54 protein-coding genes and 1 tRNA gene (1 of these 55 running past the window's edge) are annotated in these 57,671 nt (G+C 41.5%); 22 read left to right on the forward strand and 33 right to left on the reverse strand.

Annotated elements, in window-relative coordinates:
- Positions 1 to 818, forward strand: an 818-nt coding sequence (locus EZV76_RS15205) for a PKD domain-containing protein (RefSeq protein ID WP_136567424.1), incomplete at its 5' end; no start/stop codon positions are given.
- On the opposite strand, the gene EZV76_RS15210 is transcribed toward EZV76_RS15205, so the two are convergent.
- On the reverse strand, positions 819 to 1,562 hold the full coding sequence (locus EZV76_RS15210; protein ID WP_136567425.1) for a tyrosine-protein phosphatase: 744 nt from the start codon (positions 1,560 to 1,562) through the stop codon (positions 819 to 821).
- A gap of 299 nt (positions 1,563 to 1,861) precedes the next feature.
- On the opposite strand from EZV76_RS15210, the gene EZV76_RS15215 reads away from it, so the two are divergent.
- From EZV76_RS15215 to EZV76_RS15235, 5 genes are all read left to right on the forward strand, one after another.
- Complete coding sequence (locus EZV76_RS15215; RefSeq protein ID WP_136567426.1) at positions 1,862 to 3,136, forward strand: sensor histidine kinase; 1,275 nt, start codon at positions 1,862 to 1,864, stop codon at positions 3,134 to 3,136.
- On the forward strand, positions 3,129 to 3,833 hold the full coding sequence (locus tag EZV76_RS15220) for a response regulator transcription factor (protein WP_136567427.1): 705 nt from the start codon (positions 3,129 to 3,131) through the stop codon (positions 3,831 to 3,833). Before EZV76_RS15215 ends, EZV76_RS15220 begins: the two co-directional genes overlap by 8 nt.
- 391 nt (positions 3,834 to 4,224) lie before the next feature.
- Positions 4,225 to 5,313, forward strand: a complete 1,089-nt coding sequence (locus EZV76_RS15225; RefSeq protein ID WP_136567428.1) for a sensor histidine kinase — start codon at positions 4,225 to 4,227, stop codon at positions 5,311 to 5,313.
- 13 nt (positions 5,314 to 5,326) lie between these two features.
- Positions 5,327 to 6,646, forward strand: a complete 1,320-nt coding sequence (locus EZV76_RS15230; RefSeq protein WP_136567429.1) for a sigma-54-dependent transcriptional regulator — start codon at positions 5,327 to 5,329, stop codon at positions 6,644 to 6,646.
- 187 nt (positions 6,647 to 6,833) lie between these two features.
- A complete protein-coding gene (locus EZV76_RS15235; RefSeq protein ID WP_201741877.1) occupies positions 6,834 to 7,193 on the forward strand; it encodes a hypothetical protein in 360 nt (119 codons plus the stop codon).
- Positions 7,194 to 7,302: 109 nt separating this feature from the next.
- On the opposite strand, the gene EZV76_RS15240 is transcribed toward EZV76_RS15235, so the two are convergent.
- Complete coding sequence (locus EZV76_RS15240) at positions 7,303 to 10,029, reverse strand: hypothetical protein (RefSeq protein WP_136567430.1); 2,727 nt, start codon at positions 10,027 to 10,029, stop codon at positions 7,303 to 7,305.
- 142 nt (positions 10,030 to 10,171) lie between these two features.
- On the reverse strand, positions 10,172 to 11,542 hold the full coding sequence (mnmE, locus tag EZV76_RS15245) for a tRNA uridine-5-carboxymethylaminomethyl(34) synthesis GTPase MnmE (RefSeq protein WP_136567431.1): 1,371 nt from the start codon (positions 11,540 to 11,542) through the stop codon (positions 10,172 to 10,174).
- An 86-nt stretch (positions 11,543 to 11,628) separates the two neighbouring features.
- Between mnmE and EZV76_RS15250 the strand changes: the two genes are divergently transcribed.
- A complete protein-coding gene (locus tag EZV76_RS15250) occupies positions 11,629 to 11,988 on the forward strand; it encodes a DUF4870 domain-containing protein (protein ID WP_136567432.1) in 360 nt (119 codons plus the stop codon).
- 53 nt (positions 11,989 to 12,041) lie between these two features.
- On the opposite strand, the gene dnaN is transcribed toward EZV76_RS15250, so the two are convergent.
- From dnaN to EZV76_RS15275, 5 genes are all read right to left on the reverse strand, one after another.
- Positions 12,042 to 13,160 (reverse strand): DNA polymerase III subunit beta, encoded by a 1,119-nt coding sequence (gene dnaN, locus EZV76_RS15255; protein ID WP_136567433.1) that lies wholly within the window; start codon positions 13,158 to 13,160, stop codon positions 12,042 to 12,044.
- Positions 13,161 to 13,278: 118 nt separating this feature from the next.
- Positions 13,279 to 14,946 carry a gliding motility-associated ABC transporter substrate-binding protein GldG gene (gene gldG, locus EZV76_RS15260; protein WP_136567434.1) on the reverse strand — a complete coding sequence of 556 codons (1,668 nt, stop codon included), beginning with the start codon at positions 14,944 to 14,946 and terminating at the stop codon, positions 13,279 to 13,281.
- The gene (gene gldF / locus EZV76_RS15265; RefSeq protein WP_136567435.1) at positions 14,943 to 15,674 is read right to left on the reverse strand and encodes a gliding motility-associated ABC transporter permease subunit GldF; all 732 of its coding nucleotides are present in this window, start codon (positions 15,672 to 15,674) and stop codon (positions 14,943 to 14,945) included. The genes gldG and gldF overlap by 4 nt, the downstream gene beginning before the upstream one ends.
- Positions 15,674 to 15,976, reverse strand: a complete 303-nt coding sequence (locus EZV76_RS15270) for a putative quinol monooxygenase (RefSeq protein WP_136567436.1) — start codon at positions 15,974 to 15,976, stop codon at positions 15,674 to 15,676. Before EZV76_RS15270 ends, gldF begins: the two co-directional genes overlap by 1 nt.
- A complete protein-coding gene (locus EZV76_RS15275; RefSeq protein WP_136567437.1) occupies positions 15,977 to 16,807 on the reverse strand; it encodes an SAM hydrolase/SAM-dependent halogenase family protein in 831 nt (276 codons plus the stop codon).
- A gap of 121 nt (positions 16,808 to 16,928) precedes the next feature.
- Here EZV76_RS15275 and EZV76_RS15280 point away from each other — a divergent pair, with 121 nt between their 5' ends.
- The 5 genes from EZV76_RS15280 to acs all read left to right on the forward strand — a co-directional run bounded on the left by EZV76_RS15280 (position 16,929) and on the right by acs (position 22,925).
- The gene (locus EZV76_RS15280; RefSeq protein ID WP_136567438.1) at positions 16,929 to 17,888 is read left to right on the forward strand and encodes a PhoH family protein; all 960 of its coding nucleotides are present in this window, start codon (positions 16,929 to 16,931) and stop codon (positions 17,886 to 17,888) included.
- 6 nt (positions 17,889 to 17,894) lie between these two features.
- Positions 17,895 to 18,854 (forward strand): phosphoribosylaminoimidazolesuccinocarboxamide synthase, encoded by a 960-nt coding sequence (locus EZV76_RS15285; protein ID WP_136567439.1) that lies wholly within the window; start codon positions 17,895 to 17,897, stop codon positions 18,852 to 18,854.
- Between the two features lie 72 nt (positions 18,855 to 18,926).
- Positions 18,927 to 19,181 (forward strand): DUF4212 domain-containing protein, encoded by a 255-nt coding sequence (locus EZV76_RS15290; protein ID WP_136567440.1) that lies wholly within the window; start codon positions 18,927 to 18,929, stop codon positions 19,179 to 19,181.
- Complete coding sequence (locus EZV76_RS15295; protein WP_136567441.1) at positions 19,181 to 20,956, forward strand: sodium:solute symporter family protein; 1,776 nt, start codon at positions 19,181 to 19,183, stop codon at positions 20,954 to 20,956. Before EZV76_RS15290 ends, EZV76_RS15295 begins: the two co-directional genes overlap by 1 nt.
- 61 nt (positions 20,957 to 21,017) lie before the next feature.
- Positions 21,018 to 22,925, forward strand: a complete 1,908-nt coding sequence (acs, locus tag EZV76_RS15300) for an acetate--CoA ligase (RefSeq protein WP_136567442.1) — start codon at positions 21,018 to 21,020, stop codon at positions 22,923 to 22,925.
- Positions 22,926 to 22,928: 3 nt separating this feature from the next.
- On the opposite strand, the gene EZV76_RS15305 is transcribed toward acs, so the two are convergent.
- From EZV76_RS15305 to EZV76_RS15315, 3 genes are all read right to left on the reverse strand, one after another.
- Positions 22,929 to 23,606: a 3'-5' exonuclease gene (locus tag EZV76_RS15305; protein ID WP_136567443.1), complete on the reverse strand. Its 678-nt coding sequence runs from the start codon at positions 23,604 to 23,606 to the stop codon at positions 22,929 to 22,931.
- Positions 23,606 to 25,525, reverse strand: coding sequence for a DUF294 nucleotidyltransferase-like domain-containing protein (locus EZV76_RS15310; protein WP_136567444.1), 1,920 nt, complete (start codon positions 25,523 to 25,525; stop codon positions 23,606 to 23,608). Before EZV76_RS15310 ends, EZV76_RS15305 begins: the two co-directional genes overlap by 1 nt.
- 366 nt (positions 25,526 to 25,891) lie before the next feature.
- Positions 25,892 to 25,965: transfer RNA gene (locus EZV76_RS15315), tRNA-Met, on the reverse strand.
- A gap of 138 nt (positions 25,966 to 26,103) precedes the next feature.
- Between EZV76_RS15315 and EZV76_RS15320 the strand changes: the two genes are divergently transcribed.
- On the forward strand, positions 26,104 to 26,487 hold the full coding sequence (locus EZV76_RS15320; protein ID WP_136567445.1) for an START-like domain-containing protein: 384 nt from the start codon (positions 26,104 to 26,106) through the stop codon (positions 26,485 to 26,487).
- A gap of 52 nt (positions 26,488 to 26,539) precedes the next feature.
- On the forward strand, positions 26,540 to 27,394 hold the full coding sequence (locus tag EZV76_RS15325; RefSeq protein WP_136567446.1) for an aminotransferase class IV: 855 nt from the start codon (positions 26,540 to 26,542) through the stop codon (positions 27,392 to 27,394).
- On the opposite strand, the gene EZV76_RS15330 is transcribed toward EZV76_RS15325, so the two are convergent.
- The 5 genes from EZV76_RS15330 to EZV76_RS15350 all read right to left on the reverse strand — a co-directional run bounded on the left by EZV76_RS15330 (position 27,387) and on the right by EZV76_RS15350 (position 31,917).
- Positions 27,387 to 27,947, reverse strand: a complete 561-nt coding sequence (locus EZV76_RS15330; protein WP_136567475.1) for a YqgE/AlgH family protein — start codon at positions 27,945 to 27,947, stop codon at positions 27,387 to 27,389. The two genes, EZV76_RS15325 and EZV76_RS15330, sit on opposite strands and share 8 nt — an antisense overlap.
- Positions 27,948 to 28,069: 122 nt before the next feature.
- Positions 28,070 to 28,342 (reverse strand): HU family DNA-binding protein, encoded by a 273-nt coding sequence (locus EZV76_RS15335; protein ID WP_116218957.1) that lies wholly within the window; start codon positions 28,340 to 28,342, stop codon positions 28,070 to 28,072.
- Positions 28,343 to 28,518: 176 nt separating this feature from the next.
- The gene (gene fmt, locus EZV76_RS15340; protein WP_439108202.1) at positions 28,519 to 29,481 is read right to left on the reverse strand and encodes a methionyl-tRNA formyltransferase; all 963 of its coding nucleotides are present in this window, start codon (positions 29,479 to 29,481) and stop codon (positions 28,519 to 28,521) included.
- Positions 29,459 to 31,354 (reverse strand): RecQ family ATP-dependent DNA helicase, encoded by a 1,896-nt coding sequence (locus tag EZV76_RS15345; protein WP_136567447.1) that lies wholly within the window; start codon positions 31,352 to 31,354, stop codon positions 29,459 to 29,461. Before EZV76_RS15345 ends, fmt begins: the two co-directional genes overlap by 23 nt.
- A complete protein-coding gene (locus EZV76_RS15350; RefSeq protein WP_136567448.1) occupies positions 31,354 to 31,917 on the reverse strand; it encodes an AAA family ATPase in 564 nt (187 codons plus the stop codon). Before EZV76_RS15350 ends, EZV76_RS15345 begins: the two co-directional genes overlap by 1 nt.
- An 85-nt stretch (positions 31,918 to 32,002) precedes the next feature.
- Here EZV76_RS15350 and EZV76_RS15355 point away from each other — a divergent pair, with 85 nt between their 5' ends.
- The 3 genes from EZV76_RS15355 to murA all read left to right on the forward strand — a co-directional run bounded on the left by EZV76_RS15355 (position 32,003) and on the right by murA (position 34,345).
- On the forward strand, positions 32,003 to 32,290 hold the full coding sequence (locus EZV76_RS15355; RefSeq protein ID WP_136567449.1) for a DUF493 family protein: 288 nt from the start codon (positions 32,003 to 32,005) through the stop codon (positions 32,288 to 32,290).
- An 84-nt stretch (positions 32,291 to 32,374) separates the two neighbouring features.
- Complete coding sequence (locus EZV76_RS15360; RefSeq protein WP_136567450.1) at positions 32,375 to 33,022, forward strand: DUF4290 domain-containing protein; 648 nt, start codon at positions 32,375 to 32,377, stop codon at positions 33,020 to 33,022.
- A 15-nt stretch (positions 33,023 to 33,037) separates the two neighbouring features.
- Positions 33,038 to 34,345: a UDP-N-acetylglucosamine 1-carboxyvinyltransferase gene (gene murA / locus EZV76_RS15365; RefSeq protein WP_136567451.1), complete on the forward strand. Its 1,308-nt coding sequence runs from the start codon at positions 33,038 to 33,040 to the stop codon at positions 34,343 to 34,345.
- 4 nt (positions 34,346 to 34,349) lie between these two features.
- Here the strand turns inward: murA and EZV76_RS15370 are convergent, their stop codons facing one another.
- The 10 genes from EZV76_RS15370 to EZV76_RS15415 all read right to left on the reverse strand — a co-directional run bounded on the left by EZV76_RS15370 (position 34,350) and on the right by EZV76_RS15415 (position 41,806).
- Positions 34,350 to 34,766 carry an SRPBCC family protein gene (locus tag EZV76_RS15370; protein ID WP_136567452.1) on the reverse strand — a complete coding sequence of 139 codons (417 nt, stop codon included), beginning with the start codon at positions 34,764 to 34,766 and terminating at the stop codon, positions 34,350 to 34,352.
- Between the two features lie 13 nt (positions 34,767 to 34,779).
- The gene (locus EZV76_RS15375) at positions 34,780 to 35,160 is read right to left on the reverse strand and encodes a DoxX family membrane protein (protein WP_136567453.1); all 381 of its coding nucleotides are present in this window, start codon (positions 35,158 to 35,160) and stop codon (positions 34,780 to 34,782) included.
- Between the two features lie 12 nt (positions 35,161 to 35,172).
- On the reverse strand, positions 35,173 to 35,670 hold the full coding sequence (locus EZV76_RS15380; RefSeq protein ID WP_136567454.1) for an SRPBCC family protein: 498 nt from the start codon (positions 35,668 to 35,670) through the stop codon (positions 35,173 to 35,175).
- The gene (locus EZV76_RS15385) at positions 35,667 to 36,119 is read right to left on the reverse strand and encodes an SRPBCC domain-containing protein (RefSeq protein ID WP_136567455.1); all 453 of its coding nucleotides are present in this window, start codon (positions 36,117 to 36,119) and stop codon (positions 35,667 to 35,669) included. The genes EZV76_RS15380 and EZV76_RS15385 overlap by 4 nt, the downstream gene beginning before the upstream one ends.
- A complete protein-coding gene (locus tag EZV76_RS15390; protein WP_136567477.1) occupies positions 36,106 to 36,444 on the reverse strand; it encodes a metalloregulator ArsR/SmtB family transcription factor in 339 nt (112 codons plus the stop codon). The genes EZV76_RS15385 and EZV76_RS15390 overlap by 14 nt, the downstream gene beginning before the upstream one ends.
- 133 nt (positions 36,445 to 36,577) lie before the next feature.
- Complete coding sequence (locus EZV76_RS15395; protein WP_136567456.1) at positions 36,578 to 37,585, reverse strand: pirin family protein; 1,008 nt, start codon at positions 37,583 to 37,585, stop codon at positions 36,578 to 36,580.
- Positions 37,586 to 37,589: 4 nt separating this feature from the next.
- On the reverse strand, positions 37,590 to 38,474 hold the full coding sequence (locus tag EZV76_RS15400) for a VOC family protein (protein WP_236640940.1): 885 nt from the start codon (positions 38,472 to 38,474) through the stop codon (positions 37,590 to 37,592).
- A 2-nt stretch (positions 38,475 to 38,476) separates the two neighbouring features.
- Positions 38,477 to 39,904: an amidohydrolase gene (locus EZV76_RS15405; protein WP_136567457.1), complete on the reverse strand. Its 1,428-nt coding sequence runs from the start codon at positions 39,902 to 39,904 to the stop codon at positions 38,477 to 38,479.
- 97 nt (positions 39,905 to 40,001) lie between these two features.
- A complete protein-coding gene (locus EZV76_RS15410) occupies positions 40,002 to 41,315 on the reverse strand; it encodes a cryptochrome/photolyase family protein (protein WP_136567458.1) in 1,314 nt (437 codons plus the stop codon).
- Positions 41,315 to 41,806, reverse strand: a complete 492-nt coding sequence (locus tag EZV76_RS15415; protein WP_136567459.1) for an SRPBCC family protein — start codon at positions 41,804 to 41,806, stop codon at positions 41,315 to 41,317. The genes EZV76_RS15410 and EZV76_RS15415 overlap by 1 nt, the downstream gene beginning before the upstream one ends.
- A 159-nt stretch (positions 41,807 to 41,965) precedes the next feature.
- Between EZV76_RS15415 and EZV76_RS15420 the strand changes: the two genes are divergently transcribed.
- A complete protein-coding gene (locus EZV76_RS15420) occupies positions 41,966 to 42,820 on the forward strand; it encodes a DUF2911 domain-containing protein (RefSeq protein ID WP_136567460.1) in 855 nt (284 codons plus the stop codon).
- A gap of 48 nt (positions 42,821 to 42,868) precedes the next feature.
- On the opposite strand, the gene EZV76_RS15425 is transcribed toward EZV76_RS15420, so the two are convergent.
- From EZV76_RS15425 to EZV76_RS15450, 6 genes are all read right to left on the reverse strand, one after another.
- Positions 42,869 to 44,575 (reverse strand): sodium:solute symporter family protein, encoded by a 1,707-nt coding sequence (locus tag EZV76_RS15425; RefSeq protein WP_136567461.1) that lies wholly within the window; start codon positions 44,573 to 44,575, stop codon positions 42,869 to 42,871.
- 110 nt (positions 44,576 to 44,685) lie between these two features.
- Complete coding sequence (locus tag EZV76_RS15430) at positions 44,686 to 47,217, reverse strand: PIG-L family deacetylase (RefSeq protein WP_136567462.1); 2,532 nt, start codon at positions 47,215 to 47,217, stop codon at positions 44,686 to 44,688.
- Between the two features lie 93 nt (positions 47,218 to 47,310).
- On the reverse strand, positions 47,311 to 48,255 hold the full coding sequence (locus EZV76_RS15435) for a septum formation inhibitor Maf (RefSeq protein ID WP_136567463.1): 945 nt from the start codon (positions 48,253 to 48,255) through the stop codon (positions 47,311 to 47,313).
- A 34-nt stretch (positions 48,256 to 48,289) separates the two neighbouring features.
- Positions 48,290 to 48,889 (reverse strand): Maf family nucleotide pyrophosphatase, encoded by a 600-nt coding sequence (locus EZV76_RS15440; RefSeq protein WP_136567464.1) that lies wholly within the window; start codon positions 48,887 to 48,889, stop codon positions 48,290 to 48,292.
- On the reverse strand, positions 48,882 to 49,409 hold the full coding sequence (locus EZV76_RS15445) for a KdsC family phosphatase (protein WP_136567465.1): 528 nt from the start codon (positions 49,407 to 49,409) through the stop codon (positions 48,882 to 48,884). The genes EZV76_RS15440 and EZV76_RS15445 overlap by 8 nt, the downstream gene beginning before the upstream one ends.
- On the reverse strand, positions 49,393 to 50,154 hold the full coding sequence (locus tag EZV76_RS15450; protein WP_136567466.1) for a Rossmann-like and DUF2520 domain-containing protein: 762 nt from the start codon (positions 50,152 to 50,154) through the stop codon (positions 49,393 to 49,395). The genes EZV76_RS15445 and EZV76_RS15450 overlap by 17 nt, the downstream gene beginning before the upstream one ends.
- Positions 50,155 to 50,289: 135 nt before the next feature.
- Here EZV76_RS15450 and EZV76_RS15455 point away from each other — a divergent pair, with 135 nt between their 5' ends.
- The 4 genes from EZV76_RS15455 (at position 50,290) to bshB1 (ending at position 56,984) form a co-directional block, all read left to right on the forward strand.
- Positions 50,290 to 53,460, forward strand: a complete 3,171-nt coding sequence (locus tag EZV76_RS15455; protein ID WP_136567467.1) for a cytochrome c biogenesis protein — start codon at positions 50,290 to 50,292, stop codon at positions 53,458 to 53,460.
- A gap of 174 nt (positions 53,461 to 53,634) precedes the next feature.
- Positions 53,635 to 55,050 carry an MATE family efflux transporter gene (locus EZV76_RS15460; protein ID WP_136567468.1) on the forward strand — a complete coding sequence of 472 codons (1,416 nt, stop codon included), beginning with the start codon at positions 53,635 to 53,637 and terminating at the stop codon, positions 55,048 to 55,050.
- A 36-nt stretch (positions 55,051 to 55,086) separates the two neighbouring features.
- Positions 55,087 to 56,253: a trans-sulfuration enzyme family protein gene (locus tag EZV76_RS15465; protein ID WP_136567469.1), complete on the forward strand. Its 1,167-nt coding sequence runs from the start codon at positions 55,087 to 55,089 to the stop codon at positions 56,251 to 56,253.
- Positions 56,254 to 56,261: 8 nt separating this feature from the next.
- Complete coding sequence (gene bshB1 / locus EZV76_RS15470) at positions 56,262 to 56,984, forward strand: bacillithiol biosynthesis deacetylase BshB1 (RefSeq protein WP_136567470.1); 723 nt, start codon at positions 56,262 to 56,264, stop codon at positions 56,982 to 56,984.
- Here the strand turns inward: bshB1 and EZV76_RS15475 are convergent, their stop codons facing one another.
- Positions 56,985 to 57,671: the final stretch of a tetratricopeptide repeat-containing sensor histidine kinase gene (locus EZV76_RS15475; RefSeq protein WP_136567471.1), read on the reverse strand. Its footprint extends 1,404 nt past the window's final position; the window shows 687 of its 2,091 coding nt (coding positions 1,405–2,091); its start codon lies beyond the right edge, outside the window; the stop codon is at positions 56,985 to 56,987.

Genomic DNA, 57,671 nt, shown 5'->3' on the forward strand with positions numbered 1-57,671 from the left:
GCAATGCGCCATTGGAGGTCAGTTTTACGGGCAGTGGCTCCACAGACGATGTGGGGGTGGTGTCGCACAGTTGGGACTTTGGTGACGGTGGCAGCTCCACCTTGGCGGACCCTGTCCACACCTATTCCTCACCGGGAAGCTATACCGCCACCCTTACCGTACAGGACGGGGAGGGTAGAGTGGATTCAAGTACAATTGGAATTGTGGTTACGGATCCAAATTATTGTGAAACAGGAACCATAATTCCAGAATATCGTCTTGATGGTGTTTGGTCAAGTGGATTGAATGATCTGACGGTTGTGGAAGGGACAGAAGTAATGTTCAGTATTTTACCGAATACGGTTGGGGTTACGGTAACCCTAGCTGATGGGACTGTTGTTGGAGATGATTTCAATTTGGGGCCGGTAACGATTTCCCATAGTGGACCTTATGTGTTGCTTTCATCTGAAGGGTGTGAAACTACAATAAACCTTACCGTGGTGCCAGATACCTTGGGGGGTCGTTCTGGAGTTTCAACTGGTCAGATAGATCAAAGCAGTGGTGGATTTACCTTTAATTCTTTGGAAAGTTTGGGAACTAGAATATTTCCGAACCCAACAAGTGGTTACTTTAAAATATCGAATTATGAATTGGTGGGTGAAACAGTGAGAGTTATGATCTATGGAACTTCAAACAGGCTGATATTTGAAAAAGAGTTTCCAAATTTTCCTGGCGAAATTGAATTGGAATCGCTCTACTTTTTCCAAGACGGTATTTATAGGGTTCTAGTAAGTTCATCAAACCATCTCACCAGTCATTCTTTAATATTAAAGAAATGATTAGGAACCAAAAGTTGATTTGGTGTTTTCCAAAACGGGTAAAATTTTGTTCAGGAGGCGCTCATTTAGCTTTACACTTTTGAGGGCCTCAATATGATGAATCTTATGTACATCTGACCCTACGTATTCATACATTCCGGAATCCAGCAAACTGTGTGCAATTTTCTGTACATCCGCACCATAGTGTCCACCCAAAGACAATAGGTTGAGCTGAAAATGTACGCCTTTTTGCTTATAACGTATGTATTCACCTTTTTTTGGTTTCAAGTAGAGATATCTTTCAGGGTGGGCCAAAACTGGAAAAAGACGCTCTTTTGTAATTTTTTCAACAGAAACATCAAAATTGATACTGGGTTGTAGATAAGACATTTCTATGAGTAAATATTCCCCTTTAATAGGGAGTACTTTTTTTGTGGATAGAAGATGTTCAAAGTTATCATCGATCATATGCTCCGCAGCAAAATCCAAAGAGACTTCCAACGAGTCCACTTTGCTTAGATGCTCTTTTAGCATCGTATAGGCCGATAGGATGGTTTCTTCTGTATTGTTGTAATAATTGTGCATGATATGGGGGGTGCATATAAATTCAGTTACTCCTAAATCGGAAAAACCTCGTAACAGTTCCACAGATTTGTTGACTGTTTTCGCTCCATCGTCAATACCGGGAAGAATATGGTTATGTATATCTACGAGCCCATGAAGGTAATCGGCCAAGAAAATTTTTTTCTGAAAAAAATGAAACATGCCTAAAATTTGGAAAACAAAGATAAGGGATATGATAAATTGATGTTGTCTGATTTAAAAAGGACTTTTACATCGCGAATTGCACTTAAGGAAATTGTACAAAAAAAGGCCAATCCAATGATTGACCTTAGAAGTACTTTAAAGTAGGTATTTGAACCTTTTTTATTAACTAAACTCAAACGTAAAAATATGGGATGTTCCCATTACATATGATTAACAAAAAAACAAAAAGATTAATGAAAGATTAATCTACTTAACCAACGGGTAAATTGCTGGTGTTTTTTTACTTATTTCGCAATATGCTGACAAAGAGAAACGTATATGTCGCTGTTTTTGTAGTATCCGTGATTGGCCTTTTGGTAGTTCAATACCAGTACTTAAGGGTTGGTTTAGGTTTGGCCCGTGTACAATTTTCAAAAAAAATAGATGAAGTACGGGTAAACATCAACACAGAGCTTTCCGAACTTAACCCATTGTCCTATACGTTGGTCAATGCCATTACCAAGGATACATCAGAAGTAAATATTGGTTTGGATAGTTTGGAAAGGGCTTCCCGCTACTATCTTAACGATTATATAGCCTATCAACTTGGAGTGTCAGGAATAGATGCGCCATTCACCTATGCTTTATATGCTAGGGACTCCACTCAATTTATTGTATCTGAAAAACCTCATCTAAAAGGAGATGGGATACTCACTTATCCCATAAAAATTGAAGGGTATCTTCCGGAACATATACAAAAGGATGTTGTTTTGGAGTTGGGTTTCGAAGACATCAACACGTATTTTTATAGACAATTAAACGGTCTTACCCTACCAGGGTTATTGTTCATTGGGGCCATAATAATAGTGGTGATTTGGGTACTTAGGTCTTTTTATTGGCAAAGTAGCATTATCACTACAACCAACGACTTCATCAACAACCTTACCCATGAGCTAAAGACTCCCGTATTTTCAATTGGGTTGGCAAGTAAAATTTTGGAGGAGGGCCTTTCCGAAGATAAAAAACCAGTTTTAGAGTTGATAAGGAGGGAGACCGATAGATTAAAACAGCACATAGATAAAGTTTTGGAATTGTCCAGTTTGGAATCAGGGAAAAAACTTATGCAGTTTGAAATGCTGGATTTTAAACCGGAACTGGAACGTATCTGTGAAGATTTCAAAATGCTTTCCGAATACGAAGAGTTGGAATTTTTGTTCACGCTAGATGATGGTCCTTATCAAATCCGGGCTGAAAAATTTCATTTGGAAAATGCTATTGGAAACCTTCTGGAAAATGCAAAAAAGTACTCGGATAACCCTAAAATTAAATTAAGGGCAACCATTCAACGGAGAAAATTGAACATTGCTATTTCAGATAATGGACATGGCATCTCTGAAAAGGACAGCAAGCGAATTTTTAGAAAATACTATAGAGTGGAAAACGGAAATCTTCATAAGGTAAAAGGATACGGCATAGGATTGTCTTATGTGCAAAAAATTGTGAAAATGCACCACGGCAAGATTAAGGTAGAAAGCAAACTAGGGGAAGGAACCACATTTATCCTTTCGTTTAACTTGATTAAAAATGGATGAAACATATAAATTAATATTGGTTGAGGATGATGCTTCTTTGGGTTACCTACTTTCGGAATACCTGGGAATGAAGGGTTTTGAGGTGCTCTGGGCAAAAAACGCAAAGGAGGCGCTCTTAAACGTTAAAACCAATTTTTTTGATTTGGCCATATTGGATGTGATGTTGCCGGATATGGACGGTTTTGAACTTTCGCAGAAAGTAAAGACCATCAATCCAAATCTTCCATTTTTATTTCTTACCGCACGCTCCCTAAAGATTGATGTACTCAAAGGTTTTTCCCTTGGCGCGGTGGATTATTTGAAAAAACCCATAGATGAAGAAGAGTTGGTGGTCCGTATTAATGCGCTGCTCTCCAGATTGGTGGCATCTGGGTCAGAACAGGGAAAAACAACCACATACATCATAGGGGACTATTTTTTGGATACAGATACCTTCGAACTAAAGTATAAAGGGGAAAACATAAAACTTACAGGGAAGGAATTTGATCTATTGACCCTGTTGGCCATGAATAAAAACCAACTTTGTACACATAAAGAAATCTTGACCACAATTTGGGACAAGAATGATTATTTCAATAAAAAGAGCCTTAACGTCTTTATTTCCCACTTAAGGAAACATTTGGGAAGGGATCCCAGAATAAGTATCGTAAATGTAAACAGAAGAGGGTTCATGCTTCGCGTGGGGGAAGAAAAATAATTTCTTTAAAAGAAACTACGTGGCTTGGTTTTTGTTGCTTGTTTCGGATAATCCTACCAACCGCTTAGCTAAATGTTTAAATTCTTACGTAGCAATTCAACCAAAGAACCATTGGCCCGTCTTGATAGACTTTTTAACCAAACCATATCCCAGTTACCGGTCAATGAGCAAATTGCCTATTGTCAGAGACTTATCGAAAGTTCGAAATACCAGTTGTCTCACCAATGTCCTAAAAAAGATTCGGAACATCTAAAATGTTTGATTAAGGCAGCCGATGTAGAAATTCAGAAATTGAATACTACAGGTATGGATTCATAAGCTCCATGGTTCCTTAAGGAAGCACTTTAATTTGTAGATAGGAAATTAGTAATTTGCATAGAAAGTAAATGTCTTGCATACAGCTGAAGAAAAACTTAGGGAACGGATCAAGGAACTTACCTGTTTGTATGAGGTGACCTCTTTGATCGTTAATTGTGATTATGATCAGATTGAAGAGGTTTTGCGTGCAATTTTATTTTGTCTTCAACGTGCTTTTCAGTTTGATGAGGATACCTGCGTTGAATTACGGACATCTACCATGAATATTGCTACATCTGAAGGGATGGACCAATGTGTCTACCTAGAATCCACTATTAGAGTATTCAATGAAGAGGAAGGAGCCATAAAAGTGGGCTATCCTTCGAATAAATATTCGCTTGCGGATTTTTTAGTTGAGGAACAACGGTTATTGGACAATGTTTGCATGGAGGTTGGGAATCTCTTGGAGCGAAAGGAAATCAAGGAAAATCAGGCAGGTATTCGTAGGCAAGTGGAGCAAGCAGACCGTTTGCGTATTCTAGGTGAGATTACAGCGGGCATAGCCCACGAACTTAACACACCGCTGGCCAACATTCTTGGGTTTGCAGAACTGCTAAAGGAACGCATAGAGGGTGATGTCCATGCCGAAAAGGATTTGGACAAGATTATTTCCAATGCGATATTCTCTAGGGAAGTGGTTAAAAAACTAATGTTTTTTGCCTGCGAAATGCCTCAAGAAAGAACGAGTCTAAATATTGTTCCCATCATCAAGGATGCCATAGATCTTTTAAGGACTACCCTTAATAGAAGTGAGATAGGTTGCGACTTGGTAGTGAGTAAAGAGCGAATTGTTTTAAAAATTGACAAAATTCAGCTTACCCAGGTAATTTTCAACCTAATAATGAATGCCATATATTTTTCACCCCCAAATAGCACCATAGTTGTGGAAGTTCTTGAGGAGCGTAAAAAAGTGGTGTTGAAAATTTCAGATGAAGGTATTGGTATACCGGAGGAGAAAGCAGACAATGTGTTTGACCCCTTTTTCACCTCAAAACCAGTGGGGGAGGGTAGTGGACTGGGGCTTAGCGTGGTGCACGGGATTGTAAAAAGCCATCAGGGAACCATAGATCATGCTCCAAACCGTCCTAAAGGCACTATTTTTACCATAGAATTTCCTAAATAATATAGCAAATACGATGTTGAAGAAGGAAAACATATTGTTGGTGGATGATGACATCCAAATCTTGGAATTATTGCAAAGGCACCTCACTTCCATGCAGTACCATACCTACAGTGCGGTATCGGTTAAGGAGGCCCTTTATATTTTGAAGGATACCGCCATAGACTTATTGATCACCGATATTAATATGCCGGACATCAATGGAATTCAACTGATCAAGTATATGGCCGAGCATTATCCCGATATTCCCAAATTGGTGGTAACGGGCTTCCCTTCCATTGATGATGCCATGAGTGTCATTAAATCCGGGGCAACCGAATACATTACCAAACCATTCACCAAAACTGAATTGGCCGAGGCCGTAAAAAAATCCTTGGAAGGTGCTAAACCCAAGAACCCCATAAAAAAAGTAGCACCCAGAGAACAGCACGGATATGGGGAAATGATTGGAGCATCAGCTGCCTTTAAAAATGTGGTGGAAATCATAGAAAGGGTAAAAGACAATCATGCCACAATCTTAGTTCAGGGTGAAAGTGGAACGGGAAAAGAACTCGTGGCGCGATCCATACATTATTCCGGTAAATTTGCGAGGGCCCCATTTATTGCGGTGAATTGTGGGGCCATCCCTGAAAACCTTTTGGAAGCCGAATTGTTTGGTTATACCAAAGGAGCCTTTACCGGTGCTTATGAGACTAGGAACGGTTTCTTTCAGGCAGCCAATAATGGCACTATTTTTTTGGATGAGATTGGGAATGCATCCATGGCTGTGCAAGGAAAACTACTTAGGGTATTGCAAGAAAAGGAAGTAACCAAGGTAGGCTCCCAAAAACCTGAAAAATTGAATGTCCGTGTCATTGCAGCCACCAATACCAGTTTGGATGAGCTTATTGAAAAAAAACACTTTAGGGAAGATCTTTACTATAGATTAACCGTAGTTTCCATAACCGTTCCACCACTAAGGGACAGAATGTCCGACATTCCATTTTTGGTGGATAGATTTCTTCAAAAATATGGAGTGGAATACAAAGACCGTTTGGTTGTAATTACCCCTGATGCCCTTGAAATACTTAAACGCTATGCGTGGCCCGGAAATATTAGGGAATTGGAGAATGTGGTGCAAAGGGCGGTCATCATGAGTGATGGACAGGTTACTGCAAAACACTTGCCCGAACAAGTGAAATTCAGGATAGATTTTCCAGAACAGCCTCTGAAGCCGTTGAGACAAATGGAAAAAGAGTACATAGAAAAAGTGTTGATCGCCACGGGGAACAACAAGACCAAAGCGGCCCAAATATTGGAAATTGACCGCAAGACACTTCGGGAAAAGCTCAAATGATACTGGGTAAAAAAGTACCGTGCGGGTAAAAATTCCCCAATTTATTTTTACGGTTATTGAATTTTTAGTTATTTATACTTCTGTTTTTCAACATGTTATATATGTTAGAAAATCGCTTTAAAATTTAGGCATGCCCTTTGCTTTACTGGAACAAAAAGCAAGCTTATTTATCTTAATTACACCTATTATGAAAAAATACATTTTAGCATTTACATTTTCAATTTGCGCTATGGGACTTTATGCCCAAACCTTAAACGTAGCAGAAATTGAAGTAGGGGACACCTTTGAGATTGGGAGACCGGATGCGGCCCAGTACCAACATATAGACTTTCCAAAACCCAATTTGATCATCAAGCGTGGTGGATTGGCTAACTATAAACGTGTAGAAGGTAACAAGGTAACGGTCACCTCGGTTAAGGAGAAAAAAGACGGTACCCTTTTGGTCAAGCTGAAAAAAGCAGATGGTAGCCGATTTTTTGGAAGTCACTGGCAAGTTGCGGCAAATGTTAAGGAAGCCATGGCGTCAGGTGAGCTAAGAAAAATATAGTTTATTGATTGATGTGTTGTGCCCGACCCTGTTTCTCATTTGTTTGCTTTAAAGGTTAGTTAATGGGGTCGGGCTTTTTCTTCTTTTTTTCATGGACGTTTTCCTGCAATCAGTCAGATCTTTCTTTTACCTGATACTCCACTGTTTTATATCCTAGGCGTCCATCGGTTGAAATTGCTTCAACTATAATTACATACTTTCCAACAATATCACCATTGTAAAAATTCAAAGAGGTATTTCCATCTTTGTTCAAAAATACTGATGGTTCCCAATGAATGAGAGACCTTAAATCCGGTTTGTCATCGTTGGTTGTTAAAGGTGCATCATACTTGGGCTTATAAAACTCCTTTATTGGAGAGAAAAGTGGTAGTGTGGATTTTAAGGTTCCCGGTTCAGGGCGGTTTGGCGCCTGTATGCCTACCCCACCTTTGGTGGTAATGGAGATGATATGACCCAAGGATGGGATTTCAAATAAGTCGGCCTGGGGAAATACGGTAAGGTACCTAGATTTAAAAAACTTGGCGTATTTTATGAGTTCCACCCGTTCCACTATCTCTGGGGACATACTGGGCACATATTCATACAGATGGTTTTCCAGTAATTTGCCATCTACCATCAATAGAGTGGCTTCTTTGCTGCCACCTCTTACGTGGGCCAGCATAAATCCATCCGGAAATCGCTCAATGGCTATTTGGTCACCATAGTTGAACAAAAGGATACTGTACAGACCATACGACCATTCCTTTTCTTTAGCACGAATATCATCTCCAGAGATGATTACATCCGGTTTGCCATATTTTTTGTAGAGTTGGGCACGTTCAGGGGTGATCAAAAGATCGGAAACCACTACTTCGTCCAATTGGGTGACCCCATAAAGGGAATCAAATACGGAAGCAATCCGATTTCTTTCCCTCCCTGCTTCCATTACAGTGTTCACCACTGAGTCCAATGCCCTATACGTAGGCTTTGCTGAATACCCTATTTTTGGAGGGTCTACGGTGTTCACATGTATTTTATGATGTACTTTTTCCCCTTTAGAATCTACCGTACTGAGCATATACGGAATGGTAGCGCCATAATCATCATCCAATAAAAAATCAAACCTCCCTAAACTATCTACAGGTGTAGAATAGAACTTGGTCTCCTTGCCAAAGGTTGCCAAGCCCATCTGTAAATGTTCCTTATTCTTTTGTTTATTAGGGTTGATGGAAACTGACCCCTTTACTTCAATGCCTTTCTCTGGCCAATGGAAGGAAACACCTTCTCGCATTATGGGATATTTATAATTTCGCCAACCTTGGGTAAGCAATAAAGCATCCAAATCCTCAAACCTACTTGGGGTTTGCTCCCGAAAGTAGTAGCCAGGGTCTTCTATTTTACCCCTAAGTTCAGAATCAAGCATAAAATAGGATTGTATGGTGTTTATCAATTTTTCCTGAAAATGTTTTTTATTCAAAATTAGGATTGAAGCATTCAACGGAACAGGCCCGGAATCCTGTTGATCAATGTTTATATGCAATTTTGCCATTTCCCTTCGGGAGTAGGATGCTTTATCCATTTTTGCTGAAATGTTCAAGGTTTCATCCTCCCTGAAGTTGAAGAAAAGGCGTTCGGCTACAGGTTGTTTTTGGGAATTCATCAAGGTAAAGGCAAGAATCCCGTTAGGCAGTTTTCCGCAGGCTAGATCTTTGACCAAGAACCCATTTTTCAAAGGCCCTTCCATCAAAAACAAATCTTTTCCACGACTTGAAATTTTGATGAATGCTTGACCGACCAATTGATTGCTGGAAACCCGTACCCAGAGTTTTTCTCCTACTTTGGACACGGACATGATACTGCCATGTGAAACCACTTTGGGGAGAGGGTACAAAGTCGCACCTTTGTTGATGGTATCATTGGAAACCAAAACTTTGGCCTGATACGTTTTACTGCTGTCCGCCAATATCGTAAAAGTTCCCATTCCCAATGGGTTGGTTGAGAAATTGGATATGGTTTCCCCATTCTGGTCCATGATAGAACCGCTAACAATCTGTCCCTTGCCATCCACTCCCAAAGCTTTAACACCAATCTTGTTGGTGAACCCATGGACCAATTTTCCACTTTCTGGAAAGAACTGCACATCTACAGCGTTTTTTAGAAGTACCGTTTCGGAATGATTATAATTTTCGCTTCCGCCTAAAGTTAAAGTCATCCATTCTGCAGTAATTGGTGTTTCATACGTCAATGAAAAAATGCCGTTTCTTTTTTTGATTTCAATGGTATCCCGACCTTGATTGGAGTTAAGGTAAATGGGAATTTGGTTCTTGTCGTGGGGTCCTACAATGGAAGGATTGATTTTGGCAGAAAGGAGAAATTTACCAGACTTGTCTTGTGTCATTGTCAGCGAATCAAGAAAGCGGTTTGTTCGCAATTCTGGAGACACAATATCAAAATAAGCTTTGAACATGAAATCGGAACCAAAATTCCGATTCCATTGGGTATAGGCCCTAATTAAATAGCGGCCACTCGGGTAACTTTTGTTGAGTTGAAAGGAACCATGCCCCGACCCCGAGGTTAATTTCACCAATTTTTGATCAATAATTTTTTGATTAAAATCTATCAGATCAACATAAAGGACACCACTTATTTCAGTAGGTAAATGGTTTTCAGAATCAACAACTATGGCCTTGAACCAAACTTCTTGATCGTTCGCATAAATGCCGGAACCTAATTGAAGATAAATCTTTTCGGCCACCGAGACATCCAAATTCCTTTGTGCTTGGGCTATCAAAAACAACGGGAATAGCAGAAATACAGCGCAAAGTTCTAGCTTGAAATTGTTCCTTATGGCTCGCACGTTTTACTAATTTTTATGGGAACTGCCTTAAAAATAGAGGATTTGTTCGTGTTTTCATATCTAATGGGGATACAATTGGAGAATATATTAAAAGCGTAGTACCCAATTGGAAGCAAATGGTTTTATAGCGGAATAGGGAGGGTTATTTCCCGATGCAGAAATTGGAAAAGATATTCCCCAATAGGTCATCGGTGGTAACACTTCCCGTGATTTCACCTAGATGAAAGAGCGCCTGCTTAATGTCGATGGCTACAAGGTCACTTGCCAGTCCGGCATCCATGCCTTCCTTTACCTTTTGGATTTCCTCAAGAGCTTTCAACAAGGCATCATAGTGCCTACTGTTGGAAATGATAGTACTATCTCCACTCAACGCACCTGAGTCTACAAGGCTGAGAAGTTTGCTTTGAAGCTCATCCATGCCAGATTGGTGTTTGGCAGAAAGAAACATGAGGTCAGGGATTTCAATCTTGAGCTGTTCTTTTTGTTGATTACTCAGAAGATCCACTTTATTGCAAATGACCAAAAGTTGTTTGTTCGGGTATTTGTTTTTGATTTTTTCCAATTCAGAGCGGTCAAAATCCATCCGATCAAAAAGGAAAATAATCAAGCGAGCCTTCTCAATTTTATCGAAAGTACGTTCAATACCAATTTTCTCCACAACATCTTCAGTTTCCCGGATTCCTGCGGTATCAATAAATCTAAAATTGATGCCGTTAAGGCTGATATGGTCCTCTACCGTATCGCGCGTGGTTCCTGCAATGTCGCTTACAATAGCTCTTTCTTCATTCAGTAGGGCGTTGAGCAGGGTGGACTTGCCTACATTGGGTTGACCAACAATGGCAACAGGTATACCATGTTTTATGACATTTCCCAATGCAAAAGAATCAATCAATTTTTTAAGCACCTCGCTGATTCGGTTCAGTAGCGCATTGAACTGTGTACGGTCTGCAAACTCCACATCTTCTTGGGAGAAATCCAACTCCAACTCAATTAGAGAGGCAAAATTGAGGAGTTCTTCCCTGAGCTTTTGTATTTCATTGCTAAAACCACCACGCATTTGTTGCATGGCTATGTCATGTGCAGCTTCGCTATCACTGGCAATGAGGTCGGCAACTGCTTCAGCTTGGCTTAAATCCATTTTTCCGTTTAAAAATGCACGAAGTGTAAACTCTCCAGCGGAAGCTGTTCGACAGTCTTTCTTTAAAATTAATTGGATGATTTGTTGCTGAATGTATGGGGAGCCGTGACAGGAGATTTCCACCACATTTTCACCGGTGTAGGAATTGGGACCTTTAAATATGGAGATTAAAACTTCGTCCAATATTTTCCCATTATCCACAATATGACCCAAATGAATGGTATGGCTTTTTTGATTGGATAGTTTTTTTCCTCTTACGGATTGAAAATGCGTATCGGCAATGGAAATAGCATCCGGTCCTGAAATTCGGATTACGGCTATGGCTCCGGTTCCGGATGGGGTGGCCAGGGCAACGATGTTATCATTGTACAACATGATGGCAAAAGTACAAATTAACCGCGGGCTGTAACATTTTATGGTAAAGTCACACTAATAAGGTACATCATCAAAATCAATCAAAAATGGAAGTCATCAATCAAAACGTTGTTAGAAAGGACAATACATTATTGGCCCTTACACATTTATCACAATTATTGCATTATGTTACCGGAGTTGGTGGATTTATTGTTCCTCTGGTTCTGTGGTTGGCCACGCGCCGTACGGTGGAGGGTATGGACGAACATGGCAAGGCAGTAATCAACCTACAGTTGAGTTTATTGCTCTATCTCGTGATCAGTATTCCCGCAATCTTGGCCTTTGGAATAGGACTATTGGGGCTTATGGCGGTTGGAATCCTAGGATTTGTCCTGCCTATTGTAAACGCTGTTAAAGCAGCTAATGGCGAGTCACCCTCCAATTTTATGACCATACGTTTCCTATAAAAAGAAAAGGCTGGAATCTTGATTCCAGCCTTTCATATAGTTAGGTTGTGTACTTAGTTATTCAACATTACAGGCATAACCAACATGGTAACATGTTCGCCTTCATCCAAACCATCAATAGGGGTGAGGATACCTGCCCGATTGGGTAAACTCATTTCCAGGGCAACATCATCTGATGAGAGGTTGTTGAGCATTTCCACCAAAAAGCGGGAATTAAATCCTATTTGCATATCGTCCCCTTGATAGGAACAGGACAAACGCTCTTCGGCCTTATTGCTATAATCCACATCTTCTGCGGAAATATTAAGCTCTGCCCCAGCAATTTTCAATCGAATTTGATGGGTGGTCTTGTTTGAAAAAATAGAAACCCGACGTACCGAACTTAAGAACTGATTTCTGGATATGGTCAGCTTATTTGGATTTTCCTTTGGAATCACCGCTTCGTAATTTGGATACTTTCCATCGATGAGCCTGCATATCAATTCCGAATTGTCAAAAATAAATTTGGCATTGCTGTCATTGTACTCAATTGTAACTTCAGATTCGGACCCTGCCAAAATTCCTTTTAAAAGGTTCAAAGGTTTTTTAGGCATGATGAACTCTGCTACTTCCGATGCCGTTACGTCTTGGCGTTGGTATTTTACCAATTTGTGGGCATCTGTGGCCACAAATGTTAGATTCTCTGTGGAGAATTGGAAAAACACCCCGCTCATTACAGGTCTTAAATCATCATTGCCGGCGGCAAAAATGGTTTTGTTGATGGCCGTGGCCAGAACATCTCCCAAAAGGGTGGTGGAGCTAGGATTGGAAACTTCCACAGCCTTGGGAAATTCAGCGCCATCGGCATAAGCCAAGGCATATTTACCATGATTGGAACTGATTTCCACAGTATTGTTGTCCTCCACAACAAAGGTCAAGGGCTGTTCCGGAAACGTTTTTAGCGTGTCCAACAACAATCTGGCCGGTACGGCAATGGTGCCTTCGGTATCGGAGTCTACTTCAAGCACCGAACTCATTGTAGTTTCCAAATCCGATGCGGAAACGGTAAGTTGACTTTGTTTTAAATCGAACAAAAAATTGTCTAGGATGGGTAGGGTATTGCTATTGTTGATAACTCCTCCCAAAACCTGCAATTGTTTTAATAAATATGTACTGGATACAATAAACTTCATCAAAGAAATTCTTTAGTGTGTTGTCCGTTGGACCTATAATCCAAGAAAACGGGTCGTAAAATCGACAAAAGCAAATATATCTTAAAACGTTTTAGGAAAGAAACAAATTTATTAACAGCTAACTGGCAAACTTTCGCTTTCTCATATAGTTGAAGAAAATACCGAGAACTAGAGTCAATATAACTGGCAATCCGATATTTATCACTTGCCATTTCGTTTTTTGTTCCACAATTTTGGTCGTGTCTAGTAATGGTATGGACACTTTTCTGTTTCTAATGTTTATAAGTCCAGTATTATCCAAAAGATAATTGGTGCAGTTCACTAAAAATTCTTTGTTTCCATAAAAGCTATTGGTCCATTTATCATAGCCTAATTCCAAAGGTCTACCATTGCGCAATTGATTTTTGATGACGTCTCCATCCGAGATTACTATCATTTTGTTGGGAGCTCCTTGCTCCATGGTATTCTGTAGCTCCAATGGCTTTATCCTGCTTTTGTACATGGAGGTAAAATCCCCTTCTATAAGTACTGCAAGAGGAAGGTTTCCATCTGTATAGGATTCCCTATCCGGGGGATTGTTTAAAATATCCAGGCTGATCTCCCTCGGGATACCGTCGATTTTGGACAAAGGTGAACTACGAAGCAATACGGTTTTTTCATAACCATTTTCAAGTACCTCCATAGGGCTGGTGAATTGATAGCGCACGGCCTCGATATTGGTGTTGATGGGATGGTCATTTCTTGAGAACACCATGGGATTATAATACCAGGGAAGGGGATTGTATTGGGAATCGTTTCCTTCTCCTGTGGCCAATACAATTTGGGTAAAGTAAAGGTCATTTACCAATGCAGGATTGATGCGCAATCCATATTGAAAGAAAAAATCTTTTAGGTTTAGGTCGCGAGGAATGGCAATTGCGCTTCCGTCTCCGCTATAAATGCTGTCCATTTCCATGGCCACCTGATCAATCAACCAAATAGATTTACCGCCCTGTACCATAAATTGATCCAAAACATATTTTTCCTCATCTGAAAAAGCCTGCGTTGGCTTGGCCACCAAAGCCAAGTCGAAGCCTTTTAATTGGTCCAACGCTTTTTGTGGATTTGTGGCCACGGAATCCAAGGTAATGGCTCCAATATTGTAATAATCACGGATGGTGGTCAGGTAATCGGCCAGATAAATATCGTCCAATTCCCCATTTCCTTTAATTACGGCAATACTCTTTTTCTCCGTGATGCTCAATTTGGTAAAGGCATCGGCAAAGGCATACTCCAATTGCTGTACCGAATTATTGATGCGATCTTCAGCGGTGGAACCCAGTTTGTTCTTTAGTAGAGGAACTTTAACGGTATTGTCGCCATAGTTCACCATGGCCCAGGGGAATATCAATTCTTGGGATACCTTGCCATTTTCCTCCACGGTGACGTTGGCAGGTTGTAGCCCTAAACTTTGAAGCTCCGCAATGGTTTGTTGGGTTTGACTTTCGTTCTCCAGCGGATTTACCAAATTATATTTGATGTTACCGTTTTTAGAGGCAAAGGATTCCAATAATTGTACGGTCTCTGTCTTTAGCTTGGAGAATTCCGGAGGGATATTACCATCGAGCAATACATCAACAATGACAGGTGAATCAAATTTTTGAACCACATCAATAGAAGGCTGGGATAGCGTATAACGTTGATCCTCTGTTAAATCAAATCTGGTGTATATAAAACCAGCAATTAGATTGATAACGATTACTCCAACAATGGCCTTGAGCAATGAAATAAAAAACGTTGACTTCATCTTGGCAATTGTTTTAAACGTTGAAGTGTGAGATATAAAAAAACCAATGTCAGCGAAATGAAGTACACTAAATCCCTTGTGTCCATGACACCTCTGGCAATGCTTTCAAAATGGGATTGGGCTCCAAACCCCTTGATCAATTGCTGGGTTTCTCCATTTGTAAATAGGGATGAAAGGGCATCAAACCCATTGAACATCACAAAACAAATAAGTATGCCTACCAAAAAAGCAATGATTTGGTTATCGGAAAGGGACGAGGCAAAAATTCCTATTGCTGTATAGGCTCCAATAAGGAACAATAGCCCAAAATAGGAACCGAACACCACACCAAGGTCATAATTGCCTTCTATGACTCCCAAACTTGAAATGGAAAAAACATAGACAACTGTGGGGACCACAGCAATGATGCATAAAAAGAAAGCACCCCAAAATTTCCCTAGGACCAACTTCCAAACAGAAATGGGCTTAATGAGCAATAATTCCAAAGTACCCATTTTGCGCTCTTCCGAAAAACTTTTCATCGTGATGGCAGGCACCAAAAAGATGAAAATCCAAGGAGTCAATAAAAAGAAGTTGCCCAAATCGGCAAAGCCGTAGTCAAAAATGTTATAGTCTCCTTTGAACACCCACAGAAAAAGACCATTGAGCAGTAAAAAAGACCCCACGATCAAATACCCAATTGGTGAAGTGAAAAAAGACCTGACCTCTCTTTTAAAAATTGCAAACATTATACTGAGGTTGAGGAATTGATCTTGGACACGCTCCAAGCTTCTGGTTTTTCGGCAAAAAGAGTTTTGGTATGTCCCCAAACCGTTCTAAAAAAATCTGATGTCCTATAATTTTCCAAATCTGATTCCTTTTCCCAAAAACTGTATGTGAAAAACACGCAAGGGTTACCTAGATCTTGATAAAGCTCAACCAGCGAACACCCCTCAAAAGCTAAAATCCCGTTTTTCGATTCATTAAATATTCGCTCAAAACTAGGAATATTTTCGGGTTTAAAAGTGAGTTTTACGATGCGTATCAGCATTTATAGAAAATTTATGGTTACGGTATCCCTATAATTTAAGCCTAATAAAGAAGAAGCCCCACCAACAGAATTAAGGTCACTCTTGTATATAGCCAACTCAATATAACCCGCAGAATTAAAAAGCGCCAAGGCATCTCCAGGACCTTTACGTTGATTTCTTTCCAAATTAAAATTGATGATACCGTTATAGCTATTTTCAATTTTCTTGATGGTTGTGGTCCGGGCCGTCAGCTCAAAATCCCTTCCGTTTCGGTAGGCTTCAAAAACGCTTTTTTGTATGTTGGTCACCACATTCCCATAATTGTCAATATAGATTACATTGCCAGATATGGTTTTACCGTCATTGGAAACCCGTGGTTCAAACTCTTTAAGCTCTTTTAGTGAATCAAAAGGCTTCCCAATGACTTCCAATTTTCCACCTCTTGCAATGTGACAGGCCGCTTGTACAAAAACATTCAACACTGGAAAAGAACCTGAGTTGGTATTGGGTAGATGGATTTCAACTACCTTTTCCGGTGTTATTTCAGAAGTAATCAATGAGATCACCCCACTATTGGCACTCACAAAATAGTGTCCATCCACTTGTACCACAATATGCTCATTTTCTGGGGAAAGTTCAGAATCTACCCCAACTATGTGTACCGTGCCTTCCGGGAAGGATCGGTATGCATTTTTAAGGATGTAGGCACATTCTTGAATGTTAAATGGGCTTATGGCATGCGAAATATCAACAATGTTCACCTCAGACAGACTACTTAGAATGGTCCCTTTAACAGCACCAACAAAGTGATCTTTATAGCCAAAATCTGTAGTTAAGGTTATGATTGCCATGCAATACTGTTGATATGTTTTTCCACGCCTAAATTGATTTTTGGTTAGATTTGTGGAGTAAAATTACATTAAAAAAGAAAGAATACAATTCTTCAAAAAATAACTCTAAACACCCCGTTTTTTGAACGAACTTATAATTGAACTCACGGATATTAGCCCCCAAGACTTCTTCGGGCAACAGAACGAGAATATTGAACTGCTAAAAAAGTACTTTCCTAAACTGAAAATTGTTGCCCGCGGCAGCAAAATAAAAGTTTATGGGGATGAAGAACTCTTGGAGGAGTTCGATAAGCGTTTTGATATGCTCACCAGCCAGTTTGCCAAGTACAACAAGCTAGACGAAAATATGATTGAGCGTGTACTTACCAGCAATGGCAAGGAAGATTATGCAGCATCAAAAAGCAGTGGGGATGTCTTGGTACACGGTGTAAGCGGCAGATTGATCAAGGCACAGACCGTAAACCAACGTAGATTGGTAGATGCTTGTAAACAGGACGATATGGTCTTTGCCATTGGTCCGGCAGGTACGGGAAAGACCTATACCGGAGTGGCCTTGGCGGTAAAAGCCTTGAAGGAAAAGCAGGTCCGGCGCATCATCCTGACCCGTCCAGCTGTGGAAGCAGGGGAAAACCTTGGTTTTCTTCCCGGCGACCTTAAGGAAAAGCTGGACCCTTATATGCAGCCTTTGTACGATGCCCTCAGGGATATGATTCCCGCTGAAAAATTGGCAAAGTACATTGAGGACGGTACAATCCAGATTGCCCCTATGGCCTTTATGCGCGGACGCACCTTGGACAATGCCTTTGTAATCTTGGATGAGGCCCAGAACACCACCCATGCCCAAATGAAAATGTTCCTCACACGGATGGGTAAGAATGCCAAGTTTTTGTTGACAGGAGATCCAGGGCAGATTGATTTGCCCCGACGGGTCATTTCCGGTCTCAAAGAGGCTTTGCTCATTCTAAAAAACGTAGAAGGTATCAGTATTATCTACTTGGATGATAAGGACGTAATTCGTCACAAATTGGTCAAAAAGGTTATTGACGCATACAAAAACATAGAACACCAAAACCAATTCTAACAGCGCATGGGGAAGAATACTTTGATGGACACGGATTTTCATTTTCCGGGGCAAAAATCGGTATACAAAGGAAAAGTACGGGAAGTCTACACACTTGGCAACGATGTTTTGGTCATGGTGGCCACAGATAGGCTTTCTGCTTTTGATGTGGTCATGCCCAAAGGAATTCCATACAAAGGGCAGATTCTGAACCAGATCGCCACCCAAATGATGCAGGCCACGGAAGACATTGTACCCAATTGGTTAATGGCAACCCCAGACCCTAATGTGGCTGTAGGAAAGGCTTGTGAGCCTTTTAAGGTTGAAATGGTGATACGGGGATACCTTTCTGGTCACGCGGCACGGGAATACAAGGCTGGTAAACGACTTTTGTGTGGTGTCCCTATGCCCGAAGGGATGAAGGAAAATGATAAGTTCCCAGAGCCTATCATCACTCCGGCAACCAAGGCAGAAAAAGGAGACCATGATGAAGATATTTCCAGGGAAGAGATTTTAGAACGCGGCATTGTCTCCAAAGAAGACTACGAAGTGTTGGAAAAGTATACCAGAGCCTTGTTTCAAAGAGGGACGGAAATTGCAGCCAAACGTGGATTGATTTTAGTGGATACCAAATATGAATTCGGTAAGACCAAAGAAGGTGAGATTGTGCTCATTGATGAAATACATACTCCCGATTCTTCCCGTTATTTTTATGCCGATGGATATGAGGAACGACAGGCCAAAGGAGAACCCCAAAAACAGCTGTCCAAAGAATTTGTGCGTCAGTGGTTGATTGCAAATAATTTTCAAGGCTTGGAAGGTCAGGTTGTGCCCGAAATGACTGATGACTACATCGACTCGGTTTCTGAACGGTATATTGAACTGTATGAGAGCATTACAGGGAAAGATTTCGAAAAAGCAAATGTTTCAAACATTGATGAACGTATCAAATTCAATATTTCAGAGTATTTAAACAAACTTTCTTGAAAATGTTATCCCTTATAATTTTGAGTGCTGTTTTATGAAGATTTCATATATTTCATCCATTAAAATTATAAAATGGACAGTAAGCAGAGAGAAAAGTATTGGAAAGAAAATTTAAAGTACCTGGGCATTCTTCTTGCCATTTGGTTTTTGGTCTCCTTTGGGTTTGGAATCCTTCTTGTGGATCAACTCAATGCCTTTAAATTAGGAGGCGTTAAATTGGGCTTTTGGTTTGCCCAACAAGGATCAATTTATGTATTTGTGATTTTGATCTTTGTCTATGTCCGACTCATGAACAAATTGGATAAAAAATATAAGCTGGACGCATAATGGATATACAAACTTGGACGTTTATCATCGTCGGGCTCACTTTCGCTTTATATATTGGAATTGCTATTTGGTCCAGAGCGGGATCTACCAAAGAATTTTACGTTGCAGGAGGAGGAGTGTCTCCCTTGGCCAATGGGTTGGCCACAGGCGCGGACTGGATGTCTGCGGCATCTTTCTTGGGAATGGCAGGAATTATTGCTTTTGCAGGATATGATGGTTCTGTATACCTTATGGGATGGACCGGGGGATATGTGCTTCTAGCACTGTTGTTGGCCCCTTATCTGCGAAAATTTGGAAAATTCACCGTCCCTGATTTCATCGGAGATCGTTATTATAGCAATGTGGCCCGTACCGTTGCCGTTGTGGCAGCCTTGTTCGTGTCGTTCACCTATGTGGCCGGACAAATGCGGGGAGTTGGCGTGGTATTTTCGCGCTTCTTGGATGTTGAGGTAAATACAGGCGTGTACATTGGTATGGCCGTGGTTTTTTTCTATGCGTTTTTGGGAGGTATGAAAGGGATTACCTATACGCAAGTGGCACAGTATTGTGTATTGATTTTTGCATTTATGGTCCCCGCCATTTTTATCTCTCTTATGGTCACAGGAAATCCAGTCCCTCAAATTGGGTTCGCTTCCACTGGTGAAGATGGGGTGTATTTGTTGGATAAGTTGGATGGGTTGATGACTGAACTGGGCTTTACGGCCTATACGGATGGTACCAAGTCCATGACCGATATGTTGTTCATTACGGCGGCATTGATGATGGGAACTGCGGGATTACCTCACGTAATCATCCGCTTTTTTACGGTGCCCAAGGTTAGTGATGCCCGTAAGTCTGCGGGTTATGCATTGCTGTTTATTGCTATTCTGTATACCACAGCTCCGGCCATTGCCGTATTTGCACGTACCAACCTCATTGAAACCGTAGAGGATACTCCTTATGAGGAAATACCAGCTTGGTTTACCAAATGGGAAAATACAGGTCTTATCGCTTGGACAGATAAGAATGGTGATGGAAAAATCCAATACCTTCCAGGTGAAGCTGTTGAAGGCAGACAACCAGAGTTTGTTGAAGGTAGGGGAGCACAGGGACAACGGATGATCTCCAATGCCAGCTCTTCAGCCAATGAGTTGTACGTGGACCGTGATATCACCGTTTTGGCCAACCCTGAAATTGCAGGATTGCCCAATTGGATCATTGCGTTGGTAGCAGCAGGGGGATTGGCCGCAGCGCTTTCTACCGCCGCAGGATTACTTTTGGTAATTTCCACTTCCATTTCCCACGATCTGATCAAAAAGCAGATCGCTCCGGACATTTCGGATAAAAAAGAACTATGGGTTGCCCGTTTCTCGGCACTTTTGGCTGTAGTGGTAGCAGGATATTTTGGTATTCACCCTCCAGGCTTTGTGGCCTCGGTGACGGCTCTGGCCTTTGGTTTGGCCGCATCTTCATTCTTTCCCGCCATTATTATGGGAATCTTTAGTAAGCGTATGAACAGGGAGGGGGCCATTACAGGTATGGTGGCCGGACTTGGTATTACGTGCTATTACATTGCCCGTTTTAAACTTGGTTGGATTGGAAACCCAGAAACCAGCACACAAGAGTACTGGTGGTGGGGCATTTCACCCGAAGGTTTTGGAACCATGGGTATGTTGGTCAATTTTGCTGTGTCTATTTTAGTATCAAGATTTACACCAGCTCCTCCGGAAGAAGTACAGGGTATTGTGGAAAACATACGTATACCTAGTGGGGCCGGTGAAGCTATTGAGCATTAATTCTGGTGAAAGTCCCTCTCTTTTTTTAATTTTAAGGCACATAAAAATTTACTATACCTAAATGAGCAATTACCACATTAAGCATCTGGAAGAGTATTTTCAGGTGTATCGTAAGTCTGTTAGAAACCCTGAGGATTTTTGGGAAGAAGTGGCAGAGGAACATTTTTTTTGGAGAAAAAGATGGAACTCCGTTTTGGAATGGGATTTTACAAAACCCGAAATTAAGTGGTTTGATGGAGCGCAGCTCAATATTACCGAAAACTGCATAGACCGTCATTTGCGGAGCCGTGGTGATAAAACGGCCATTCTTTTTGAACCCAATGACCCCAATGAGGAGGCGGAGCATATTACCTATCGTGAGTTGCACGAGAGGGTGTGCAAGTTTGCCAATGTACTAAAGGATCAAGGGATAAAGAAAGGGGATAGGGTAGTCATCTATTTGCCCATGATTCCCGAATTGGCCATTTCACTCTTGGCCTGTGCACGTATCGGTGCCATTCATTCCGTTGTGTTTGCTGGATTTTCTTCAACGGCCTTGGCCACACGTATCAACGATTGTGGAGCCAAAATGGTATTGACTTCTGACGGTTCGTACAGAGGTACCAAGACCATCGACCTAAAAGGTATTGTGGACGAAGCTTTGCAGCATTGTCCAAATGTGGAAACCGTACTGGTGACCAAACGCACCGGAGAAGAGATCCCGATGAAAGACGGTCGTGACAAATGGTTACAACCTCTTTTGGACAAGGCATATTCCGATTGTGTTCCAGAAATCATGGAGGCGGAAGACCCGCTATTTATTCTGTATACTTCGGGTTCTACAGGTAGGCCCAAAGGAATGATGCATACCACGGCAGGATACATGGTCTATACGGCCTATACCTTTAAGAATGTCTTCCAATATAAAGAAGAGGATGTGTATTGGTGTACGGCAGATATCGGCTGGATTACCGGACACTCCTATATTGTATATGGACCTCTGGCCAACGGAGCTACTACTGTAATGTTCGAAGGTGTGCCTTCTTATCCTGATTATGGTAGGTTCTGGGAAGTGGTTGAAAAGCATAAAGTAACCCAATTCTATACGGCACCAACGGCCATTAGGGCCTTGGCCAAGGAGAATTTGGATTTTGTGACCAAGCATGATTTGTCTAGCCTTAAGGTTTTGGGAACTGTAGGAGAACCCATCAATGAAGAAGCTTGGCACTGGTACAACGATCATGTTGGGGAGAAAAACTGCCCCATCGTGGATACGTGGTGGCAGACAGAAACAGGAGGGATCCTGATTTCTCCGATACCGTTTTCAACCCCCACAAAACCCACATATGCTACCTTGCCCATGCCAGGCGTTCAACCTGCTTTGGTAGATGAGAGTGGCAATGAGATGAAAGGGAACCAAGTGGAAGGGAGGTTGTGCATTAAGTTTCCATGGCCTTCCATAGCACGAACTATTTGGGGCGACCACCAACGCTATAAGGACACCTATTTCTCAGCATTTGAAGGAAAGTATTTTACAGGGGATGGCGCCCTTCGTGATGAAGTGGGCTACTACCGAATCACTGGTAGGGTAGATGATGTGATCATTGTTTCCGGACACAATCTGGGTACAGCACCCATTGAAGATGCAATCAACGAGCACCCTGCTGTTGCCGAGTCTGCCATTGTTGGCTTCCCACATGATATTAAGGGTAATGCTTTGTATGGTTATATCATTTTAAAGGAAACAGGGGAAACCAGAAACAGGGAAAACCTTGCTAAAGAGATTAACCAATTGATCACTGAACATATCGGACCTATTGCCAAGCTGGACAAGATTCAGTTTGTACCTGGTCTGCCCAAGACCCGAAGTGGTAAGATTATGAGACGAATCCTTAGAAAGATTGCTTCCAAGGACACCAGTAATCTGGGAGACACATCAACTTTGTTGAACCCAGAAGTGGTTGAGGTTATCATGAAGGAAAGTCTATAAGACTTAAAGCCCAAATTTTGGAGGATTTTGTTTTTGAAATAAGTCTTTCAAGTTTTTGGGCTTTAATTTTTCTTTAATCGCTAGGAACGCTATCGCCGTAATCAACGCATCTCCTAGGGCGGTGTGCCTGTCTTTTTTTGATATCCGGAACTTTTCCGCCAACTCGTCCAACGAATAGGATTCTTTTTTTCGAAGAACCGAAGAAATGAGCAGCGTTCTTTTGTAGAGCAATCCAGTATCCAAGGTTTTGTTTTTTAAATGGGGAAGACCATTTCGTTTTAGGGCCGCATTGATCATGGCAATATCAAATGATACATGGTGGCCGACCAGCACATGGTTTTTTGCGTAGGCCAGAAACTGTTGCAAGGCATCCAATTCCGAAAACTGTATTTTTTTACTCCTTTTTAAAATGCCATGGATCTCGGCACTTTCAGAATCGTAATGTTCCTGCTCTATATAGATTTCCAAACTTTCTTTTATGCTGATGGTGTTGTTTGTAAGCTTAATGGCCCCAATACATAACATCCTGTCCTTGGTCAAGTTTAATCCAGTGGTTTCCGTATCCAGCACCACAAAAGTATTGCCAAGCACTTCCTGTGGGAGTTTCTCCTGAAATTGTTGGGTATAGTCCAACCAAAATTCTGGAAACTCCAACGTTTTTTTCTTTTTGAAGAACCACATTACCGTAAAAGATTTTTTACTTGAAACCGTACCTGGATCAGTTCTTGTATTTCCTTAATGGTCTTGAACGTTCTCTTAAGCTTGATTTTCTCTTCCTTGTTCAATTGGTCCAAAGCAATGAACCTGCCCGAATCATTGTGCAAGAGACCTTGTTTGGTCCTAAATTTCAATAAAGCTTTGCTTGCAAAAGAACAAGCAGTATAGAGTTCTTGGTTTTTCGGTTCCAGCTCCGCCAGTTTTTCATAGCGTTCCGCCGTATTGTTAATGGATTTTATGGAGTGGGACAAAATCAAAACCCGGGCAGCATCAATTATAGGCATCAATGCACGTAGTTTTAAATCGAAGAAATCTTTGTGGGCTCCATCTTGCTCTACCAAGAAGTCCCTGAAAAATCCTGATGGGGAAGGGTTCTGCAATGCTCCGCTGGCCAAATGGGTAAGAAACTGTGGATACTTTTTTGCATTTTCAAAAATGTGCAAGGAAAGTTCATCTGCCAATGCCTTTTCGCCATAAGTGACATTAAAATCGAAGAAAATGGAGGATAGAAGGACTTCATCAGGGCCCGGATTGCCCATCCAGTGAGATGTGACTTCTTTCCATTCCTGCAAACTATGACACCACAAAGGGTTGGAAGCCATCATTTCGGCAGGGCAGTATTCAAAACCGATATGGTTCAACTCAACCGAAATGCGATTCCCCAAGGCAAGAAAATAAGACTGTGTTTCCTCTTTTTTGTCTTCCGGGACATCTTCATAAAGAATGGCATTGTCCTGGTCTGTTGTAAGCAACTGCTCCCCGCGTCCCTGACTACCCATGGCCAGCCATGTGAATTTTACTGGAGGCGGTGTTTCCATTTGGTCAATACAAACTTGAATGACCTGTTTTATGGTAGCATCGTTAAGTTCCGAAATGATTTTGGATACCAACCCCATAGGGATATTCTGCTCTAAATATCCCTGTAAAAGGTTTATAATGCTATGCCTAATGGTACGTAGCCTTTTGGAATCCGTTGCCCTTTTTATAGCCCGCATTAGCACAGAGGGATTGTTTCCCAGAGCCACCATGACATCATGCTTGGATAGGATTCCCACGGCAGGTGTATCCGTTGTTCCGTCTTCGGTTAGACAAAGATGGCTTATACGGCTTTTCATCAAGGCCATTTGGGCTTGGGTAATAGTCAGCTCCTTGGAATAGGTAATTACAGGAGTGGACATAATTGCCTTGGCATTCTTGGTGATGGGGACCATTCCTGTAGCCACTTTGTTTCGTAAATCTTTATCAGTGATGATGCCTATGGGCAGCTCATTTTTTGTAACTAAAATGCACCCGACACTATTAAGGCTCATGGCATTGGCCAACACTTTTATTTGGGTTTCTTCGGTACAAGTTACCAGATTTGTAGAGTACCTTACGGGTTGAAGGTCCAATAATTTATTCTCCGCTGTGCCTTCGCCATCATTGGAAACCCCATATAGCTTACCTCTGTGCTTAATGGAGTACGGATTTCTAGTATTGGAGGCAAAGCTTTCAATTAAAAAATCCCCAACTTGATGGTTCTCCAAAGCAATGGGTTTAAACTCTTCAATGGGTATGGCATATAATATGGTCTCTTCTTGTGCAGTGGCCTGAAGTTTGTATTTTTCGTGGGCCATTAGAGGTCTCAAACCAAATATGTCCCCTTCATCACAAATATCCAATATATGCTGGGACCCTTTTTTGGTAAGGGCAATAGCACCTTTGTGAACTACATAGAAATAATTGTGGGGTGCTTCTTTTTCGGCAAAGACAATACTATTGTTCTCTTTATGGATTATGGTTACCTCATAGGCTAGCTTTTGCAGTTGATGCTCTGCCAAAATGTTGAAAGGAGGGTATTTCTTCAAGAAATCCGCAACCCGTTCCGAGATGGTGTTCTTCATACCCTAAAGTTAGGGGTAAAACCGCTATAAAGGGAGCTGTATGTGGAAAATGGTATTTTCTTAGGGCATTAAGGCCAACCCTAGACCAATTAAGAATACAGATAACACAAGTAGCCATTGGACGGCCTTTGTTTTTCCTTTTTTTGATAGTAAGATTCCTAACATATTTCGCCTATTTTGATGGAAGATACGATTTTGTTTCCGTAGATCAAACAATTTTAGCGATTAGCCCATAAATTTCATAGAGGTCTGGTTGGTACCCAAAAATAGATACATGCAAATTAAGCTACCCAGATTTGTTGCTGTTCTGGGTAAAAAAAGAAGGGCCAACAATTTGATAAACAATTGGTTGACCCCTCATGGATGTAGCGAGAGGGAGACTTGAACTCCCGACCTCAGGGTTATGAATCCTGCGCTCTAACCACCTGAGCTACCTCGCCGTGGTTTCGCTAAGCGGCTGCAAATATAAAGTTTAATTTTTGCCGAATCAAAATTCAGTATTAATTTATTATTTGATATTTATTTTTTTATCTTCCCAAATTATATCAATGGTTGAAAAGGGATAATAGAACATTAGAATGAGCGATAAGGTAAAATTTGAAATTGAGTTTGTAATCCAAGCATCCCCACAGTTGCTTTACCAATATATTTCCACCCCGTCTGGCCTATCAGAATGGTATGCGGACAATGTTAACTCCAGAGGTGAAATTTTCACTTTTATTTGGGATGGAGCAGAGGAACAGGCAAAGATGCTTAAACGAAAAAGCGAAGAATTTGTCAAGTTCACTTGGGTGGACAATGAGGATGATTCTTTTTTTGAGATGCGAATCATAGTGGATGAAATTACCAAGGATGTTTCACTCTTCATCACCGATTTTGCTGATGATGATGAAGTTGATGAAGCAAAAATGCTCTGGGAAAACCAAATTTCAGACTTAAAACAAGTGCTCGGCTCCAAATAGGGGTATTTTCAACTAAGCCGTATATTTGGCCTTGATTTGACAAGGAGTGTATATGGTGAATCTCAACGGAAAGCTTTTTTCAAGCGAAGCGGAAATCCTTACCCACAAAAATAGAGGGCTCAAATACGGTGATGCCCTTTTTGAAACCCTCAGATGCATTAAGGGAGACCTCTTCTTTTGGGAAGACCATTATTTTAGGTTGATGGCCTCCATGCGGATAGTACGAATGGAAATTCCAATGGAGTTTACCATGGAGTTTCTGGAAGGGGAAATCAAAAATACCATAGTTGAAAATCAGTTGGAAAATGAAGCCGTGCGGGTACGGGTCACTGTTTTTAGAAATGATGGGGGGTTATACAGCCCCTTGACCAATACAGTGTCTTACCTCATTGAGGTTGAAAAAATGGAATCCCCTTTCTATCTGATTTCGGAAAACGCTTATGAAGTTGAGCTTTTTAAGGACTATTATGTCAACAGAGATATGTTGTCTAATCTAAAGAGCACAAATAAAATACTCAATGTAGTTGCCAGCGTGTATGCCCAAGAAAATGGGTGTGACAGTTGTTTGTTGATCAATACGGACAAGCATGTGGTGGAAGCCATTGGAGGTAATCTTTTTGTGGTCCATGGGGATACAATTAAAACTCCACCTTTGGCAGATGGTTGTTTGGACGGTATTATCAGAAAAAAAATCATTGAGATTGTGGAAGCTACCGAAGCCTATCAATTTGCGGAAGAGTCCATTTCTCCCTTTGAGCTTCAAAAAGCGGATGAGCTTTTTATAACCAATAGTATTGTTGGAATCCAGCCTATAAGTAAATATCGAAAAAAGGTATTTAAAAATGAGATTGGCAAAAATCTAGTGGGAAAATTGAACGCCAAGGCAAGGATGGCTCAGACTAGTTGAGTGCAGGATTCTCAGGAGCGTTGGACCATAATAGGTAATCCCCACCCAGTTCCACCATTTTTTCTTTCCAAAAAGCAATGGATGATTTTTCCAGGATACCACTTTCATACTCATTTTTTACCACTACCCATGATTTAGAGGATAGTTCTTGGTCCAGTTGCCTAGAACCCCACCCAGAATAACCCAGAAAGAAACGAATGTCCTGTTCGGTAATAATTCCGTTGTTGACGAGCGATACGATTTTTTCAAAGTTTCCTCCCCAAAAAATACCATCTGAGATTTCAACACTGTCCTCAATCAAATTCGGGACTTTATGGATAAAATATAGATTGTCTTGCTCTACAGGGCCACCATTGAATACTTTAAAAGGAATGGTGATTTCAGAAACAAGATCGCAAATGGTGTAGTCCAAAGGTTTGTTAAGGATAAACCCAACAGAGCCTTCGTGGTTATGCTCTGCGATAAGCACCACAGATCTGTTGAAAGAAACATCTCCAGTCAGGGAAGGTTCTGCAACAAGTAACTTTCCTTTTTGAGGCTTTAGGCTCACCATTTTCATGGACTACTTGACTTTAATTGCTGTATAATATACAACATTTACAAAAACAAAAGCATCCTGAAAATAAAAAAGCACTTCTTCTCAGAAGTGCTTTGATATATTTTAATACTAATTGATTAGTTTACTGCACCACTCAATTCTGCACCTGCTTTGAACTTTACTACGTTCTTAGCTGCAATTTTGATGGTCTTACCAGTCTGTGGATTTCTACCTTCCCTGGCGTTTCTTCTGGAAACGGACCAAGAACCAAAACCAACCAAGGAAACTCTGTTTCCTTTTTTAAGAGATCCCTCTACATTTCCCAAGAAAGATTCCAATGCTTTTTTGGCTGCTGCCTTAGTGATGCCCGCATCGGCTGCCATAGCATCGATTAACTCTGTTTTGTTCATAATGGAATTAAATTAATTGTTGTTAAAATAATTTTAATGCTGAACAAATTTATACGGATTTGCATTTAACGCAAGTAAAACCGTGGGAAATAGGGGTTTTTGTTGATAACTTGAAACGTTTGTTGATAAAGTCAGAAAAAACAACGGATTTTTCCCAGCCCTTTAACTGTAGGGGTTTAGCGAAGGTGTGCATTTTCATCCAGGTTCAAACCATTTAAAACTTCAGAAACTTTCATTTTTCGTTTCCCTGGAAGTTGCAATTCCAAAATGTGCAGGTAACCGCCACTCACGGCAACCTTCAATGCTTTTTTTTCAACCAAAAGCTGCCCGTTTGGTTGTTTGTGGATTTTGGACTCTATCTGGGTTTCATATATTTTTATGGCCTCTTCCTTGCCATGGTTCACCAAATGGGTCCATGCGGCAGGGTAAGGGCTTAAGCCACGGATAAGATTATGTATTTCCTCTAATGGTGCTTCCCAATCCACACGGCAGGTTTCTTTATGGATTTTGTGCGCAGGTTTAAGGTTTGCAGTTTCCTTCTGGGGCAAACGCTTCACTGTACCGGAAACTATCTGCTGGCAGGTTTCCACCACCAAACTGGCTCCTACCTCCATCAACCTGTCGTGCAATGTCCCTGCATTGTCTTCAGGAAGTATGTCTTCTTTCTTTTGCAGGATGATACTCCCTGTGTCTATTTTATCATCTATAAAAAATGTAGTTACCCCTGTTTCTGTTTCCCCGTTGATAATGGCCCAATTGATGGGCGCTGCACCACGATATTGGGGCAGAAGCGAGGCATGCAGGTTAAACGTGCCATATTTTGGCATTTGCCATACTATTTTGGGTAACATCCGAAAAGCGACCACTACTTGTAAATCAGCTTTTAGCTCCCGTAGCTCTTCCAAAAAAGATTCATCCTTTAAATTGGTTGGCTGCAATACCTTTATTTGATGTTCCAGAGCAAATTGTTTTACTGCTGATGCCTGCACTTTTCGTCCCCTGCCAGCAGGTCTGTCAGGAGCTGTGATTGCTCCCACAACTTTAAAACCCGCTTCAAGGATACTTTTAAAACTGGCCACGGCAAAATCTGGGGTGCCCATAAAAACAATTCGTAATTTACTCTCTGATGGCATACTCATTAATATGGTTTAAAACAATCATTTCATCTTCCAAAAGACCCTGTAGAGCCTGCAATAAATCCTTTTCATTTGCCCCAGTGGCTTTCTCCAACTTTCTGGAGGTACTTGGTCCAAGGTTTAAAAGGGCTAAGATTCTTTCCTCCAATTTCACAGGGGATTTTAACTTGTTCCCTTTGGTGCAAATATCGCATGTGCCACACTTTTCCTTCGCATTTTCTCCAAAATACTTTAAAAGATAGATGCTTCTACAAATTTTCTTGTTCTGGACGTAACCCAGCATGGCCTCCATGTTGCCTTGTTTCACAGCATTGAGTTCACGAATTTTCTTGGCAAAGGGATTTATGGTGTGATCATCTTCCCTTGGAACCAAAAAATTGATTTCCAAATCACTTGTATTGTTCTGATATTTTACAATACCATCGTCCTGTAATTGTTTCAAGAGTTTTTTTAATGCTTTTTCATTCTTGCCGGTTTTCTTGGATAGTAGATGCAGGTTTATTTTTGTTTCATATTCCGTTATTCCTCCATAGGTCCGGAGAATGGTCTGTATAATTGTTGCAGAGGTACGGTTTTTGTCCAGATAAGAAAAAATACCCGCTTTTGATGCTACAAATTGCAACAGGGTTTTTTCCTTAAAGTTTTCCGATAGGGAGAGAACGGAATTTTGGTCCAGGATTTTCAGTGCATTATATGTGGTATTTGGATTAAGGTCATACCGTTTACAGAACTTATTGAATCTAAATTCCAAAGGTTCTTCTAGGGACTCTCCATAAGAAATCTGAAAATAGTTGTTCAACTTGGAATATACATTCTTTACAAAAGCTACATCCGGCAAGTTGGAAAGAAATTGCTGCTTTGCCCTTTCTTGGTCTTCCAATGTGGTCAAAATAATGGCGGTTGAAGGTTTTCCATCCCTTCCTGCTCTTCCTGCCTCTTGGAAATAGCTCTCCAGACTATCCGGGATTTGGTAATGAACTACCAAACGGACATCTGGTTTGTCCACGCCCATGCCAAAGGCATTGGTGGCCACCATGGTATTCAACTTTCCTTCCAACCAGAGGTTGAGCTTCTCTTCCTTCTCCGTTTTGGTGATGCCCCCATGAAAAAAAGCAGCCTTTACTCCATTCCGGTTCAAAAATTCCGAGAGCTGTTGGGTCATCTTTCGTGAACGGACATAAACAATGGAACTTCCCGGAAATTTGCCCATATACTTTTTTAATTGATATAACTTGTCCTCGGTTCGTTTTACCTTAAAGACAATATTTGACCTTGAAAACGAATCCTTGAAAATGGCAGCACTATCGAGTTTCAAGTTTTGGATGATGTCATCAACTACTTGGGGTGTGGCCGTAGCTGTTAAGGCAATAGTGGGAGTATCTGGTTTTAACTCTTTAAGTATGGAGCAATCCAAATAAGCAGGTCTAAAATCGTTTCCCCATTGCGAAATACAGTGGGCCTCATCAATGGCAATAAGGTTCACGTTCATTTCTTGGATTCTTTCCTGAATAATGGACTGTTGCAGTCTTTCCGGCGAAAGGTAGAGGAATTTGTAATTGCCAAATAGACAATTGTCCAAAAGGTCGTTGAGTTCCTCAAAAGGAATGCCGCCGGTTAGTGCAATGGCCTTAATGCCTCGTGCCTTTAATTGCTTTACTTGGTCTTGTATTAAAGCTACTAGTGGGGAAACTACAATGCAAAGCCCGTCCATGGTCATTGCTGGAACTTGGTAGCAAAGCGATTTTCCTCCACCTGTTGGCATTAGTGCCAACACATCGTTTCCAGCTATGATTGCATCAATAATGGACTTTTGGGATCCCCTGAAATCATCATAGCCCCAGAATTCCTTTAAAATAACCGTTGCTTCTTTTTGCACTAAAGTTGATTAAGGGTTTCCAAAATAAAATCAATCCGATTGGGGACTGCATCTTTTGGCACTTCAATGGGGTTATAGCCAAATTGGGTGTACGTATTCATCAGGGCATCATGGATGTTCTCCGCCTCTTCAAAAGTTTCCAGACGTTCATTGTCCGACACATAGATTTCCTGCCATGGCGGAACAATGAAAATGGTATCATACCGGTTAAACCTACAGGTGTCCAAAAACTCCTTTCCATAAGGTTGTCCAAAGAAGTCCATATAAGCAAGCACATCTGGGATGCCGCGGTCAAAAAAACTTAGAGGGACATCCATTTCCAGGGATTTCTGATAATGCTCTGCCCTTCCATAGAGCAAATCCTTGTTGAATTGCAAGGCATCATCAACAAAAACCAAGGGATTGGAGACATGTGTATCTCCATCGCCCTCTAGCCTTGCCTTGAAGGTCATATCCCTAATGATCTCATGGAAACAATGGAATCCTCTTTGCTCCAAACCATGGATTATAGATGTTTTTCCTGTTCCCGGAGCTCCTGTAACAACTACTTTGTTCTTGCCCAAACACATTAATTTACGACTACAAAGTAATGAAATCAGTCAATGGAAAAAAAATTGGGCAGTAAGCCATATATTTGTAAAAAAAAGGATGGAGAAAGAAAACACAGATGAGTTTTATGCGCGACTTAAAGACCAACTGTTGGAAACTACAAGCTGGCCATCCAATTATTTGTTCAAGTTTATTGTGCCAACAGATGAAAAGCGTATAGAGGAAATCAATGCCATTTTTGATAATACCGGAGCCGTGATCGAGTCAAAGAAGTCTAAAAAAGGAACCTATACAAGCGTTTCCATCACTGTAAACATGAAGGACCCGGACGAAGTGATAGCCAAATACAAAGAAGTATCGACTGTGGAAGGCATAATTTCCCTATAAAACCACAGATTGCCATAATTTTATTATTTTGCAGACGTTATCGGATAGACTTCCCGATAATTTAATTTCATTAAACATTTCAATTTGAACGTAGTAGAGAATTTAGAATACAATACAGAGCGTCCAAAGCTCTTTATTCCAGAATATGGTCGTCATTTTCAAAAAATGGTGGATCATGCGGTTTCCATAGCGGATAGAGAAGAGCGCAATAAGGAGGCCAAGGCCATCATCAGTGTTATGGGAAATCTTCAACCCCATTTGCGAGATGTGCCTGATTTTCAACATAAACTTTGGGATCAATTGTTCATTATGTCCGATTTTAAATTGGATGTGGACTCTCCGTTTCCCATTACATCCAAGGAAGTGCTACAACAAAGGCCAGAACCTTTGGAATATCCTCAAAACCATCCGAAGTATCGATTTTATGGAAACAATATCAAAAGAATGATTGATGTGGCCGTAAAATGGGAAAAAGGTGATATGCGTTCCGGATTGGAGTATGCCATAGCCAACCACATGAAAAAATGCTACCTCACTTGGAACAAAGATACCGTGGAAGATGCGGCTATTTTTGGTCACTTGAAAGAGCTTAGCAATGGTGAAATCGATTTAGCTGGTGATGGGGAAAACCTAACTGAGAGCGGGCAGTTCCTAAAAAACAGACAGGCCAAATCCAACAGAAATGGAGGCGGAAGCAAAAAGGGGCAGCGCAACAGAAAAAAAAGGTACTAAACTCCAAAGAAATCCATGGGAACATTTCGAATAGAGGGTGGGCATCAACTTCATGGTGAGATTACACCCCAAGGGGCAAAGAATGAGGCGTTACAAATTCTTTGTGCCGTACTTTTGACCGGTGAAAAAGTCACGATTCACAATATCCCGGACATTGTAGATGTAAATAAGCTTATTGCCCTTTTGGAAGATTTGGGTGTAAAAATCCAAAAGAAAGGAAAGGGGTCTTATTCATTTATGGCAGATGATGTCAATTTAGAGTATCTGCAATCGGCAAAGTTCAAGGAAGAGGGTAGAGGTCTTAGAGGCTCTATCATGTTGGTTGGACCTTTGTTGGCCAGATTTGGCATGGGGTATATTCCCAAACCTGGAGGCGATAAAATAGGTAGACGGCGTTTGGATACCCATTTTGAAGGATTTATTAAACTGGGGGCAAAATTCCGATACAATAAGGAAGAATATTTTTATGGTGTGGAAGCCAATAAACTGAAAGGTACCTACATGCTTTTGGATGAAGCATCGGTTACCGGAACAGCCAACATTGTCATGGCCGCTGTGCTTGCAGAAGGCACCACCACCATATACAATGCAGCTTGTGAACCATACCTTCAGCAATTGTGTAAAATGCTGAATAGAATGGGAGCCAAGATTTCAGGAATTGGATCTAACCTTTTGACCATAGAGGGGGTTGATACACTGGGAGGTACAGAACATACCATGTTGCCCGATATGATTGAAATAGGAAGCTGGATCGGACTGGCGGCGATGACCCAAAGTGAGCTGACCATAAAAAATGTAAGTTGGGACAATTTAGGGTTGATTCCTAGTGTGTTTCGTAAGTTGGGCATAACGGTGGAGCGTAAGAATGATGACATCTTTATTCCCAAACACGATAAAGGCTATGAAATCCAAAATTTCATAGATGGCTCTATCTTAACGATTGCCGATGCGCCATGGCCCGGCCTTACACCTGATTTGTTGAGCATTCTTCTTGTTGTGGCCACGCAAGCCAAAGGAGAGGTGCTTATTCATCAAAAAATGTTCGAAAGCCGACTTTTCTTTGTGGACAAGTTGATAGACATGGGGGCAAAAATCATTCTTTGTGATCCCCACAGGGCCACAGTGATTGGACACGACTTTAAATCGACCTTAAAGGCTACTACCATGGTTTCGCCCGATATTAGGGCAGGGGTTTCCCTATTGATAGCGGCACTTTCGGCCAAAGGGACTTCCACGATCCACAACATTGAGCAGATAGACCGTGGTTATGAGAACATTGATGAACGCTTACGCGCCATAGGGGCTAAAATCGTAAGGGTCTAAAACCTCAATGGGATTCAGTATACTTCTTGAAATTGTTTAGAATGGCCTGCCAGCCATTCTTTTGCATCTCCAGAGAGTTCTCTTTTTCAGCATCGAAGGTTATGGTGACTTTGGTTTCTTTGTGGGATTCTTCAAAAAGGACGATTGTTTTTCTTCCGTCCTCTAAAGTGAAGGCAATTTTCTTTTGAGGAATGACCTCGTCGTAAACCGCTTCAAAGTCAAACCCAAAACTGCCATCCTTGGCTTCCATTCGAGCTATGTATTTTCCGCCTTTCCTCAAATCATTTTTTGCGGATGGACAATGCCAACTATCATCGGCAAAATTCCACTGGGTAATATGTTCTGGTTTGGTGTAAAAATCCCACACCTTATCTAAAGTTGCAGTAATGTTGACGTCTATTGTAATGGGTGTTGTATCCATATTTACAGCTGGTTTAGGATTGGAACATTGGTTTGTATTTGGGCCAGTTTTCAATGATGACCCAAAGGTTGATGGCAAATAAGGGAAGCGCAATGGGAAGTCCAGAAGTGTCTGTAACGGTATTGATCAATAATATTCCCACCATTACAGGAAGAATGACAATGGCCCCAAGCGCCCTGGTCTTTTTGAAAAGGAACAGCATGCCGCCTACAAGTTCCACAAAACCCACAAGAGGGATCAACCAATCCATAGTCATAATGGCTTGCATCATTTGCATTAGACTTTCCGGAAGGTCTTCGGGAACGGGCATGTAGTTGAAAAATTTGTTCAATCCTGCATTGATGAACATCAAGCCGAACAGCACACTGACAACAGTGATGATTTTTTGTTTCATGGTTGAGATGATTTATGAATTTGACAATATGGAATCCAACCCTTGCATAGCAACGGTAAAGCCTTCCTTGAAACCAAGTTCGATTATTTTTTCCAGATCGGACAAGTTTTTATGTTTGATGGTAATGTACACCAAGGTGGTATCTCCCTGATTCACAAAATCCAGATTCCAGTTAGATCTTGGAAATTCGTCATTGATGTTTCCGTCTGCATCGCAGAAGGCATCCATATACTGAAAGTTGGTCTTTGGCGAAATAGAAGTGAAATCGGCCACGGCCCAATGTTCTTCTCCTTCAGGGCCACACATGGCATAAAGGCGTCTTCCACCTACTTCGAACACCATGGACTTGGTTTTGGCCACCCATGGTTGTGGGGCCCACCATTGGTCAAGGATTTCTGGTTTTGTGAAAGCATCCCATACCACATCCTGTTCAGCGGCAAACTCCCGCTTTACATGTACACTTCTTTTTTGGTTGTTTACGGTAAAATCAAATAAGAGATTGGTTTTCATAGAGAGGGTTTTAATTTGGATATGTAGTTTTCAAGTTTAGCGATGTTTTGTTTCATGCCTTCATCAGCTTTGTGGGCCTTGATTATGGTCTGCAAGATTTCTTCAGAATCAAACACCGCGGTCCAGGACATGTGAGTTTCCTCTCCATTGGGCTCAAAGACAACGGTGGTAATAAAATGTGGATTGAAGTGTTCAAACACAATTTTTTTGTGGAGAACAATTTCCTTGTAAATACTTCGGTTAGGGTAGTTGGTACCATCTGGCCCGTGCATGGTCAGTTTCCATTCACCACCTTCACGAACATCCATTTGCTGTATGCTATTGGTAAAACCATTGGGTCCCCACCATTGTGCAATATGCTCGGGTGTGGTCCATACTTCCCACACTAATTCAATGGGAGCTTTGAGGGTTCTTGAGATTGATAGTTGTCTACGTTCAGTGTTTTCCATTCTTTTTTGCGTTTTTGAGATCGGCCAAATACCTGTCCAGATTATCGAAACGGTTTTCCCAGATTTTTTTGAACTGTTCCAGCCACCTGTCAATTTCCTGCATCTTGTCAACCTTCAATTCATAGAAGATTTCCCTACCCTGTTGATTGGATTTGACCAAATCACATTCGTTAAGGATTTGAAGATGTTTGGAAATGGTAGGCCGAGCCGCATCAAAGTTTTCCGCAATGGCCCCAGCGGTCATGGCTTGTGATGTGAGTAGGACCAATATGGCCCTGCGTGTTGGGTCGGCAATGGCTTGGAATGGATCTCGTCTCAATTTCATCATGAAGAAATTTAAAATATGAAGCTATATGGCTACAAATATATGTGTAGCCATTTAACTACGCAAATAATTCTTGAAAATTTTACATGCCTCTAGTGAAGGTTGTTGTTCTATTTCAGGTAAATAAGTCTAATTACGATTCCTTTTCCACTAGTGAGCCATCAGGATAAAGTGCAAATCTGCCTCTATCTTTCTCATGAACATTGTCTGGATAGGGCCATGGCCAACCCCCAAATTGGGTCAAGCGATATTCGTCCATGGCCTGTTGGATTTCCTCTTCGGTATTCATTACAAAGGGACCATATTTTGCTACAGGTTCTGCAATGGGTTTTCCTTGCAAGAGTAAAAAATGAGCTTTTTCAGCCCCAATTTTTATGGTGATGTCTTCTGCGGGGTTTACCACGATGCCAAATTTTGAATTTACTTTACGATCACCTATAAAAATCTCGGAACCTTCATAAAAATAGAGTGTTCGGGTCACTTCTGAATTTGATTTCGGTAATGTATATTCAGTATCGGCCTCCACCAAGATATTCCAGATGGCTACATCATTTTTTGGATTTGCGGCCCAAGAATCTGGTGCGGGGGATAAAGCGAGGGTATCTTTATAATTTCCCGCAATGACCTTTATTTGGGCATTTCCTTCTTTGATGACGGGAATATCCTCATGCCATAGCATCTTAAAGTGGGGTTCCACAAACTTATTGGCCTTGGGTAAATTCAACCAGATTTGAAACAGCTCCAAAGGATTGTCAGTTTCATCATGGAGCAAAGGGAACATTTCGGAGTGTTGTACCCCTAGTCCCGCTGTCATCCATTGTACATCGCCTTCGCCAAACCTTCCTGCGGCTCCCAAGGAATCAGAGTGGTCGCAGAAACCTTTATTAACAATGGTTATGGTCTCGAAACCACGATGGGGATGATAGGGAAAACCTGGTATAGTTGTGCCATGATACATACGCCATTTTAGGGTGGGGTCAAAGTCACTGCCCATATTTCTTCCTTTGAGGAGCTCTGGTTCCGGTCCCATTTCGCCATTTCCTTTGGGATAATGGTCCAAATGGTATACAGCAAAAAGAAATGGATCTTGGATCTGCCAAGGAAAGCCTAAAGGAATTGTTTGTATAACAGGGTTGCTCATAAGTTTAATGCTTTACTGTATTAATTTCTATCCAATACCCTTCTGGATCTTGAATGTAGATTTGCTTTACTCCATCTGAACGGTCTGTTATGGAACTCTTGTTCCCAGGCCAATCATAAAAATCGATGTCCTTCGCCAATAAATGTTCAATAAACCCTTCTAAGTTTTGAGTGGATAGGCTTAGGTGCATTCTCTTGTGTTTAACAATAACATCCACGTCCTTTTTAATAAGATGTAATTGTGAGTTGCCTTGAATTTGAAACCACCTAAAACCTGGAGCTTTATCTGGGTGAGGAATCTCGGTCAATCCAAAGACATCCCGATAAAAATCACCCGTTTCCATCAATTTGGTAACGATCAAGGAATAATGGTCAAAAGTGAAACCAAAGTTGAGTGAATCCGCTTTGAACTGGGTTTGAAGATAAGTTTGTGCCCAGCCCCCATCATTATAGCTGCCTACCGTAAAATTATAGGTGTTGGCATCCACATATTCCCAATAATCGGTTACTTGGGTTCCTCCATAATCATAAGTGTAAATGATGTCTTTTCCCTTTTGGGTAACTGTGCCTTGTGTCACACCTCCAAAGACATCAAACTCCCAGAAAACTATGGTTTGGTTTTGTGGGTCATATTTGCGGATTCCATGATTTCTTGGTCCAAAAGTGGTTTGCTCTTGATTGGTGAATCCTTTGCTTTCGGTTATCACCAAGCTAGAACCTAAGTCATAAGTAAAAGTGATTTCCTGTTGAAATTTGGAACCATCTCCCCAAGTTCCCTCGGCCTTCCAGGTTTTGCCCATCAAGGGTTCAAAAATTGAAAGATCAAGATTTTGCGATTGCAAGTTGAAAAAGCCTGCGAGAAGCAGGCTTACAAATAGTATTTTTTTCATTTTTATTGTCCTTGAATAGGAGGAGGACCATCTATCATGGCCTCATATTTTTCGTCTCCTTTACGGGTCTTGTATTCTTCTTTTACCTTGTCTACCAATTTGGGGTTTTCAAAAAGGTCCAGCATGGTCATTCCCATGGCTTTTGCAGCATAGACCATACCTTTATGACCAATGCTCATTCCTCCACAGGCCACAACGGCCCATGAGTGCCATGGGGTATCTTTGGGTGCAACGGTGACACTGAGGTTGATGTTGGGTACATTCCAACTAACATCCCCCACATCGGTTGAACCGCCTCCGGGCAATTCTTGGGTATCAAGAAGTGGATTAATATTACTATCCATGCCCACCTGCGGTTTTCCTGTGGCCTCTTGGATGGCTTTGCCATAGGCAATCTCTTCATCAGTATAGGTGATGGGACCCAAGAGTTCTAGATTTTTTTGCATGATTTCCCCTCCCGAACGGTTCACCAAGGTTTCATAAATTCCTGAAACCAATGAGATTTTATAATCTACATTGGCCATAATTGCCGCACCTTCGGCCATTTTTTTTACTTGCTCGTACGTAGGTAGCATCACTTTTCTTTTGGGGTCGCGAACACGTACCCATATCTTGGAATAATCAGGTACCACATTGACCACTTGACCCCCATCTTGGATATGGTAATGGATCCTGGAAGTTGGTCTTATATGTTCCCTATAATAATTGATTCCCGTGGTGTATAGTTCCAATGCATCAGAAGCACTTCGTCCGTTCCATGGGTCGGCCGAAGCGTGTGCTGCTTGTCCGTAGAATTCCACAATGAAATCAATTAGGGAGAGGCCACTTTGTACATCAGCCTCTATATTGGCTCCGGGGTGCCAGCTTACGTTCACGTCCACATCATCCCAAAGCCCTGCTTTTACCATCCATACTTTGGCAAAATATTTTTCTTCGGCAGGGGTGCCCAGGAACTTGACCGTGCCTTTTATTTTTCCCGCTTCAATCTGTTCTTTTATGGCGATGGCAGCTCCTAAACTGGCGGCTCCGAACATGTTATGTCCGCACCCATGTCCAGGGGCCCCATCGATACGAGGGTCCTTGGTAGGGACGGTGTTTTGTGAAAGTCCGGGAAGGGCATCGAACTCGCCCAAAACACTGATCACAGGTTCTCCGGATCCATAGGTTGCCGTAAAGGCTGTGGGGATGTCTGCAACGCCCCGTGTGACCTTCAACCCGTTTTTTTCTGCGTACTTGGCCAGAATTTCAGCAGATTCTGATTCTTCAAAGGCGGTTTCCGCCAAGGCCCAAATAGAATCACTGATCTTGATCAAGTTATCTTTGTGATGTTCCACGGAAGCGATAATCGCCTTTTTGTTTGATGTAAGTTTTTGTGCGGAAAGGTTCAACGAAATGAAACCCAAAAGGAGCAAGGTTGCAATTTTCTTCATTTTCAAAATGTTTGAGTCGGTTAAATGTTTCAATCACCTAGGATTAATGATTAAAACCCCAAGAGATTGAACGAATACTAAAAATACTGAAAAAGGATTAACCCACCGCCTCTTTGTAAACTTTTAAGCAGCGCTCTCTGGCCATTTTGTGATCTACCATTTTTTCTGGATAGGTAAGTTCCTGTAATTCCGGGACCCACTTTAAAATGTACTCTTTCTGCTTGTCGAATTTTTCAATTTGGGTCATAGGGTTGAAAATCCTGAAATACGGTGCGGCATCTACACCGCTTCCGGCAGCCCATTGCCAATTGCCAACATTGCTGGCCAATTCGTAATCCAATAATTTTTCAGCAAAATAGGCTTCTCCCCATCGCCAATCAATGAGTAAATGCTTGCACAAAAAACTAGCTACGATCATGCGAACCCTGTTATGCATAAAGCCTGTGGTGTTGAGTTCCCGCATGCCAGCATCCACAAAGGCATAGCCGGTATTCCCGGATTTCCAAAGTTCAAACTCGTTCTCATTGTTGCGCCATAAAATACGGTCATATTTAGGTTTAAACGCTTTATTGACGGTATGTGGATAGTGCCACAGGATTTGCATGAAAAACTCCCGCCAGATAAGTTCGTTCCAAAATACTTCGTTTTTTTCGGAAATTGCTTTTTGCACCATTCTTCGGATAGAGACCGTACCGAACCGTAAGTGTGGGCCCAATTTGGATGTGCCCTTTTCCAGCGCAGGGAAGTTCCGGGTCTCCTCGTACTGTTGTATGAATTCTGGAGCGATGTTATAGTCATGGACTTTAATACTTGATTTGGAAAACCCAATGTCGGACAGGTTTAGGTTTGGCAAATCAACATCCTTAAAGACACCTTCTCGAAGCAATGCATACGAATCGTGCATATTCAGATGTTTGGATGGATTGAAACTTTCTTTCCAACGTTTCATGTAAGGAGTATATACCACATATGGGTCTCCATCATTTTTTATCACTTCATTTTTCTCAAATATGACCTGATCTTTGTAAGTATTGAATTTAATCCCATGCTCCTCCACGAGTGATTTTATTTCAGAATCTCGCTGTTTGGCATAGGGTTCGTAGTCATGATTGGTATAAACGGTCTCTATTGCATAGCTAGAAATGAGATTTTTAAAAATGGTCACAGGATTTCCATGAAAAAGGGCAAGATTTCCTTGAAATTTGGCTCGCAAAGTTTCCCTGATTTTTTGAAGCTGTTCATAAATAAAAGTAACCCGGGCATCGTCTTTGGGTAGTTTATCCAGTATTTCCGCATCAAAAATAAATATAGGAAGTACGGGGTTCTCGCTTTTAAGGGCATGATACAATCCCACGTTGTCCTCTAACCTTAAATCGCGGCGGAACCAAAATATAGTCACAGTTTTTGCCATTAAATACGTTTGGTCGATATTGAGTTTTTGGTGTCCTTAACATTACCAAACAGTTGGGTTAGCTTTTCCTCACGGTACCTGAAAATATGCTTCAATTGTTTTTCTATCCAAATGAAATGAGCCAATCGACCAAAAAACCCAAATGGTAGTTTGTAGTCCACAATGTCTTCCATAACGGTTCCGTTCAAGGTTTCCTTTAAAAAATGCTTGTGGTGCCAGAGTACATAAGGACCAAAACGTTGTTCATCAACAAAATAATCATTATCCACAACATGGGTAATTTCAGTGACCCATCTAAAATTGGCGAAAGGAAATGGCTTTACTTTATATTGAATAATTTGTCCCGGGAACATTTTACCATCGGCTCCATCCAAAATATGGAATCCCATATGGCGGGGAGTTATGGTTTTCAAGTTTTTTGGATTGGATAAAAATTCCCAAGCCTCTTTTTTTGAAATAGGTAATATCTGCGTGGCCTTTAGTTGATACATACAAAATCGTTAAAGTCCTAACAAAAATACAAAATGTTTAATAAATATATTTAAAAGTTAAACAATTATTAAGTGACATATTCTTTAAGGATTTGTTAACAAATACAACATTTCTTTATAATTAGCTTTGTTCCACTAACAATTTAAAACACTATTCCTATGAAAAAATTTGCACTATTATTATTTGTGGCTATGCTTTCGGTTTCTTTGGAAGCGCAGATACAAACCCCACCACCTAGTCCTGCGTCTAAATTGGAACAGACCGTAGGTCTTACCAATGTGGTAGTGGAATACTCCCGACCTTCAATGCGCGGCAGAACCATTTTTGGTGATTTGGTTCCCTATGATGCTCTATGGAGAACTGGAGCAAACAAAAACTCTACCATTACTTTCGGTGATGATGTTGTTGTTGAAGGGAAAGAATTGAAAGCAGGGTCTTATGCCATCTATACCAAACCGGGAGAAGCTGTTTGGGAAGTAATTTTCTATTCTGATACTGAAAATTGGGGTACTCCGCAAGAATGGGATGCTTCCAAAGTTGCGGCTACAGTAAAGGTAGAAGTGTACCCTATGCCGGTTCCTATTGAAACCTTTACCATGACCATTGATGATCTTCATAACAATGGTGGCGCTTTGGGTATACTTTGGGAAAAAGTATATGTTGGGGTAAAGTTTGTGGTTCCTACCGTGGCCAAGGCTACAGCGAGTATTGAGGCAGCAATGGCAACCCCCGGTAATTTAACGGCCAACGATTATTTCGCCGCTGCTTCTTACTATCATAGTGAAGGCATGAACATGGGCAAAGCCAAAGAGTGGATAGACAAGGCAGTTTCCATGGGAGATGGAAGTACCTATTGGATGACACGTGTCCAGTCTTTGATCTATGCCAAATTGGGCGATAAAAAGGGAGCCATAGAGGCAGCTAAGAAATCTCTGGTAGCAGCTCAATCAGCTGGTAATCAAGATTACGTAAAAATGAACAAGGATTCCTTGAAAGAATGGGAAACCGAGTAAAATTTTAGATTATTCGAAAAAAGCCTGCTTCATACGAGCGGGCTTTTTTTATGCCTTTGCTGGAGAATTCCCCAGAAAATTATCGAACGCTTGGGTTATAAATGCAAGCACAATGACCAGTACACAACCAAATGCATTGAGCCACAGATAGGACATCCAGTCCATGTACCAACCAATTATCACAATTATCTGTGTAACGATTGCTGCTACAAAAACAGCGTTACCTTTTACAAACTTGAAAAAGAATGCCAAAAGAAAAATACCCAATACATTTCCATAAAATATGGACCCGATAATGTTCACCAGTTGGATTAAATTATCAAAAAGACTGGCCACACATGCAATGGCAATGGCAATAATACCCCATAGAAGTGTAAACCCTTTTGTTGCCATTAGATAATGCTTTTCATCCCTGGGTTTTTTATCATTTCGTTTGTAGAGATCTAAAGCGGTAATGGTTCCCAAGGCATTAAGTTCGGAAGCTGTTGAAGACATGGCCGCAGATAGAATAACGGCCAAAAGCAGTCCTATAAGCCCGGTAGGGAGGTTGTTCAATATAAAATGAATGAACACATAATCCTTATCATTGGTTTCCACCGTGGTGCTTGCCTTGGAAATTAGTTCCTTTGCGGTATCCCTGCTGGCCCTTTCCTTTTCATTGATCTTAATAATGTTCTGTTTGGCCTGTTGAATGGCGTTGTATTCTTTTAATTCCAGTGCAGCGGAAAAGGCGTTTTGAGCAATTCTTTTCTCCATTTCGAGTTCCTGATGGTCCTCTTCCAAAGCCTTATAGTCATTATGATATTCTGATTGTATTACGGCTTGGGTGGCAGCTGGGTTAAAATTAAGGGGAGATGGGTTATATTGATAAAAAACAAAGACCATCGCACCCACCAATAGTATAAAAAACTGCATAGGGATTTTAAGGATACCGTTAAAAATTAATCCCAATTGACTCTCCCGAACCGATTTTCCGGAGAGATAGCGTTGCACTTGGCTTTGGTCTGTTCCAAAATAAGCCAAGGCCAAAAAGAATCCCCCAGTAATTCCACTCCAAAAGGTATATCTATTATTGGTGTCGAAGGTAAAATCCAGTATGTTCAATTTATTGTTGGCCCCTGCAATCTTTAATGCTTTATCAAAGGAAACATCAGTAGGGAAAGAACCCAAGATGAAGAAAAAGGCAAAGAACATTCCCATCATAATGATGAACATCTGCTGTTTTTGGGTAACACTTACTGCTTTAGTACCCCCAGACACGGTATAAATGATGACCAAAATACCTATGATGATGTTCAATGTGCGTAAATCCCAACCCAACACAGCCGAAAGAATTATAGATGGTGCAAAGATGGTAATACCAGCCGCGAGTCCACGCTGTACTAAAAAAAGGAAGGCGGTGAGCGTACGGGTCTTTAGGTCAAACCTTCCCTCGAGCATTTCATAGGCAGTAAAGACCTTTAGTTTTTTATAGATGGGGATAAATACCAAGCAGATGACGATCATGGCCAGCGGGAGTCCAAAATAAAACTGGACAAATCCCATTCCATCATGAAATGCTTGTCCCGGGGTGGACAAAAAGGTTATGGCACTGGCTTGGGTTGCCATTACCGAAAGACCAATGGTCCACCATTTGGCATCATTGCCACTCAGAACATAGTCATCAACATTTTGGCTGCCGCGGGTTTTCCAAACGCCATATCCAACAATAAAGAGCAATGTGCTGCCAAGAATGATCCAATCTAATAAGGCCATTAAGGTTTTAATTATTTAGTATCATGATGAAATAAAAAATAAGGATATACACTGCGTTCAATGCAACCACCACAGTATATTCCTTTTTCCAATCGAACTTGGTTTCCATATTATCCTTTGACATGGCTTTCTTTTTTTACTTCATCCTTTCCAACGGAGAGCATATTGGCAAAAAGCTTGTAGGCTCCAGAAACTCCTGCTGGGAGTTCTCTAAAAAAACTGAGTCCTGTGTAAATATAATGACCTTCTCCATAAGGTGCTACCAAAAGGCTTCCGTTTTTTGGAGATTCATCTTCATCTTGCATAGAAAGTATAGGTGTAAATTCCGAACTCCATTCGGATGGAAAATACAATCCCCTTTCTTGGACCCACCCGTCAAAATCGCTTTCTTTTATGGTGTTGGGAAAGTTCACCAAAGAATTGTTGGAAGCAATAATGTCTACTTTGGCAGTTTCATCTGTTACACGATCCCTGGACAGTGTAAGGTTATATGGGGCTATGTTTTCAAATTGTTCGGCCCATCTTCCTGCCGTGTTGTACTGCACAATCATATTTCCTCCATTTTTTACATAATCAAACAAAATAGGTTGTTTAAATTTTAAGTCATCCACTACATTGTATGCCCTAATACCTACTACAACGGCATCGTACTTATCCAAAGCACCTTGCTGAATATCGTTGGGGTCAATGAGATGAACCGTATACCCAATTTGTTCCAAGCTTTCTGGGACCATATCGCCAGCGCCCATTATATAACCGATGTGTTCACCAGTCTTTTGAATATCCATCCGGACAACTTTGGCTTCTGAAGGCAATAAAATGGATTGCTTGGGAATATGTCCATAATTGATTTCCACAAGTTCCTTGCCATAAACCTGATTTTCAACGGTAACTATTGGGGAAATTTTTCCTTCACTTTCGGAAGAAGGCGGAGTAACAGTGAACGTCACACTTTGTTCCTGTCCTTTTTGGGGGATGGAAAAAGGTATATTGGCAGGGGAGACCTTCCATCCAGCTGGGTGGTCCAAACTTACCGCGCCTTTTACATTGTCTTTTCCAGCTGTTACCTTTACCTGAATTTCCTTGGAAGATGCATCGGCAAAAATTAAAACCTTTTCATCAATCTTGGAAGTTACTAGCGGAAGTACCACAAAGGGTTCATACAGCTCGCCTTTATCCGGTTTTGAAAAACGATGGACCACAGGTTTGTCAAAATTGATTGGAATCCCATTGAAATCTAAAACGAACCGAGCTACGAAGGCATCTGGAGTTTCTGGTTTACCAATTAAGTCTTGTTTGTTTACCGTGTACATACCCAAAGTACCAGGCTCATTTAACCAATAGGGACTGGAGTAATTAGCCGTATTGGGAACGGGGAAGTCCATGGAAAAGTTTTCCTTTTGGTTGTTTTTGAGCACTTTGTTGGGCTGTATGGAAGCAGTGGCACCAATAAGATGTATTTCCTTGAGTGTTATGTTTTGCGAACTACGGTTGATTGTTTCAATGTTGATTTTGGCTGTGCTTCCAGGTGTAGTGGAGGCATTTTCGGAGCTGGCTTCCAAATACAATCCAGCGCAAGCGAGAAGGAGCTTTTTTAACTCTTCGGATTTTACTGTCTTCCAATGTTCATTTTCCACTTTTTGTAAAAGCTGATAGGCTTTCACCAAATCAGGAATATGCTTGGAAGGATTTGTAAAATCGAAATTTTTCTCGATGGGGTATAAGATATTCCCAATGGCCGCACCCCCTTTTATACGGGACCAGCTTGTATCAATACCATCAAAAAGGCTATTTCCTTGAGGTAAATCACCTTTCAACAGTTCAACATATTCATCCGTGGAACCTCTATCGGTCAGTCGTCCAAAACCTTGGCAAAGATGTTGGCTGCTGGCCAATGAAGCTATTTCGTTGTTGGAAAGTCCCAATTCTGGGTAATATACCCCAATATCCAATTTCATCATCTTGGATTTGTCGGCCTTTTCAAAGTTTTCCTCACTACCGTAAAACCACCATGAGGTATTAAAAAAAACTCTCCTAGGTTGCCAAATGGATGTTTCGGTCAACTGTTCTGGATAAGCATTGGGATTATTGGCCAAATCAAAAGCCTCCATGCTTAGCATGGCAGAAGATGTGTGGTGGCCGTGGGTTGATCCTGGAGTACGGTGATCAAATCGATTGATAACCACATCAGGCTTTAGGTTTCGGATAGCCCATACCACATCGCCCAATACTTTATCCTTATCCCAAATTTTAAGGGTTTCCTTGGGATGCTTTGAAAAACCAAAATCATTGGCCCGTGTAAATCGTTGTTCGCCACCATCTATATTTCTTGCAGCCAATAGCTCTTGGGTTCTAAGTACGCCTAAAAGTTCCCTAAGCTCTGGACCAATTAAATTTTGTCCACCATCTCCACGTGTTAGTGATAGATATGCCGTTCTGGCCTTGTCATGGTTAGATAGATATGAAATCAACCGGGTATTTTCATCGTCGGGGTGCGCTGCAATATAGAGGGCAGTCCCTAAAAAGTTCAACTTTTGGAGGTTATGGTAGATTTCAGCAGATGTAGGTTTGTCAGGCTTTTGGGCAATGCTATGGAAAATAATGCCAACAAAGAAAAAGGCGCAAACCAGAAAATGACGCATAGTTTGGTTTTTGTGGTTCCCCAAATATAGAAAGATTAGTAGCAGGGGTTGGGAATTTAGAACATCTTTAACAGGCTGTCTGACCTCCCATACTTATAGCCCCAAACTATCTCTAAGGCTTAAATCCGCATTGCTGTTTTGGCTCCAATAGGGTGTATTCAGGGATTTGATTTTAGTGGCTTTGGTTGTCAACACTTTGGCATTGGGTCCAAATCCACTTTTAAATTCTTCGGACCATCCTTGAATTGTATATGGAAATTCCGGGGAAAAATAAATTTGAAGCGTTCTTTCCAAATCTGGATAGGTTAGGGTGTATGTTCCCATTCCATTTTCTGAAGAAAGTGCACCAGTGGCACCATAAGCTTCAATTTTTTTATGGCTTAGCCGAAGGTATTCCAATGAAGGAATCACTTTTATTTTCCCTACTGGAAGATCAAATGGGTTGATCCGTATCTTCGTCCAAACTTCATTCTCCAATAGTTCTTTTTCCAAGCTCAACTTCTGGTCAGCCTCCTTCTCAAAATACGAATGCGAAGTAAACTCAAAAGTATTTCTGTTGTTGATTTGGGCATATACGTGACCACACCATTCTTGAACTGATAAACTTGTTTTTAAAGCATGTTGATTGTCATGAACAGGGTAAAAGGTACTACTGAGAATAGAGTAGGGGTAGATGCCCGTTAAAAAGTTTTTGGTGGCATTGAGTTTTAACACAGATACATTTTCTGGATTTTTAGTGTCTGCTTTGACCTGTTTTTCGGGCAAGAAAGGTTCTGTCACATAAATGAGCACAGCATTTCCATCCCTGAGCTCCCCATACCGGGCTTGTTCCAATTTGTAGGAAGTAATCTCTGCTTCCCCTGCATACCAGTACGCCTTAAACGCATTGGAGAGTTGTTTTTTTGGTGCAATGGCTTCCAATACCACCTCGCTGTCAGAAGCAGCTAAGGATTGGTTTTCTGAACTGGATTTTTCCTTGCATGAAATAAAAGAGAAAAGGATGAGGAAAGAAAAAATAGTAATGCGAAAAGGTATCATGAAGATGGATTTCAGTAAAGTTAAGCATCCCAACTCAAGAAACCATATCCATTAACGTTTTGTAAACCAAATGGGTAGGTAGGCCAACAACATTGGTATAGGAACCCTTGATTTCTGATATTCCCACCATACCAATCCATTCCTGAATACCATAAGCACCGGCCTTATCATAAGGGTTAAAATTTTCAATGTAATAATTGATTTCAGCATCAGTAAACGCCATGAATTTAACTTCAGTAATTTGGCTAACGGTCTTTTGGATTTTAGAGGTGGTAAAACAAACGGATGTGATTACTTGGTGCCAATCCCCAGAAAGGGTCCGGAGCATAGTAAAAGCCTCTTCTTTGGTTGCCACCTTGGCCAAGGAAGTAGTGTTGTGCCATACCACAGTGTCAGAGGTGACCACAATCTCATTTTCGAGTAATTCACTTTTAAATGGAACAGCCTTAAGCTGTGCTAGATATTCCGAAATTTCCACACCCTGTAAATGTTGTGGATAAATCTCTTCCACAGCTTTCGGACGGACTTCAAAATCCAGCCCCATCTCTTCCAAGAATGCTTTTCGTCTAGGAGAACCTGAACCTAAAATGAGCTTACGGCCGTTGAGCTTTTTGTTGAGTGGATTTTCAGTCATTTTCAGCACTGAAGTTATCGTTCCAATCACCACGCACTTTTAGAACTTGTTCGATAATGTCGCGAACACATCCATCACCACCGTTTTTATGCGACACGTAATCAGAAATGGCCTTAACCTCTTGTACTGCATTTTGTGGGGAAGTGGCTACGGCGACTATCTTCATAGGGGGGATATCTGGCATATCATCACCCATGTACAGTACATTTTTTGGGTCTATATTATAAATGTCCAGATATTCCTCCAAGGGCTCTTGTTTGTGGTGTACTCCCATGTAAAAATCGGTTACCCCAAGACCCTTCAAACGTTCCTTGACACCTTCGTTAGTGCCTCCGGTGATGATGCATACCCTATAACCCTTTTGGATGGCCGTTTTAAGGGCATAGCCATCTTTGACACTCATTTTTCTCAATAACTCGCCCTTTGAGGTTATCAATACAGAACCATCTGTAAAAACACCATCAACATCAAAAACAAAAGTGGTTATATCACTTAAAAGTTCTTTATAATTCTTTTTCATATATATGTTCTATAGCTACACTGCACAACTTGTAAAGCTCAATTTGTTTTTTGTCCTTTAGCAATTTTAAGTGTTCTTGCATACTGTTTTGGTCTCCTCTTCTGGCTGGACCTGTCTGGGCTTCCTTTGGTGATAAATACTGAACTTTTTCGGCTGTTTCCATGATCAAGGGTTTTAGCAAATCAAAGGACAGGTTGCTATCCATGCATATTGCTTCTCCAACCCCATAAAGATAGTTGGTGAAATTATTCACAAAAACGGCTGCAAGATGCAATTTTTTTCGTTGGTCCGAATTGATTTGGTACACCTGTTCAGATATGCTTTTTGCCAATTCCTCAAGAATGCCAAGTGTAACATTGTCATTACCTTCAATGCAAATAGGAATCGTGGAAAAATCCAAAGTTTTACCTTTGGTAAAGGTCTGTAAAGGATAAAAGACCCCTTTTCGTTCTGCCGCGATGGCATATAGGGGAACTGCCCCAGAGGTATGGGCCACCACACCTTTTTTATGCGATAAGGCTTGGGAGACCTCCGCTATGGCATCGTCCTTAACAGAGACAAGGTAGACATCCGCATCCAGTATCGAGGAAAAATCATTGGAAACAGAAACACTATCGGCAAACCATTGCAATTGGTCTTGGTTTCTGCCCACCACTTGAACCACTTGGGCCTTATCCGTTTTGGAGAAAGCCTGAAACAGATGCTTTGCCAAGTTTCCAGTTCCTAAAACAACAATGTTTAGCATGCCCAAAACTACAAATTTTGAACCTATGGGATAGGCAAAGAATTAACAAAATTGTTTGATTTTTTGTGGTGGACACGAACAACTAAGTTGTAAAAAGGCCGTATTTTTGCATGTTGAAAAGTACACCGCATTTACATGATCAACATTCTCAAGAAAACCCTCTTTTCCACCAGACTTATGGCCGTTCTTTTTTTGGTTTTTGCCACGGCAATGGCCTTTGGTACGTTTGTGGAAAGTTGGTACAGCACGGAAACCGCACGTATTTATATCTACAACGCCACTTGGTTTGAAGTGATCATGGTCTTTTTTGTGATCAATTTTATTGGGAACATTTTTCGGTATCAGTTGCTACAGTGGAAAAAGTGGCCAGTTCTTGTTCTACACTTATCATGGGTATTGATCATCTTGGGCGCTTTTGTTACCCGATATATCAGTTATGAAGGGGTAATGCCCATTCGTGAAGGGGCTGCGGAGAATAAAATGTTTTCGGACAAGACCTATTTGACTGCTTTTGTTGATGGTGATTTTAATGGGGAAATCAAACGTAAGGTGCTTGAAGATGACCTGATTGTCACCCCTGAAGGACGCCGCTCCAGTCTTCCTTGGAAATCCGATTTTAATGGCCAGCCCTTTACCATTGCCTATGTTGATTTTATTCAAGGTGCAGACGAAGGATTGGTTCCCGATGAAAATGGAAAGGAATATTTAAAGATTGTGGAAGCCGGGGATGGACAACGTCACGAACATTTTCTGGAAAATGGACAGATTGCCAGTATCCATAATGTCTTGTTCGCCCTAAACAAGGAGACGGAAGGAGCCATCAATATTTTTTATGATGGTAACGATTATCAAATTAAGACCCCATTTGAAGGGAATTTTATGCGTATGGCGGACCAACTCCAAGGAGAAGTGACCAACGATAGCCTTCAACCATTGCAATTACGCTCCCTTTATTCCTTGGCCGGAATGCAATTTGTAATTCCTGAGCCTATAGTGAAGGGAAGTTATGGCGTGGTCAAGTTGCCCAAAGAACAGGTAGATGAGAGTTCCAAGGACGCCTTGATCGTTTCAATTACGGTCAATGGGGAAACCAAAGAAGTGGAGTTGTTAGGGGCCAGGGGTTATGCTGATTTTTCAGACAAGATTTCCGTAGGCGGTTTGGACTTTTCTTTGAGCTACGGTTCTAAAGTATATGAGCTTCCTTTTTCAATTCAGCTCAATGATTTTATCGCGGAGAAGTATCCCGGCACTGAAACAGGCTATGCCTCGTTTATGAGCAAGGTAACAGTACAGGATGATCGCTCCTTTGATTATGACATCTACATGAACCATATACTGGATCATAGGGGCTACCGCTTTTTCCAATCCAGTTTCCATCCGGATGAAAAGGGTACCGTTTTATCGGTTAACCACGATATGTGGGGTACTTGGATTACCTATATAGGCTATTTTTTATTGTATATAGGGTTGATGGGTATTATGTTTTTTGGTAAGACTCGGTTTAGGGATTTGCAGCAGGCCATTGAAAAGGTCAAGGCAAAGAAAGCGGCCCTTACCGTAATTTTGATGCTGTTCACATTCTCTTTGACCAATGCCCAAGAGACTGCCCCTGGCCATGATGAGCATGTAGGCTTGCCCACACAAAAACAGGTAGATTCCATTATTCATTCTGCTGTGGTTGCCGAGGAACATGCAGATAAGTTTGGTGCCTTGGTCATCCAGGATGAAGGAGGAAGAATGAAGCCGGTGCACACATTTGCCTCTGAACTCTTACGCAAATTGAGCGGAAAGGACACTTATCAGGATTTATCGGCCGATCAGGTCTTTCTTTCCATGATGATGAACCCGGGGGTTTGGTACAGTACCGAGTTTATTCAACTTGCCAAAAGGGAAAATGACAGTATCCGAGAAGTTATTGGAGTACCAAAAGACACAGAATATGTAAAGGCCACCGACTTTTTCGATACAAAAGGAAATTATAAGCTACAACCTTATTTGGAAAAGGCCACATCAACCAATAATCCTTCAAACTTTGAAAAGGATTTTAAAAAGGTAGGGGAACGACTCAGTCTCCTGAACATTGCCTTGAGTGGTCAAATAGTTAAGATTTTTCCACTATTGGATGATGAGAACAATAAATGGATTTCGGCAGTAGAGTACCGTTCTGGTCAACATAAGATGCAGGATTCCCTTTATTCCAATTTTGTGCGGAATGCAATGCCCTATTACCTAAGTTCCTTGCAAGAAGCCATAGCTACGGGAGATTATTCCCAACCGGACAAATTGTTGGATGCTTTCAAACAGAATCAGAAAAACCATGGGGAGGAAATATTGCCTTCCGATAATAAGATTAAGATTGAGATCGTATACAACAAGTTGGATATCTTCAATCGGCTTTACAGATATTACGGATTGATAGGAGGGCTCCTTTTCCTTATCCTCATTTTGAAAATTTTTAAGGAAAGGAAAATATACAATGCAGCGGCCTATCTACTCAAAGGGACCATTATTCTCATGTTTATATGGCATACGGCCGGACTGATTTTACGTTGGTACATTTCAGGGCATGCTCCTTGGAGTGATGCTTATGAAAGTATTCTTTATGTGGCTTGGGCCACCATGGGGATTGGGCTGGCTTTGGGCAAAAAGAGTGAGCTTACCATTGCGGCGAGTGCCTTTGTGACCTGTATGCTTTTGTTCATTGCGCATCAAAGCTGGGTGGATCCTGCTATATCAAATTTGGTTCCTGTTTTGGACAGTTATTGGCTCATGATCCATGTGGCCGTCATTGTGGGTAGTTACGGACCGTTAACCGTTGGGATGATTTTGGGGGTTGTGGCCCTTATCCTGATGATTTTGACCACCGAAAAGAACAAGAAACGAATGGATCTGAGCATCAAAGAGTTGACCATAATCAATGAGTTGGCTTTGACTGCAGGTTTGGTAATGCTCACCATTGGAAACTTTTTGGGTGGACAGTGGGCCAATGAGAGTTGGGGAAGATACTGGGGCTGGGATCCCAAGGAAACCTGGGCTTTGATTTCCATTATGGTCTATGCCTTTGTATTGCACATGCGTTTGGTGCCCGGTCTTCGGGGCAAATGGATCTATAATTTTGCAAGTATTCTTGCTTTCGCTAGTATTATGATGACCTATTTTGGGGTCAATTTTTACTTGGTGGGATTGCACAGCTACGCCAGTGGAGACCAAGTGATAACCCCTACTTTTATTTGGTATACCGTACTCGGGGTGTTCATTTTGGGAGGAATCAGTTTTTGGCGGTACAAGGTACACTACGCAAAATAATTTGCCCTTTATGGGATTTCAATTGAAAAAAAGTTGCATATTTGCTTCATCATGAAGTTATAAGAATTATGTACGCTATAGATGTCATTGTTGGCTTTACGCCAAAAAAGTAACCGAAATACTTTTCGGTCCCATTGACATTACTTCTTTTTTACACACATAATTCTTTTTAAAATGACACAATCTAATCATAGAAATTTTTCAGTAAAGAAATATCTTAAGTATTTCTGGATTGCCGTATCCGGAAAAGAAACCGAATTTACAACCGGAAGTATCCGCAAGGCTATTTTTATGCTATCCATCCCCATGATTTTGGAAATGTTGATGGAATCCATCTTTGCCTTGGTGGATATTGCCTACGTTTCCAGAGTGAGCGTAAATGCCGTGGCCACCATCGGATTAACCGAATCTGTCATCACCTTGGTATATGCCTTGGCCATTGGGCTGAGCATGGCCGCAACGGCGGTAGTCGCCCGTAGAATAGGGGAGAAAGACGTTGACGGCGCCAAGATAGCTGCAGTACAGGCCATAGGTCTGGGTGTTTTGGTTTCTCTCGTTTTGGGTGTGGTCGGAATTCTATATGCCAAGGAAATTTTGGCGCTCATGGGAGGAGAACCCGATTTAATTGCCGAAGGATACGGGTACACCAAACTTTTGATCGGAGGGAACATTACCATTATGCTCTTGTTCTTGATCAATGCCATTTTTAGAGGTGCCGGTAATGCCTCCATGGCCATGTGGACCTTGGTGCTTTCCAATGGACTCAATATTATATTAGATCCCATTTTTATTTTTGGATGGGGCCCCATTCCCGAGTACGGGGTCATGGGAGCGGCCATAGCTACCAATATTGGGCGTGGAACCGCAGTCTTGTTCCAATTGGGAATCCTGTTCTTTGGATGGGGAAAAATCAAGTTGGTACTTCAGGACTTGGTGTTGAACGTCAAGGTCATGGTAAATCTGATCAGGGTTTCCCTAGGCGGTATTGCCCAGTTCTTGATAGGCACTTCAAGTTGGGTATTCTTGATGCGTATCATGTCAGAGTTCGGCAGTGAAGTGTTGGCTGGGTATACCATTGCCATACGGGTAATGATGTTCACCCTTATGCCCTCATGGGGCATGAGCAATGCCGCAGCTACCTTGGTGGGGCAAAACTTGGGAGCAAAGCAACCCGATCGGGCTGAAATATCCGTTTGGAAAACAGGAAAGTACAATGCCTATTTTATGGGTGCTGTGTCTTTAATATATCTCATTTTTGCCAAAAGCATCATTTCTTGGTTCAATGCGACTCCCAGCGTAGTGGAAAATGGAGCTCTTTGTTTGCAAGTCATTGCCCTGGGGTATGTTTTTTATGCCTATGGAATGGTGGTCAGTCAGGCCTTTAATGGGGCAGGGGATACCAAAACCCCTACCAAGATCAACCTGATTTCTTTTTGGTTATTTCAATTGCCTTTGGCCTATGTGGCTGCCCTGGTTCTTGGGTGGGGAGCGAAAGGAGTTTTCATTGCCATTACCTTGGCAGAGGTGCTATTGGCCATTATGGCGATGGTATGGTTCAAAAAAGGAAATTGGAAACAAGTTCAAGTATGACGGGTTTCGTATCTTTAACCTAAAAGATACTAGATTATGAAAGCCAATAATAAAGGTGTCAACACAGTTTGTTTACATAGTGGTGAACTGGAAGATACCACGTTCAAAGGTGCGGTGTCCCCATTGTATATGGCTACATCCTATGCCTTTGATGATGTTGATATAAAACGATACCCGAGATATTTCAACACGCCCAATCAAGAGGCTTTATGCAAAAAACTGGCGGCCTTGGAACATGCCGAGGCCGCTTTGATTTTTGGCAGTGGCATGGCGGCCATCAGCACAGCCTTGATGGCTTTTCTGAAGGCAGGAGATCATATTGTGTTGCAGCAAACCATGTATGGAGGGACCTATCACTTTGCTGTTACTCAACTCAATAAGTATGGTATAGAATATTCCTTTACCAATGGATGGGCGGTGGAAGATTTTGAAAGGGAAATCAGACCCAATACCAAGGTGGTGTATTTGGAAACCCCCTCCAATCCTTTACTTACCATTACGGATATCAAGAGGGTGGCGCAGTTGGCCAAATCCAAAGGATTGATTTCTATGATAGATAACACTTTTGCCAGTCCCATCAACCAAAACCCTATTGATTTTGGGGTGGATGTGGTGTTGCACAGTGCCACAAAATATATGGGAGGTCATTCCGACATTTGTGCCGGAGTGGTCGCGGCTTCGCAAGAACATATGGACCAAGTATTCCAATCCGCCATATGTTTTGGAGGAAATCTAAGCGATTATACCGTTTGGCTCTTGGAGCGAAGTATCAAGACCATGGGAATCCGGGTGAAGGCGCAAAATGATAATGCCCTAAAAATGGCCACCTATTTAGAAAGTAACCCAGAGGTGGAGAAAGTTTATTATCCCGGGTTAAAGAGTCATCCCGATTATGAATTGGCCCAATCACAGATGAGTGGCTTTGGGGGAATGCTTTCCTTTGAATTGCCCCATGTGGACATATCCCAATTCTTTAAACATTTAAAATTGATAAAACCGGTAATGAGTTTGGCCGGGGTGGAAAGCACGGTAATTTTACCCGTGACCACCTCCCATGCCTTGATGAGTCCCGAAGATCGGGAAAAACAGGGCATCAAGGATTCTTTAATCCGATTCTCTTTGGGAATCGAGGATATAGAGGACCTCGTTATAGATATTGAACAAGCCATTGTACAGGCCAAAACCATGACCATACCCGCATAAGAAGACCTATGAAGTTAGATATTTTAGTTTTTGGGGCCCATCCCGATGATGCCGAACTAGGAGCAGGAGGCACTATAGCCAAAGAAGTTTCCCGTGGAAAAAAAGTAGGCATTGTTGATTTGACCCGAGGTGAATTGGGAACCCGTGGTTCTGCCGAATTACGTGATAAGGAAGCCACCAAAGCTGCAAAGATTTTGGGAATTTCCGTTAGGGAAAACTTAGAGTTTGCAGACGGTTTTTTTGTGAACGATAGGGAACATCAACTGGAGGTTATCAAGATGATACGAAAATATCGCCCGGAGATTGTACTATGCAATGCCGTGGACGATCGCCATATTGACCATCCCAAAGGAAGTAAGCTGGTAAGTGATGCATGCTTTTTAAGCGGCTTGGTGAAAATTGATACCCAGATGGACGGGGATGATGAATGGCAAGAACCTTGGCGGCCTAAATTGGTATACCATTTTATCCAATGGAAGAATCTGGAACCGGATTTTGTAGTGGATGTTTCAGGATTTATAGAAAAGAAAACAGAAGCCATTATGGCTTATTCATCACAGTTTTACGACCCCAAGAGTAAAGAACCGGAAACTCCCATCAGCAGTAAAAATTTTACGGACAGTGTTAATTACCGAGCCCGGGATTTAGGTAGACTGGTAGGTGTGGAGCATGCCGAAGGTTTTACGGTGGAACGCTTTGTTGCTGTGGATAGTTTGGACGCCTTGATTTGATCAACTGGCCTGTTGGTAGCGCTTTTGTGCTTGTGGCACAGTAAAGAAGAACGAAGTTCCCTTACGTGGTACACTTTCCACCCATATTTTGCCCTTGTTCTTCAAAATCATTTCCTTGCAGAGTGAAAGCCCTAGACCGGTACCTCTCTCATTATTGGTGCCGTAAGTGGTAATATTGGAAGAATCTTCGAATATCTTTTTCTGGATTTCTTTATTCATCCCAATACCGGTGTCCTTGACCATAACTTGCCACATGCCGGCCTTTTCTTCAGCTTCAATGGTAATAAGACCATTATCCGGGGTAAACTTAATGGCATTGCTCAAGAGATTTCGGATCACAATGTCTATTTGGTTTTGATCGGCCCATATTTGGGGATTTTCCGGCAATTGATTGATGATCTTTATGGATTTTCCAGAGGCTATTTCAGAGAGCAACTGTATGTTGATATTGACCAAGTTATCCAAAGAGACGCGTTTGGGTTTGGTTACCACTCCATTGAGCTGTGTTTGTCCCCATGACAATAGATTATTTAGGGCAAAGGAAATATTTTCAACATCGGCCTTAAGTTTGGGGATAAAGGATACAAACTCGTTTTTGTCCACCTCACCATCAGTATATAATTTTAACAATCCATGCAATGCTCCAATGGGGCCCCTGAGATCATGCCCTATAATGGAAAACAGTTT

Origin of the sequence: Flagellimonas alvinocaridis, from assembly GCF_004916895.1 — a bacterium.
Classification (GTDB): domain Bacteria; phylum Bacteroidota; class Bacteroidia; order Flavobacteriales; family Flavobacteriaceae; genus Flagellimonas; species Flagellimonas alvinocaridis.

Coding starts and splice junctions, on each gene's coding strand:
- EZV76_RS15210 (WP_136567425.1), bottom strand. CDS start 1,562: ATGTTTCATTTTTTTCAGAAAAAAATTTTCTTGGCCGATTACCTTCAT.
- EZV76_RS15215 (WP_136567426.1), top strand. CDS start 1,862: ATGCTGACAAAGAGAAACGTATATGTCGCTGTTTTTGTAGTATCCGTG.
- EZV76_RS15220 (WP_136567427.1), top strand. CDS start 3,129: ATGGATGAAACATATAAATTAATATTGGTTGAGGATGATGCTTCTTTG.
- EZV76_RS15230 (WP_136567429.1), top strand. CDS start 5,327: ATGTTGAAGAAGGAAAACATATTGTTGGTGGATGATGACATCCAAATC.
- EZV76_RS15235 (WP_201741877.1), top strand. CDS start 6,834: ATGAAAAAATACATTTTAGCATTTACATTTTCAATTTGCGCTATGGGA.
- mnmE (WP_136567431.1), bottom strand. CDS start 11,542: ATGTTGTACAATGATAACATCGTTGCCCTGGCCACCCCATCCGGAACC.
- EZV76_RS15250 (WP_136567432.1), top strand. CDS start 11,629: ATGGAAGTCATCAATCAAAACGTTGTTAGAAAGGACAATACATTATTG.
- dnaN (WP_136567433.1), bottom strand. CDS start 13,160: ATGAAGTTTATTGTATCCAGTACATATTTATTAAAACAATTGCAGGTT.
- gldG (WP_136567434.1), bottom strand. CDS start 14,946: ATGAAGTCAACGTTTTTTATTTCATTGCTCAAGGCCATTGTTGGAGTA.
- gldF (WP_136567435.1), bottom strand. CDS start 15,674: ATGTTTGCAATTTTTAAAAGAGAGGTCAGGTCTTTTTTCACTTCACCA.
- EZV76_RS15270 (WP_136567436.1), bottom strand. CDS start 15,976: ATGCTGATACGCATCGTAAAACTCACTTTTAAACCCGAAAATATTCCT.
- EZV76_RS15275 (WP_136567437.1), bottom strand. CDS start 16,807: ATGGCAATCATAACCTTAACTACAGATTTTGGCTATAAAGATCACTTT.
- EZV76_RS15285 (WP_136567439.1), top strand. CDS start 17,895: ATGGGGAAGAATACTTTGATGGACACGGATTTTCATTTTCCGGGGCAA.
- EZV76_RS15290 (WP_136567440.1), top strand. CDS start 18,927: ATGGACAGTAAGCAGAGAGAAAAGTATTGGAAAGAAAATTTAAAGTAC.
- EZV76_RS15295 (WP_136567441.1), top strand. CDS start 19,181: ATGGATATACAAACTTGGACGTTTATCATCGTCGGGCTCACTTTCGCT.
- acs (WP_136567442.1), top strand. CDS start 21,018: ATGAGCAATTACCACATTAAGCATCTGGAAGAGTATTTTCAGGTGTAT.
- EZV76_RS15305 (WP_136567443.1), bottom strand. CDS start 23,606: ATGTGGTTCTTCAAAAAGAAAAAAACGTTGGAGTTTCCAGAATTTTGG.
- EZV76_RS15310 (WP_136567444.1), bottom strand. CDS start 25,525: ATGAAGAACACCATCTCGGAACGGGTTGCGGATTTCTTGAAGAAATAC.
- EZV76_RS15320 (WP_136567445.1), top strand. CDS start 26,104: ATGAGCGATAAGGTAAAATTTGAAATTGAGTTTGTAATCCAAGCATCC.
- EZV76_RS15325 (WP_136567446.1), top strand. CDS start 26,540: ATGGTGAATCTCAACGGAAAGCTTTTTTCAAGCGAAGCGGAAATCCTT.
- EZV76_RS15330 (WP_136567475.1), bottom strand. CDS start 27,947: ATGGTGAGCCTAAAGCCTCAAAAAGGAAAGTTACTTGTTGCAGAACCT.
- EZV76_RS15335 (WP_116218957.1), bottom strand. CDS start 28,342: ATGAACAAAACAGAGTTAATCGATGCTATGGCAGCCGATGCGGGCATC.
- fmt (WP_439108202.1), bottom strand. CDS start 29,481: ATGAGTATGCCATCAGAGAGTAAATTACGAATTGTTTTTATGGGCACC.
- EZV76_RS15355 (WP_136567449.1), top strand. CDS start 32,003: ATGGAGAAAGAAAACACAGATGAGTTTTATGCGCGACTTAAAGACCAA.
- murA (WP_136567451.1), top strand. CDS start 33,038: ATGGGAACATTTCGAATAGAGGGTGGGCATCAACTTCATGGTGAGATT.
- EZV76_RS15370 (WP_136567452.1), bottom strand. CDS start 34,766: ATGGATACAACACCCATTACAATAGACGTCAACATTACTGCAACTTTA.
- EZV76_RS15375 (WP_136567453.1), bottom strand. CDS start 35,160: ATGAAACAAAAAATCATCACTGTTGTCAGTGTGCTGTTCGGCTTGATG.
- EZV76_RS15380 (WP_136567454.1), bottom strand. CDS start 35,670: ATGAAAACCAATCTCTTATTTGATTTTACCGTAAACAACCAAAAAAGA.
- EZV76_RS15385 (WP_136567455.1), bottom strand. CDS start 36,119: ATGGAAAACACTGAACGTAGACAACTATCAATCTCAAGAACCCTCAAA.
- EZV76_RS15390 (WP_136567477.1), bottom strand. CDS start 36,444: ATGAAATTGAGACGAGATCCATTCCAAGCCATTGCCGACCCAACACGC.
- EZV76_RS15395 (WP_136567456.1), bottom strand. CDS start 37,585: ATGAGCAACCCTGTTATACAAACAATTCCTTTAGGCTTTCCTTGGCAG.
- EZV76_RS15400 (WP_236640940.1), bottom strand. CDS start 38,474: ATGAAAAAAATACTATTTGTAAGCCTGCTTCTCGCAGGCTTTTTCAAC.
- EZV76_RS15405 (WP_136567457.1), bottom strand. CDS start 39,904: ATGAAGAAAATTGCAACCTTGCTCCTTTTGGGTTTCATTTCGTTGAAC.
- EZV76_RS15410 (WP_136567458.1), bottom strand. CDS start 41,315: ATGGCAAAAACTGTGACTATATTTTGGTTCCGCCGCGATTTAAGGTTA.
- EZV76_RS15415 (WP_136567459.1), bottom strand. CDS start 41,806: ATGTATCAACTAAAGGCCACGCAGATATTACCTATTTCAAAAAAAGAG.
- EZV76_RS15420 (WP_136567460.1), top strand. CDS start 41,966: ATGAAAAAATTTGCACTATTATTATTTGTGGCTATGCTTTCGGTTTCT.
- EZV76_RS15425 (WP_136567461.1), bottom strand. CDS start 44,575: ATGGCCTTATTAGATTGGATCATTCTTGGCAGCACATTGCTCTTTATT.
- EZV76_RS15430 (WP_136567462.1), bottom strand. CDS start 47,217: ATGCGTCATTTTCTGGTTTGCGCCTTTTTCTTTGTTGGCATTATTTTC.
- EZV76_RS15435 (WP_136567463.1), bottom strand. CDS start 48,255: ATGATACCTTTTCGCATTACTATTTTTTCTTTCCTCATCCTTTTCTCT.
- EZV76_RS15440 (WP_136567464.1), bottom strand. CDS start 48,889: ATGACTGAAAATCCACTCAACAAAAAGCTCAACGGCCGTAAGCTCATT.
- EZV76_RS15445 (WP_136567465.1), bottom strand. CDS start 49,409: ATGAAAAAGAATTATAAAGAACTTTTAAGTGATATAACCACTTTTGTT.
- EZV76_RS15450 (WP_136567466.1), bottom strand. CDS start 50,154: ATGCTAAACATTGTTGTTTTAGGAACTGGAAACTTGGCAAAGCATCTG.
- EZV76_RS15455 (WP_136567467.1), top strand. CDS start 50,290: ATGATCAACATTCTCAAGAAAACCCTCTTTTCCACCAGACTTATGGCC.
- EZV76_RS15460 (WP_136567468.1), top strand. CDS start 53,635: ATGACACAATCTAATCATAGAAATTTTTCAGTAAAGAAATATCTTAAG.
- EZV76_RS15465 (WP_136567469.1), top strand. CDS start 55,087: ATGAAAGCCAATAATAAAGGTGTCAACACAGTTTGTTTACATAGTGGT.
- bshB1 (WP_136567470.1), top strand. CDS start 56,262: ATGAAGTTAGATATTTTAGTTTTTGGGGCCCATCCCGATGATGCCGAA.